The organism is Rhodanobacter ginsengiterrae, from assembly GCF_050026815.1.
In the GTDB taxonomy this organism is placed as follows: domain Bacteria; phylum Pseudomonadota; class Gammaproteobacteria; order Xanthomonadales; family Rhodanobacteraceae; genus Rhodanobacter; species Rhodanobacter ginsengiterrae.
This window is the reverse complement of the sequence record NZ_JALBWO010000057.1, coordinates 1-57,671: the sequence shown is the minus strand read 5'-3', so window position 1 is coordinate 57,671 and position 57,671 is coordinate 1. Positions and strand designations below refer to the sequence as shown.

The window sequence follows — 57,671 nt, the reverse complement described above, 5'->3', positions numbered from 1 at the left end:
ATTCGCCTCGCACATGAGCATTCTTCTATGAAGCCGCGCAACGACAAGCAACTGGTGGTCGGTCTCGACATCGGCACCTCCAAGGTGGTGGCGATCGTCGGCGAATACGAACCGGGCGAGCCGATCACGGTGATCGGCATCGGCACGCACGTATCGCGCGGCATGAAACGCGGCTCGGTGGTGGACATCGAATCGACCGTGCACTCGATCCAGCGCGCGGTCGAGGAAGCGGAGCTGATGGCCGGCTGCGACATCCGCTCGGTGTACGCATCGATCTCCGGCAGCCATCTGGAGACCCGCAATTCGCACGGCAACGCGGCGATTCGCGACCGCGAGGTCACCGCCAGCGACCTGGAGCAGGTATTGGAAGCGGCCAGCGCGGTGGCGATTCCGGCCGATCGCAAGGTGCTCTACAAGGAGTCGCAGGAATACCGCATCGACGGCCAGGACGGCATCCGCGCACCGATCGGCATGAGCGGCGTGCGGCTGGAGGCGAACGTGCACCTGGTCACCGGCGCGGCCGCGGCGGTGCAGAACGTCACCAAGTGCATCCAGCGCTGCGGGCTGACCGTGGACGAACTGGTGCCCTCGGCTCTGGCCAGTGCCAAGGCGGTGTTGACCGACGATGAGCGCGAGCTGGGGGTGTGCCTGGTCGACATCGGTGCCGGCACCACCGACATCGCGATCTACACCCAGGGCTCGATCCGCTACACCGCCTCGCTGCCGATCGGCGGCGACCAGGTGACCAGCGACATCGCCTACGGCGTGCACACGCCGACCGCGCATGCGGAAGAAATCAAGATCAAGTACGCCTGCGCGCAGACCGGGCTGGCGCATGCCGAGGAAACCATCCAGGTACCCAGCGTGGGCGATCGCCCGCCACGCCGGCTGGCGCGGCAGTCGCTGGCGCAGAGCGTGCAGGCACGCTACGAGGAGATCTTCGAGATGGTGCAGGACCAGTTGCGCCGCTCCGGCTACGAAAGCCTGGTCGCGGCCGGCGTGGTGCTGACCGGTGGCGCTTCCAAGATGGAAGGCGCGCTGGAACTGGCCGAGGAGATCTTCCACAAGATGGTGCGGATCGGCGTGCCGCAGCAGATCGACGGCCTCGGCGAAGTTGTCTCCAGTCCGCTGCACGCCACCGGCGTCGGTCTGCTGCTGCATGGCGCGCGCGCCGGCGGCATGCGGATGGGCGGGCCGGTCGGCGGCAGCGTTGGCGGCCTGGTCGGCAAGCTGCGCGGCTGGTTGACCAGGAATTTTTGAGCATTCGGTTTCGGGTGGCGCAGGAAGCGTTGCCCAGGGTGGAGGGATATCCACCCACCACCATGGACCGACAGGAGTCGTCATCCATGGTTAAAACGACAACAACTCTACGGAGGACGGGAAATGTTTGAATTGATTGAAAAACTCGCACCCAATGCAGTCATCAAGGTGATCGGCGTGGGCGGCGGCGGCGGCAATGCCGTGGCGCACATGCTGAACTCCAACATCGAAGGCGTGGAATTCATCGTCGCCAATACCGATGCCCAGGCGATGACCAGCTGTGGCTCGCGTACCCACCTGCAACTCGGTGGCAACGTGACCAAGGGTCTCGGCGCCGGCGCGAACCCCGAGGTCGGCCGGCAGGCCGCGCTGGAGGACCGTGAGCGGATCGAGGCGATGCTCGAAGGTGCCGACATGGTGTTCATCACCGCCGGCATGGGCGGCGGCACCGGCACCGGCGCCGCGCCGGTAGTGGCCCAGCTGGCCAAGGAGAAGGGCATCCTCACCGTGGCGGTGGTGACCAAGCCGTTCCCGTTCGAGGGGCGCCGGCGCATGCAGGTCGCCCTGAAGGGCATCGAGGACCTGTCCCAGCATGTCGACTCGCTGATCACCGTGCCGAACGAGAAGCTGCTCAGCGTGCTCGGCCGCGAAGTCACCCTGCTCAACGCGTTCAAGGCTGCCAACGACGTGCTGCAGGGCGCCGTGCAGGGCATTGCCGACCTGATCACCGCTCCGGGCCTGATCAACGTCGACTTCGCCGACGTGCGTACGGTCATGTCCGAAATGGGCCTGGCGATGATGGGTTCGGGTACCGCTCGCGGTGATGACCGCGCCCAGGCTGCCGCCGAAGCGGCGATCAAGAACCCGTTGCTGGAAGACGTCAACCTCAATGGCGCCTGCGGCATCCTGGTCAACGTGACCGCCGGTCCGAACCTCACCATGCGCGAATTCGACGAGATCGGCCGGATCATCCACGACTTCGCCAGCGAAGACGCTACCGTGGTGATGGGCACCTCGCTCGACCCGGAAATGAAGGACGACGTCCGCGTCACTGTGGTCGCCACCGGCCTCAACCGGGCCATGGCCTCGCGCCAGCAATCGCCGATCCGCATGGTGGAAACCACCCAGCAGGTGCAGATGCGCCCGCGTCCGGTGGTGCTGCGCACCGGTACCGGCAATGAGGTGGTCGACTATGCTCAGCCTGACGTGATGCATTCAAACCAGGGCAGGACCGAGCCGTCGGCACCGGCGAAGCATGCCGAGCCGGGTTTCGACTATCTGGATATCCCGGCGTTCCTGCGCCGCCAGGCCGACTGAGGGAGTGAGGGTGACTTCCGGCAGGCTGACTTCTGACAGGTTGTCCAAGTCCGGGGAGATGCGAAAGTATTGAAAAAATTCTCGCTGGGCGGATCAATGGCAGGTTCGCCGGGCATCGTCGCTTGCCGACGGTGTCGGCGCAGGCCGAGGTGCTCATGGCTGGCGCAGCGAAGGGTGTGACGGATTCCTGCTGGTGATTCACCGTGATACCGCAACAAGACTGTGCGTCAGGACGATGCACGGCCGGTCACCACGGTTTTGCCGTGATGACGGGTCCGATGTCCCGTGCCGGATTCCCGTCCCAGGCACGGGGCGTCGTGTCACTCGAGGTTCCCGTCGGGAAATGAGATCGATACCCGTCGCTTCAGGGATGAAGGAACCATGAAGGCTTAATCAGACTGTACGGTACGGTTTGCTTTTATCGCAGGTTAAAACTGTGTTAGCATCCGCTCCTGATTGGCTGCTGCCTACACAGGTACCAACAAAAATGATCAAGCAGCGTACCCTCAAGAACATCATCCGGGCGACTGGTGTTGGCCTGCACACCGGCGACAAGGTCTACATGACCTTGCGTCCTGCAGCGCCAAATACCGGCATCGTGTTTCGCCGAGTCGATCTCGATCCGCCGGTGGACATCCGCGCTCGCGAAGATCACGTCGGCGATACCCGACTGTCGACCACCCTGGTCAACGGCGATGTGCGCGTCTCCACGGTCGAGCATCTGCTGTCGGCGATGGCCGGCCTGGGCATCGACAATGCCTACGTCGACCTGTCCGCGCCGGAAGTTCCGATCATGGACGGCAGCGCCGGTCCGTTCGTCTTCCTGCTGCAGTCTGCCGGCATCGAAGAACAAAACGTGGCCAAGCGTTTCATCCGCATCAAGAAGCCGGTGAAAGTGCAGGAAGGCGACAAGTGGGCCAGCTTCGAGCCGTTCGAGGGCTTCAAGGTCGGCTTCTCGATCGACTTCAATCACCCGATCATCAGTCAGCGCACCTCGCGCGCCGAGATCGACTTCTCCACCACCTCCTTCGTCAAGGAAGTGAGCCGCGCGCGCACGTTCGGTTTCATGCGCGACATCGAGATGCTGCGCGAGCACAACCTGGCGTTGGGCGGCTCGATGGACAACGCCGTGGTGCTCGACGACTACCGCGTGCTCAACGAGGACGGTCTGCGTTACGAGGACGAGTTCGTCAAGCACAAGATCCTGGACGCCATCGGCGACCTGTACCTGCTCGGCCACAGCCTGATTGGCGCCTACCACGCGCACAAGTCGGGCCATGAGCTCAACAACAAGCTGCTGCGTACGCTGATGGCCGACGCTTCCGCGTGGGAAGAGGTCACCTACCACGAAGATCCGGCCGTTTCGCCGATCTCCTACGCTCATCCCGCCCAGGCGATCTGAGCCGAACGCCGCATCGCGGCGCATGTTGCGAATGGACGGCCGTGTCGCGAGACACGGCCGTTTTTCGTGATGGGAATCACATTTTCATCGGCGGCGACTTCACGTCCTGAAGACATCCACGGTTTCTCTTAACAAAGTGCATGCTATAAACCTCACACCGAATTGACGGACGGCGACTTCAGTCCGCGTCGGCAGCAGGGGAATCAGCGGTTTCGGCGAGGGACGCCAGCTCAAGGAACAGTGCCCGCAATTCGGGGTCTGTGAATGACGCGGCGGCTGCCACAAGGTGGGCGGCTGCGGCAGGCGAAAGCGGTTTTGACCGATCCGGTGGCGTTGCAACCGGTGGTGGGGGGACCACTTTCACGGTGACTGAACTGGCGCGCGTGCCGATGGCGTGCGCGGCGGCAAGGATTTGTGTCTGCATCATGCGCAGGCGCGATGCCCAGCCCGGTGAAGACGCCAGAAAGACGAGGCGGTCGTGGCGCAGGTTGGCGAATCTCACCTGCTCGCGCAACGGCGATGGCAACGTCTGGCGCAATGCGCGATCCAGCGCTTCCAGCGACTCGGCCTTGCGGGCCAGGGTCGCGAAGGAGCCGCAATCGACAAGCGACTTCGGTCCATTGTCGCGGCGGCGGGAAGTGGCCGGGGTAACGCGTTGCATGGTGCCGGCAATCGATCTTGGAAAGACATGCAAATCATACTCGTATCACGCGCCCGCAAATTGCCGCAAACCCTTGATCTGGCGAATCGGCGCTTGCGCTGGAAGCTGTTGGCGGCGCTCTCGCTGGCGGTGCTCGGCTGCATGGGTGCCGGGATGGCGCTGGCCCTGCTGGTGGCCAGTCCGCGGGACCGCTCGCTGGCTGAGATTCATTCGCTGCAGCAGGAAATCCGTCAGCAGAAGGCCCAGTTGGGCGGCGTGCGCGAGGATGCGCAACGCGGACTGGACGCGCTGGCCGTCAAGCTGGGTCAGTTGCAGGCACAGTCGACCCGGCTGAATGCACTCGGTGAGCGTCTGGCCGAGGTCGGCAAGCTCGACGACGGCGAGTTCAATTTCGATCAGCAGCCCGCCGTGGGTGGCGTGGAGGACGCCGGTGGCACCGCCTATGCGCTGCCCCCGGCGCTGGATACCAGCATCAATCAGCTGTCCAGCCAGTTCGATCGCCAGCAGGCCCAGTTGTCGGCGCTGCAGAGCCTGCTGATGGACGCCAAGATCGAGTCCAACCTCAAGCCGACCGGCATGCCGGTCCCAGGCTACATTTCTTCGTATTTCGGCGTGCGGGCCGATCCGTTCGATGGTCATTCGGCGCGGCACACCGGGATCGACATCTCGACCCCGCTGGGCACCCGGGTGCATACCGTGGCCGAGGGCATGGTGACCTTCGCCGGGGTACGCAGCGGCTATGGCAACGTGGTCGAGATCGACCATGGCAACGGATACATGACTCGTTACGCGCACAACAGCGCGCTCGAAGTCCGTCCGGGGCAGCACGTGCAGGTCGGCGACGTGATTGCCAAGGCCGGCTCCACGGGCCGCTCGACCGGTTCGCACGTGCATTTCGAGGTGTGGTACGACGGCCGCGTGGTCAATCCGCTGGCGTTCGTGCGCAATCACCGCTGATGCCATCCCCGCTCACCTTTTCGCGGCGATTCTCCATCCCTTGAATCGGGCGCCGACTGGCGCCATTCAGCATGTTGGATGCGGCACTTTGCTGCCGCGCGCATCCGCTCAAGTCCGGTCTGACGGGCGGTGCCGAGTGGGCATGTAGTAACATGCCCGATTGGCCCGCGCCTGTGGCGGGCGTTTCAATTCTCCAACCCGGAAAAACGATGTTCAATCGTGCCCTGACGAGCCTGTTTGGTAGCCGCAACGAACGCGTGCTGCGCCAGATGTCCAAGAGCGTCAACCGCATCAATGCGCTGGAGCCCGAATTCGAGAAGCTGAGCGACGACGAGCTGCGCGGCAAGACCGAGGAGTTCAAACAGCGCGTCGCCAGCGGCGAGTCGCTGGACAGGCTGCTGCCCGAAGCGTTTGCGGTGGTGCGCGAGGCAGCCAAGCGCACCCTCGGCATGCGCCACTACGACGTGCAGATGATCGGCGGCATCGTGCTGCACCAGGGCAAGATCGCCGAAATGCGCACCGGTGAGGGCAAGACTCTGGTCGGCACGTTGCCGGTCTACCTCAATGCGCTGGCCGGCAAGGGCGTGCATGTGGTCACCGTGAACGACTATCTGGCGCGGCGCGACTCGGCCCAGATGGGCAAGCTGTACAACTTCCTGGGGTTGAAGGTCGACGTGGTGTATCCGGGCATGGATCACGCCGACAAGCACGCGGCCTATGCGGCCGACATCACCTACGGCACCAACAACGAATTCGGTTTCGACTACCTGCGCGACAACATGGCGCTCAGCAAGGAGCAGCGCTACCAGCGCGGCCTGCACTACGCCATCGTCGACGAGGTGGACTCGATCCTGATCGATGAAGCACGCACGCCCTTGATCATTTCCGGCCCGGCCGAAGACTCCCCGCAGTTGTACCTTGCGGTGAACAAGATCGTGCCGCAGATGATCCGCCAGACCGAAGAGAACGGCGATGGCGATTACTGGGTCGACGAAAAGCAGAAGCAGGTGCATCTCTCCGAGGCAGGCATGCAGCACGCCGACGAACTGCTGCGTGCCGCTGGCGTGATCGAGGAGGACAGCGGCCTGTACGACTCCAAGAACCTGGCCGTCGTGCATCACCTCAACGCCGCGTTGCGAGCCAACGGCATCTACCAGCGCGACGTCGACTACATCGTGCGCGATGGCGAAGTGATCATCGTCGACGAATTCACCGGCCGTACGCTGGCCGGGCGACGCTGGTCCGACGGCCTGCACCAGGCGGTCGAGGCGAAGGAAGGCGTGCCGATCCAGCGCGAGAACCAGACGCTGGCCACGGTGACGTTCCAGAACCTGTTCCGCATGTACAAGAAGCTGGCCGGCATGACCGGTACGGCCGACACGGAAGCGTTCGAGTTCCAGAGCATCTACGGCCTGGAAGTGGTGGTGATCCCCACCCACAAGCCGATGATCCGCAAGGACAACCCGGACATGATCTTCCTGTCGCAGACGCCGAAGTACAACTCGGTGATCGAGGACATCAAGGATTGCCACAAGCGCGGCCAGCCGGTGCTGGTGGGCACCACCTCGATCGAGGTGTCCGAGCTGCTCTCCGACCTGTTGAACAAGGCTGGCGTGACGCACGAAGTGCTGAACGCCAAGCAGCATGAGCGCGAGGCGCACATCGTGGCCCAGGCCGGTGCGCCTGGCCAGGTCACCATCGCCACCAACATGGCCGGTCGCGGTACCGACATCGTGCTCGGCGGCAGCCTGGAAGTCGCCTTGGCGGCGTTGCCGGAAGATGCCGGCGAAGTCGATCGCGCCCGCGTCAGGGCGGAGTGGAGGAAGCTGCACGAACAGGTGCTGGCGGCTGGTGGCCTGCACATCATCGGCACCGAACGGCATGAGTCGCGGCGCATCGACAACCAGTTGCGCGGCCGCTCCGGCCGCCAGGGCGACCCGGGTTCCTCGCGCTTCTACCTGTCGCTGGAAGACAACCTGCTGCGCATCTTCGGCGGCGAAGGCCTGGTGCGCTGGATGAAGCGCTTCGGCATGAAGGACGACGACGCGCTGGAAGATCGCATGATCAGCCGGCAGATCGAGAAGGCCCAGCGCAAGGTCGAGCAGCACAACTTCGACATCCGCAAGCACCTGCTGGAATTCGACGACGTCGCCAACGACCAGCGCAAGGTGATCTATCGCCAACGCGACGAGCTGCTCGATGGCGAGGAAGTGCAGGCGACCGTTGCCGACATCCGTGATGACGTGGTGCAGTCGATGGTGCGTGCCTACGTGCCGGATGAAAGCATCGACGAACAATGGGACCTCGCCGGGCTTGATCGCGAGCTTGAAAGCGAGCTGGGCCTGTCGCTGGACCTGAAGCACTGGATCGAGCAGCAGCACGAGATCGACGCGAAGATGATCCTCGAACACGTGCATGGCGCGGTGAACGAGCTGTTCCAGGCGAAGGAAGCGCAGATCGGCGCCGAAACCATGCGCCAGCTCGAGAAGCACATCATGCTGACCGTGGTGGACAATGCCTGGAAGGATCATCTGGCGAGCATGGATTACCTGCGCCAGGGCATCTACCTGGTGGGCTACGCGCAACAGGATCCGAAGCAGGCGTTCAAGCGCGAGTCGTTCAAGCTGTTCTCCGGCATGCTCGACCGCATCAAGTCCGAAGTGATCCAGATGCTGGCGCGCATCCGCGTTCGCAGCGAAGAGGAAGTTGCCGCGATGGAGGCCGAACAGCAGCGCCTGGCTGATCGCCTGCAGCAGCAGATGCTGGCGTCCGGTGGCGGTGCGCCGCCGGCCGGTGCGTTCGGCGGCGTGCCGGAGCAGGCGTCGGCGGTGGGTGCGGGCATGCGTCTGGCGCAGCAGCAGGCGTCACCGGACGGTCCCAAGGTCGGTCGCAACGAGCCATGCCCGTGCGGCTCGGGCAAGAAGTACAAGCACTGCCACGGCCAACTCGCCTGAGCGCGAAGAGCAGGAGTGAGTGAAGAGGAGTGAGAAAAGAGAGAAAGCCGCACAGCCTTCTCTCACTACTCACTCCTCTTCACTCACTTCTCGCTGTTCAGTCCTCGCCGCCGGGCGGCCGCTTCCGGTGGGGTTCGGCGTCGACCGTGATATAGCGCAGTTCGCCGCCATCCAGCTGCAGTGCGGTGAGCTGTCCGCCCCACACGCAACCGGTATCGATCGCGTGCACGCCCAGTCCGGCGAAACGACCCAGGGTCGACCAGTGGCCGCAGACGATGCGGGTGTCGCGCTGGCGCATGCCGGGCACCGAGAACCACGGATACAGCCCGGGTTTCTGCGTGCCCGGAATGCCCTTGGCATCGAAGTCGATGCGGCCGTTGACGTCGCAGTAGCGCATGCGCGTGGTGGTGTTGATGGTGGCGCGCTGGCGATCCAGCCCCTGCAAGCGACTGGACCAGACGGCCGGGCGATTGCCGAACAGGTTGCGCAGCAGGCGCGGGTGACGCGGGCTGGACAGTTCACGCTCCACGTCCTGCGCGGCACGCAGCGCCTGCCGCAGTGTCCACATCGGGGCCAGCCCGGCATGCACCATGGTCCAGTTGAGCTGCTCATCGTGGTGCACCAGCTTCTGCGAGCGCAGCCATTCGAACAGCACGGGCGCATCGTCGGCGAACAGGACTTCGCGCAACTCCGGGTTGACCCGCGCCTGCGCATCCGGGCGACGCTGGGCGATCGCCAGCAGGCTGAGATCGTGGTTGCCCAGGGTGATGATGCTGGACTCGCGCAGACTGTGGATCAGCCGCAGCGTATCGAGCGACTGCCCACCGCGGTTGACCAGATCTCCGCAGAACCACAGCTGGTCCTGCGCCGGGTCAAAGCGCAGCTTCTCCAGCAGGCGTTGCAATTCGGGATAGCAGCCCTGCACGTCGCCGATCGCGTACGTCGCCATGTCAGCCCCTGACCATCAATGCAGCGTACGCGGGATGGACAGGGTGAATGTCGGGATGGGCGCCTCGAACTCGGTGCCGTCGTCGGCCAGCATCTGGTAGCTGCCGCCCATGGTGCCGACGGATGTTTCCAGCACGGCACCCGAGGTGTACTCGAAATCGTCGCCAGGACGCATCCAGGGCTGCTCGCCGACCACGCCCTCGCCACTGACCTCTTCCACCTTGCCGTTGGCGTCGGTGATCATCCAGCGTCGGGCAAGCAGGCGCGCCGGCATGGCGCCGGCGTTGCGCAGGGTGATGGTGTAGGCGAAAACGTAGCGATTGTCACCGGGCTTCGACTGGTCCGGAACAAAACGGGTCTGGACCTGCACGTCGATCGTGTAGGAAGGTTTTTCAGTCATGTCGCGATTGTACGGCCTGCCGCCGCGATTGGGTGGCGTTGCCCCAACCTGGTCGCTCAGCGCTTGCCGTAGACCTTGGCCAGCCGCACGAAATCAGCCGGTGCCAGGGTCTCTGCGCGCGCGCGCGGGTCGACGTCGGCGCTGCGGATCGCATCGGCATCGAGCAGCTGTCGCAGCGCGTTGGACAAGGTCTTGCGGCGCTGTCCGAACGCCGCCCTGACCACGCTGTAGACATCCTCGGGCCGGGCATCGTGCAGCTCGTCCGGTGGCAATGGCACCAAACGCACCACCGCTGAATCCACCTTCGGTGGCGGCCGGAAAGCTTCCGGCGGCACTTCGAAAAGCGGTTCCACCCTGCACGCCAGTTGCAGCATCACCGACAGCCGTCCATACGTCTTGCTGCCGGGTTCGGCGGCCATGCGATCCACCACTTCCTTCTGCAGCATGAAGTGCATGTCCTGGATGGCGGCGGCATGTTCGACGCAGTGGAACAGGATCGGACTGGAAATGTAGTACGGCAGGTTGCCGGCGATGCGCAGGCGCGGAACGCCGTGGCTGTGCGCCATGGCGCTGAAGTCGACGTTCAGTACGTCGGCATGGACGATATGCAGCTCACCTGCACCGGCGGCGCGTGCCTGCAGGGCGGGGATGAGGTCGGTGTCCAGTTCGATCGCGGTGAGTTTGCCTGCCGCCGCCAGCAGGGGCAGGGTCAGCGCGCCCTCGCCGGGGCCGATCTCGACGACGAAATCCTCGGCGCGAGGCTGGATCGCGCTGACGATCCAATCGATGTAGCGACGGTCGTGCAGGAAGTGCTGGCCGAAGCTTTTCTTGGGACGCGCGTTCATGAGGCCAGGAGTGAGTGATGAGGAGCGGGAAGCGAGAGAGGTGTCGGGCGGCTTTTACTCACTTCTCGCGCCTCTCTACTCGCCGGTGCACCAGCGCGAGCGCCATGTTGGCCGCGGCGATCAGGCTGGCGGGATCGGCGGTGCCGGTACCGGCCAGGTCCAGCGCGGTGCCATGGTCGACCGAGGTGCGGATGAACGGCAGGCCGAGGGTGAGGTTCACGGTGCGGTCGAAGGCTTCGCTCTTCAGCACGGGCAGCGCCTGGTCGTGATACATCGCCAGCACCGCGTCGTAATGCCGGCGTTGGGCCGGCACGAAGGCGGTATCCGCCGGCAGCGGCCCGAGCAATTGCATGCCTTCGTGGCGCAGGGTCTGCATGACCGGGATCAGCGTATCGATCTCTTCATGGCCCAGGTGGCCGCCTTCGCCGGCATGCGGATTGAGTCCGAGCACGGCGATGCGCGGCTGCGCCAGGCCGAATTTCGCCTGCAGCTCGGCATGCATGATGCGCAGGGCGCGGGTGAGAACGGCAGGCGTGATCGCCGCCGACACCGCGGTCAGCGGCAGGTGGGTGGTGGCCAGCGCCACGCGCAATTCCGGGCTGGCCAGCATCATCACCACATCGGCATGCGCGCGCTCGGCGAAGAATTCGGTGTGTCCGCTGAAAGGGATGCCGGCATCGTTGATCGAGGCCTTCTGCAGTGGCGCGGTGACCACGCCGGCATAGCGGCCTTCCATGCAGCCGTCGGCAGCTTCGGCCAGCGTGTCCAGCACATGGCGGGCATTGCGCGGGTCGGGTCGACCGGGAACCTCGGTGACCGCCAGCGGCGTATGCCGCACGCGCAGCGTGCCGGGCCGACGCTCAGTGGCGTCGCTGCCATCGTCATCGACCAGCGTGACGGGCAGCCCGCAGCGCGCTGCTGCACGTTGCAGCAACGCACGGTCGGTGATGGCGATCAGGTTTGCCGACAAGGACGTGCCTGCCAGTCGGATCAGCAGTTCGGGGCCGATGCCCGCCGGCTCTCCGGCAGTGACCGCGAGCCGGGGCAGCGGCATGGCGTGCAATCCCGTCTACGGCGACTTGGCGGCGGCCTGGTCGTCCGCACCGCGCAGTTCGGGTACCAGGATGTCGACATAGGCGTTGGAACGCAGGTCGCGCAGATAGTCGTCGTAAGCCTGCTCGGACTTGCGTGTACCGATCGCCTGACGTGCCTGGTCGCGTTCGATCTGCACGGTCTGGTCGCTCTGGCGTTCGCCCAGGCGCTGCAGGATGTGCCAGCCCGCATCGCTCTGGAACGGCTTGGACACCTCGTTGTCCTTCAGCTGGGCGAGCTGCGTGGCAATCGCCTGACCGGCTGCCTGCGGCGCGAACCAGCCCATGTCTCCGCCGACGTTGGCCGAGGTGTCGTCCTTGGAGTATTCCTTGGCCAGGGTGGCAAAGTCTTCGTGCTTGTCGACGATGCGCTGGTAAAGGTCGCGCGCCTTCTGCTCGGCCTGCGCCGGGGTCACCAGCTCGCTCGGCCGGATCAGGATCTGGCGGGCATGCAGTTCGGTGACCATCTTGCGGCTGTTCTCGCGCTGGCCGATCAGCTTGAGGATGTGGAAGCCGGTCGGGCCACGCAGCGCCGGGCTGACGTCGCCGGGCTTCATCGTGGCAATCGTGTCGGCGAACGCGGGCGGAATTTCGTCCATCCGGCGCCAGCCCAGGTCACCGCCGTCCAGCGCATCGGAGGCATCGGAATAGCGGATCGCGGCGGCGTTGAAATCCATGCCGCCCTTGATCGCGGCCAGCGCCGCCTCGGCCTTGGCCTGGCTGGCCTGGATGGCCGCCGCGTCGCCGCCACCGGGAATACTGACCTGGATGTGTGCCAGATGCACTTCGCCGCCCTTGTAGGTCGGGTTGCTGAGCAGGTTGTCGATCTCGCTGTCGGTCACCGAAACGGCATCCTGCACCACATTCTGGTGCAGGCGCTGCACGGTGATCTGGTCGCCGATCTGCTCGCGGAAGGCAGCGAAGCTGGCACCGCCCCGCTCGACCTCGGTGCGCAACTGCTCGGGCGTGAGATGGTTCTGCTGCGCCACGCCCTGGATCGCCTGATCGATGTCGGCATCGGACACCCGGATGCCCTGGTCCTGCGCCTTCTGGATCTGCAGGCGCATCAGCACCAGTCGGTTGAGCACCTGCTGCTGCAGCACGTTCATCGGCGGCAATTGTTCGGTGTGGCCGGCATACTGCTGTTGCACCGAAACCACGGCGTCGTTCAGCTGGCTCTGCAGGATCACATCGTCGTTGACCACCGCCACGATCCGATCCAGTGGCTGGCTGGCCGGGGCAGCCGGGGTCAGCAGCTGGGCGTGGGCCGGGAGCATGATCGCAAGCGCGAGCAAGAGGGATGCGAAGGTTTGCTTCATCAGTGAAAAGCCTGGTCGCCGCAGCGAGTGTGTTTATTGATAGCCGAGAATATCACGGCGCAGCAGGGGGTCGATCTGGCCACCGGTGGAACCGAGGCCCTTGAACACCACCTCGAACATCACCGCGTTGTCTCGCCGGTCGAGCTTGCCAGCCGCCGTGACCGGACCGTAGCCGTAGTAGGCCTGGTTGACATAGCTGCGACCGACCAGCCGCAGGGCGACGCAGCAACTGTCGTACTCCACGCCAGCCAACGCATCGATGCTCTGGCGGTCTTTCACCGAATAAGTCCACGATCCCACCAGCCGCCAGCGTTCGGATACGGGGTAGACCACGGAGGCGCTGTATTGTTCCAGCAGTCCGCGCCGGTAACGGTAGGAGAAGTTGAAGATGCCGTCGGTGGCGATCCGCCGTTGCAGCTCCAGCACGCCCATGTCGGTGAGCCGGCTGTTGGGGCTCCACTGATAGGAGCTGGCAAGGCGCCAGCGGTCGTTGAGGCGCAGGTCGAACTGGGCCACGTAGTCGGAATGGGTCCAGTCGGTGCCTGGCACCACGCTGGTCTGCCCGTTCGGCAGTTGCACGCGCTGCGGGCTGAAATAGTGGATCTGGCCGATGCTGGCCGAGAGCCGCTCCACGCCGCCCTCGTCGAGCAGGCGGGTGGTCAGCGCCGCGGTGAGGTTGTTCGCATCCATCTGGCGGTCGGCGCCGGAGAAGCGGTTCGGCGAGAACAGCTGCCAGTAGTCGAACGTCATCGCGTTGGTGTTGAACAGCGGCAGATCGTTCTGGTTGCGATACGGCACGTACAGGTAATAGAGCCGTGGTTCCAGGGTCTGCGTATAGCTGGAGCCGAACAGCGAGGCATTGCGGTCGAACACCAGCCCGGTATCCAGGCTGACTACCGGTAGTGAACGGCTTGGCGACTTTTCGCCGAAGGGCGTGCTTTCGCCGCTGCCGAGCAGACCGAAATAGCCATAGTTCTGGTAGCCGCCATCGAGCTGGTAGGCGGTGTAGCGGTACGCCACCTTCGGTCGCACGAACCAGGCCGACGTGCCGAAGTCGGCGGCCAGATAGGGATAGAGATCCTCGCGCTGACCTTCGACGTAGCCGTTCTTGCGGAAGGCAACCGCCTCGCTGTCCAGGCCGAATTCGAGCCAGTTCGACACGGGCACGTCCATGCTGAAACGTGCATAGGGCAGCTGCTTGTACGGCAGCCCGGCATCGGTAACGAACGGATTCACGTTCTGATAGATGGTGCCGCCGACGGAGGCGTTCCACCACTTGCCGCCACCGACGATGGCGGCATTCGAGGTCAGGGTGTAGATCGCACTGTGACTCAGGCTGTCGCCGAAGTCGTACAGGTAGCTGCTGTCCGACGCGTGGTTGTATGAACCGACGAACTGCCAGCCTTGCCACAACTGCGTGCTGTCGGAGAACTGCACCAGGTAGCGCGAGTCGCCCCGGGTGTCGGCCAACCCGTCGCTCTGGCCATGATCCTTCGGCAGGTATTGCAGGTTGAGCTGACCCACGCTGCCCGGCACCAGGTAACGGAACTCTCCGCCCAGCATCGCGCCGCGTGCGCTGTAGTAGCGCGGATCGAGCGTGGCGTCGTAATTCGGCGCGAGGTTGAGATAGTACGGCGTGCTGACTTCGTAGCCGGACCGCCCGCTGTGCCCGATGGTCGGGTACAGGAAGCCGCTCTTGCGCCGATCATCAATGGGAAAGCTGAAGTACGGCAGGTACAGGAATGGCACCTTGCCGATGCGCATGGTGGCGTCGCGCGCCACGCCAACGCCTGCGGTCTTGTCGATGGTGATCGACTTGGCGCGGAACTCCCATATGTGATGACCGACATCGCAGGTGGAGTACGTGGCCTGCGAATAGCGGGTGTGCTGCGCGTCGAGCATCTGGCCCTGGCTGGCGGTGCCGTTGCCACGCGCATCGAGCATCTGGTAACGCACATCGTTGGCGACGCCCTGGCTGGCGTCCGTGTTGCCGCGCATGTGCGAAGCGGCCAGCAACTGCCCGGCATCCTGATAGCGCACGTTGCCGCGTGCGTCGTAATCGGTGCTGCCGTTGTTGTAGTCGATGCGGTCGGCCCGCAGCAGCTGGTCGGCGCGTTCCAGCCGCACGTCGCCACTGAGGTGGTAAACCGACTGGTTCGAACTGTCCACGTGCTGCGCCTGCACCTGGGTGGGGCTGGTGTCGCGCACGCTGCTGTCCCGCATCAGGGTGGGATCGTAGAACTCCAGCAACGCATTGGGCCGGCACATCGCGTAGTTGAGCGGGCGCGGCGCGCAATGGAACGAGCCCAGCGGGCAGGCCAGAGCGGCCTCCCCGGAGGCCACGCCGGAGGCGGGGCTGCGGTCATTGCTGGCATCAGCCTGTCCGCCCATCAAGGCGAGTGCGGCGGCGACCGCCAACAGGCGGCGTGGAGGTAGCTTGCGCGTCACGGGAAATCTGCCGGCTTCGAAGGCTCGTTAAGCTAACAGAAAGCCCCCTCCGACGGCAGATGGCTGTTCGCCTGGCACGCTGGCGATTCAGCCTGCGGGGGTGGCTGGCCAGGCGTCGAGCCACCCATCAATCCATCAGTGCGCTGACGTGAGCACCGCTGCTGGCCGCCAGCGCAGCCAGGTCGTAGCCGCCTTCCAGCGAGGAAACCAGTCGGCCGCCAGCGTGCGCATCGGCCAGGGCAACCAGTCGCTCGGTGATCCACGCGTAGTCTTCGTGGCCCAGTCGGATATCGGCCAGCGGATCGCTGCGATGGGCGTCGAAACCGGCGGAAACCAGCACCAGCTGCGGCTTGAAGGCATGCAGCCGCGGCAGCAGCACGCTGTCCCACAGCTCGCGGAATTCGTGGGAGCCGGCGCCGGGCGAGAGCGTGCTGTTGCAGATATTGCCCACGCCACGCTCGTCCTCGCGGCCGCTGTCCGGATACAGCGGGGATTGATGGCTGGAGGCGAACAGCACGCGCGGGTCGCGCTCGAAAATGTCCTGCGTGCCGTTGCCGTGGTGCACGTCGAAATCGGCGATCGCCACGCGTTTGAGGCCATGCACGGCCAGTGCATGGGCGGCCGCCACCGCGATGTTGTTGAACAGGCAGAAGCCCATCGCGCGGTCGCCGGTGGCGTGATGGCCGGGCGGCCGCACCGCGCAGAAGGCCCGTCGCGTGGTTCCGCCAAACACCGCATCGACCGCGGCCACCACCGATCCCGCGGCGCGTAGCGCCGCTTCGGTCGACCCGGCGCCCATCACGGTGTCCTGGTCCAGGGCGAGCATCTCGCCCGCTGGCGCACCGGTCAGGATCTCGCTGACGTGGGCAGCGCCGTGCACACGCAACAACTGCTCGCGGGTCGCCAGCGGTGCCTCGATGCGATCAAGCGCGGCAAACCGATCGTGATCGAGTGCCTGCAGCACCGCGCGCAGCCGGGATGGCCGCTCGACGTGGCCCGCTCCGGGATCGTGCAGCAGGCAGGCGGAATGGGTGTACAGCCGCAGCATGCGGCGGCTCAGGCGGACGGCTTGGGTTTGCGGCGGCGCTCGTGCTGCCACAGCACCTCGCCGTGGCCGCTGGCGCGCGCCAGCACACGCGAGATCACGAACAGCAGATCCGACAGGCGATTGAGATAGCGCTGTGGCTGGCTGCGGATGTCTTCGACCCGGCCCAGCGCGATCACTTCGCGTTCGGCGCGGCGGCACACCGTGCGCGCCAGGTGACCGCAGGCGGCGGCCATGCCGCCGCCGGGCAGGATGAATTCCTTCAGCGCCGGCAACGGTTCGTTGAGCTCGTCCAGGATCGATTCCAGCCGGTCGATGTCGCTGTCTTCGACCATCGCCATGCCGGGAATGCACAGTTCGCCACCCAGGTCGAACAGGTCGTGCTGCACCTGGGTCAGCGCCTCGCGTACCTCGTGGGTGACGCCATCGGCGGCCAGCAGCATGCCGATCGTGCTGTTGAGTTCGTCCACCGTGCCGTAGGCGGTGACCCGCAGAGAATCCTTGCCTGTCCGCGAGCCATCACCGAGACCGGTGCTGCCATCGTCGCCAGTGCGCGTGTAAATCTTCGAGAGCCGGTTGCCCATGGTGATTCGGCGCGCTGGCTCAGCGCGGCAGCGTGGGCTGGTCAGCCTGCTTCACGGCGCGAGCGACCTGGATGACCAGCACGTGCACGATGGCACCAAGGCCGACATACAAGGCCGTGGTCTGCAGAAACGGCAAATACCAGTCGAGCAGGTTGGCGGACCATGCGGCGGCGCTGCGCGGCAGCGGCACGCTGTTGCTGAGCCAGTAGAAGCTGCCGTTGGAAACCAGGTAGCACACGGCCCAGCTGACCACCAGCGCCACTGCAGCCATGCCCAGTGTCGGCAGGCGCAGGCCGACCTGATGCTTCGCCAGCCAGCTGCCGCCCAGCCACAGGCTGAAATACGAGGGAATCAGGAACCAGTAGGCCACCGAGACGCAGTAGTGACTCCAGAAATCGATGCCCTGACCGCTGATCACCAGATAATCGATCAGCACCGCCTCGGCCATCAGCAGCGGGAACGCCCAGCGACCGGCGCCACGCAACCAGAAGCCGGCCAGGAAGAAGATCGCCCACGACGCATCTTCCACGTTGTGATGGAGCAACGACAGGTGGATGCGGGTAACTGCCATCACCGCGGCGAGAGCCAGGAGGATGCCAAGGCGTTGGGTCAGTGTCTTGACCATGAGGGTTCCATGTGGACGTCTGCGAGACCGCTAGTCTAGCCCAACGCACTGCAACGCAGGCAGCCTCAGCGCGTATCATCACCGCATGAATGTGCCCGCATCCCCTGTCATGAGCGAGTCCGGCGTATTGATCATCGGCGGTGGCCTGGTCGGCGCCAGTCTGGCCATCGCGCTGGACGTGGCCGGCATACCGGCCACCCTGGTCGAAGCCGCCGCGCCACGGACCGACGCCCAGCCCAGTTACGACGAACGCAACCTCGCGCTGGCGCGCGCCACCGTCAACGGTCTGGCGTCGATCGGCGTGTGGCGCCACGCGGTTGCCGGTGCCATGCCGATCCGGCACATCCATGTCAGTCGCGCGGGCGAGTTCGGCAGTGCGCGCATCGATGCGGACAAGCAGGGCGTCGACGCGCTCGGCTGGACCCTGCCGGCACGCGAGCTGGGCGCCGCGCTGCTGCGTCGGCTCGACGAGTGCGTGCATCTGACCCGGTTGGCACCGGCCACCTTGTCCGCGCTGCAACCACTGGCCGAAGGCTGGCGTGCGCAGATCACCACCGCCGATGGCGTGCGCCAGCTGGATACGCCGTTGCTGGTCGGGGCCGACGGCACGCATTCGTTCGTCCGCGCACAGCTCGGCATCGATGCCGAACAGCACGACTACCGGCAAAGCCTGTTCGTCTGCACGGTCACGCCCGAGCGCGACCATGCCCATCGCGCGCATGAGCGGTTTTCCGATGACGGTCCGATCGCGCTGCTGCCACTGGCCGAGCGCCGCTGCGGGCTGGTGCTCACCGTATCGACCGAAGAAGCCGAAGCGATCGCGGCGCTGGATGACGCGGCTTTCCTTGAACTGGCACAGCGCCGCTTCGGCTGGCGGCTGGGTCGGCTGTCCCGACCGGGCAAGCGCCAGCCGTATGCGATCCACCGGGTGGCCGCAAGTCGGCTCACCGCGCCGCGCGCGGTACTGGTCGGCAATGCCGCGCAGACGGTCCATCCGATTGGCGCGCAAGGTTTCAACCTCGGTTTGCGCGATGCGCTGACCCTGGCCGAACTGGTGGCCACGGCCGCCGATCCGGGCGCCGCCGCGCTGTTGGCGCGTTACGCCGAACGGCGTGCACCAGACCGCGAAGGCACCATGGCGATGAGTCATGGCCTGGTACGACTCGCCTGCCTGCCGCAACCGCTGCTGGCGCCGTTGCGGTCGCTGGCGTTGCTGGCCTGCGATCGGCTGCCGCCGCTGCGGCGTGCGCTGGCGCGGCGCGGCATGGGTTTTCGCGGCGAGCCACCCGCCGCCGTGCTGGAGCGCCTGCCATGAATACCCCGGCGCAGGAACAACCTTCGCGCCGTCGACCGCCGGCGCTGGATGTGGCCGTGGTCGGTGGTGGCATGGTGGGTGCCGCTGCCGCGCTGGCGCTGGCGCGGGCGGGATTCAGCACGGCGCTGCTGGAAGCGCGTGCGCCGAAGGCCTGGGATACCCAGGCCGAAGTGGACCTGCGCGTGGTCGGGCTGGCGCCGTCATCGCTGGCCCTGCTTGACGAGCTGGGCGTCTGGACGTCCATCTGCGAAGCGCGGGTCGGCCCGTACACGCACATGCACGTGTGGGACGCCGAAAGCGGCGCGTCGATCGACTTCGATGCCGCCAGCGAAGGGCGCGACCGGCTCGGCTACATCGTCGAGAACAATCTGGTGCAGTGGACCTTGTGGCAGGCGCTGGAAGCAGCCGGCGTGCGCCGCCTGTGTCCGGCCGAGGTGAAAGGCTTCGAAGCGCGCGAGGATCGGATCCAGCTGGAGCTGACCTCCGGCGAAACACTGTCCGCCGGGCTGCTGGTGGCTGCCGACGGCGCCGCCTCGCCGCTGCGCCAGCTGGCCGGCATCGGCACGCGTGGCCGCGATTACGCGCAGCGCGCGGTGGTGGCGCACGTGACCACCGAGCGAGTGCACGAAAGCACGGCATGGCAGCGCTTCCTGCCGAGCGGGCCGCTGGCGCTGCTGCCGCTGGCCGATGGACGCAGCTCGATCGTCTGGTCGCTGCCCGAGGCGGAGGCGCAGCGCGTGCTGGCGCTGGATGACCAGGCCTTCCTCGACGAGCTGGGCCTGGCCAGCGATTTCCGGCTGGGCCGGATCGTCGCCAGCACGCCGCGCGCCGCGTTCCCGCTGAAACTGCAACTGGCCGAACGCTATCAGGCCGAGCGTTTCGTGTTGCTGGGCGATGCCGCCCATGCGGTGCATCCGCTGGCCGGGCAGGGTGTCAACCTGGGCCTGCGCGACGTTGCCGAACTGCGCGACACCCTGCTGGCCGCCCGCCGCGTCGGGCGCGACATCGGCGCGGCGCATGTATTGCGTCGCTATGCGCGCCGCCGGCGCAGCGCCGACACGCTGGATGCGCTGGGTTTCGATGCGCTGGCGCGCATCTATGCATGGCAGTCGCCGGCGCTGGTCGCCGCGCGCGGTGTCGGCGTGCGCCTGCTCGATCGGCTGGCACCATTGAAGCGGCGCATCTCGGAGCACGCCGCCGGACTTTGAAACTTTTTGCTCCTCTCCCTGCTTGCAGGGGGAGGGGCCATCTCACCGGAGGATTGATCATGCGCATCGCCCGACTTTGCTGTCTGCTGTTGCTGGCTGGTTCGAGTTTCGCCGTGCAGGCGAAGATGGTCCATCGTCCGGTCGAATGGACCCTGGACGGCGCGCGCTTCCACAGCGTGCTGGTCTATGACGACGCCTCCGTCGCGAAACGTCCGGGGCTGGTGATGGTGCCGAACTGGTACGGCATCAATGACACGGCCGTGCAGAAGGCCGAGATGATCGCCGGCAAGGATTACGTGATCCTGCTCACCGACATGTACGGCGCCACCGTGCGCCCGCAACAAGGCAATGCCGCCCAGGCGCAGGCCGCGGTCAAGCCGCTGTACGGCGACCGCGCGCTGATGCGCAAGCGGATCAACCTGGCGTTGAACCAGTTGAAGGCGCAGGCGGGCAGCGCGCCGATCGACCTGTCGAAACTGGCCGCGATCGGTTTCTGCTTCGGCGGTTCGGCAGTGCTCGATCTGGCGCGCAGCGGCGCCGATGTTGCCGCGGTGGTCTCGTTCCATGGCGGGCTGGACACCGACAACCCGGCGCTGGCCAAGAACATCAAGGCGCGCGTGCTGGCGATGAACGGCGCCGACGACAAGGGCACCATGCCGGACGCCGACAAGTTCATGGACGAGATGCGCGGCAGCCCCGCCGACTGGCAGTTCGTGGTGATCGGCCACGCGGTGCATTGCTTCACCGAAGTCGGCGAGAACTCGGCCGGCTGCCGCTACGACGAGCGTGCGGCAGCCCGCAGCTACCGCCTGATGCACGACTGGTTGCGCGCCGCGTTCGCAGGTACGCCGTAGCCGGAACCGCAATGCGGAGCTTTCTCGACCGCCGGCGCATGTGCGAGCACGCGGCGACGACCGTCGTGCTCAATCCAGCTCGCGCCAGTGCGCCGCGGAGCGGATGCATCCGGACAGCGCGTATATCGCGATCACGGTGAAAAGGAAGATGTACATGTAGCTGATCCAGAAAACGGCCGGCTGGAACGTCATCGAGACGAAGTGCTGGAAGCTGTAATGCCGGTGGCCCATGAGGTCGGTGAAGTCGTAGCCGTGACAGTGCTTGCCCATGCATCTCACCGTGCCGCAGCTCAGTACCCGGTATGACAGGTACGCCAGCGGGCCGGCGGTCAATGATGAGGCGACCAGCCCCAGCAGCACGCCACCACGAAAACCGACCATGACCTTGCGAGCATGCCTGAAGCGGATCGCTTCGAGAGCGAGGCCCGCGCCCAGGGTGGCGATGCCGATGGCGATCATCACCCAGAGCGGCAACCGATCGGCATCCCGGGCAATCCCGGCGGCATGGAAGAACTGGGCCATTTCTGGCGGAAGTGGTTTTGGCATGGGCCGTCCCTGGGTGGTGCTCGATCAGTCGATGTCGTTGCGCTCGCGCACCGCATCCATCGTCAACGCGGCCAGCTGGCGCAGACGGTTGCCGCCGGCATCGGCGAGCAGTTCCTTCAGCCGGGCGCTGGCGTCATCCTGATCCAGGCTTTGGCGTTCGGCCAGCGAGGCGGCCAGTGCGCGGCCCATCGAGTCGAAAATCAGCGCGTAGGCGAACGCATGCAGCACGCCGCCACCCAGCGTGCCGAGGCCGGGGAAGGCTTTCAGCGCGTTGCCGGCGACCGCCAGCACGATCGAGCTGCCCGTGCGCAGGGTGAGTTTCGCCTGCTGCACGAAGTCCTCGATCTGCACGTCGCTGACCTTCACTCCATACAGTTCGGCCAGCGCGCGGGTGAGGCCGGTGGCCAGCACGCCCTGGATCACCAGGTCGCTGCCCGGCGCCACCGCGGCCAGCGCGCCGACGATCGCGCGGCGGGCGTACTTGCGCACGATGCGCTCGGCTTGCTCGGCGCGGGTCTGTGCTTCCAGCGCGCCGGTGCGCTGGTGCAGGCCGGCCAGCACGGCGTTTTCGCGCAGGTTCTCCAGCCCTTCGGCGCCGGGTGCGGTGAGCCGTTGGAGTGCTTGCAGCAGTGGTTCGATCGCCGGCTTGCGCTGGCGCTCGACCGACTCGGTGCTGCCATCGGCGAGCCGGCGCTGGTAACGCTCGCTGCCACCGGCACTGATCGCCAGCACGGCACTGGCGATGCCGCGCGCGTGCTGGCGCAGGCGAGCCAGCAGTTGATCCCGGTCGGACTCGCTCCACTGGTCGGCCTTGTTCAACGCCAGCAGCAGCGGCTTGCCGAAGTCGGCGAGCCAGCGCAGTTCATCCACCTGGCTGCGGTTGAGATCGCCCGCGCACAGGTAGACCACCGCGTGCGCGCGCAAGGCTTCCTCGCGCGCCATCGTTTCATGCACCTCGCCGCCGGCCTCGCGACTGCCTGGCACATCGGCCAGCACCAGCGTGCGGCCGTCCGGCAGGGTGCCGTCGTAGTGGTCGACCTTGCGCGTGGTGCCGCCACGCGCATCGCTGGCGATCTGCGCATGCGGTGCGAGGGCGCGCAGCAGACTCGACTTGCCGGTGGATATCTCGCCGAACAGCGCAACGTAGACTCGGGCATTGCTGCGGCGTCGGTCGAGTTCGCCCAGTTCGGAAACCAGCACGTCGGTGTCCGCGCCGCGCTCGCGCAGCTGGCCGATGCGCTGTTCCAGACTGCCCCGATCAGGCGCCGGCAGCGGCCGGCGTTTGCGGCGGGGACGCAGCAACCACCACAGCACGCTCAAGCCGGCGGCGGCGAAAGCCAGCAACACGCCGCCGAGGGTCCATTGCAGGTAATTCGGCAGCGCAAGGAAGCGTTGGGCCAGCGCCAGCGCGCGCTCGGCCGCAGCGAACAACAGCCACAGCAGCGTGGCCAGGGCTAACGCGGTGAACAGCAATCGCAGGCGTCGGGACATGCCTGCATTCTAGCCAGCTTGCGTCGGCCGGCCGACCGTGCATCGGTGGTTTCCGGCGGCGCTCGCCCGCCGCGGCTCGCACTGGCACGAGGGTTTTGGCACTATCGGGTGCAGGGACGATCACGTCGTTGATGCCGCCGGCCCGCTTCCGCGCGGTTTCGCCAAGGGGATATATGGGGAACCGATCGAGCTGGCTGGTCTGGATGGCAGGCATCGTCCTGGCATGGCTGATGCCATGCTCTGCACCAGCCGTGCCGGTCGCATCGCCGGCAGTGGCGGCGCGCGCGACCGCACCGCTGCCGACGCCGCAGTTTCGCCGTTATGGTGTCGCCGATGGCCTGCCCAGCGGGCCCGTCTATGCGGTGGCGCAGGATCGCGATGGCCTGCTGTGGTTCGGTTCGGCCGGCGGACTGGTGCGGTTCGACGGGGTTGATTTCAAGGTCTATCGGCACGCGATGGGCGATCCGTCGTCGCTGCCGGCCAACCAGACCTACACGCTGTTCGTCGACCGCGACAACCGGATCTGGGCCGGCGGCGTCTCGACCGGATTGATCGTCTACAACCAGGCCAGTGGCCGCTTCCAGCATTGGCATCACGATGACGGCAAGCCGGACAGCCTCGCCGACAACGAAGTCTGGGGCATCGCACAGACACCCGATGGCCAGATCTGGGTCGCCACGCAGGGTGGCCTGGACCGCTTGCGGATGGACGGCAGCGGCTTCGATCACGTCACCCGAGACGCTGGCGGCGGTCATGCGGCATCGTTCGGCGCTACCCGTGCGCTACTGGCGCAAGCTGATGGACGGCTGTGGATCGCCGCCCGCGATGGCCTGTACCTGCGCCAGCCTGACGGCACGATCCGGCGCGTGCCGGTGGATCCGGCGTTTCGCGGCGATATCGGCATGGTCTGGCATATCGACAGCGACGACAACGAAGTGCGGGTGGCACTGGAAGGCGGCCTGCTGCTGATCGGCGTCGATGGCGTGGCGCGGCCGCTGGCCGACCCCCAGTTGGCGTCGTTGCGCATCCTCAGCAGCGCCCGTGACGCACAGGGGCGGCTGTGGATGGGCAGTCTGAGCGGAGTGTGGCTGGACGATGGCAGCGGTCACCTGCAGCACATCGTCGGGCAGCCGCTGTTGCCCGGCGGCCTGCCCAGCGATCGCCTGTGGCAGGTGCTGCATGATCGCGAAGGCGGGCTGTGGTTCACCTTCGATCAATCCAGCATCGCGTATCTGCCGCCAGGCTGGAACGGGTTCACCCGCTTTACCCATGTGCCCGACGACCCGCACAGCCTCTCCAACATCGCTGCGCTGTCGGTGCGGCGCAGCCGCGACAACCAGCTGTGGGTGGGCGGCTTCAATGGCTGGGTCGACAAGCTGGACCCGGCCACCGGTGAGGTCAGTCATGTGGTGAAGGACCTGCGCGGCAACCTGGCATCGCTGGCGGAAGACCTCCATGGGCGGTTGTGGATGACCGGGCCGGGCGAAATCTACCGTTACGACCATGGCAAGCTGACCACCATCGAGGCGAGCCAGAGCCACATCAACCGGCCCACGGCGCTCACCGTCGGGAACAACGGGAGCATCTATGTCTCTTCGTGGGGTCAGGGCGTGTTCGCGATCGATCCCGACAGCCTGATCGCGACCTCGGTGATGCCGACGGATGCACCGGCCAACAGCCGTTTCCATGATCAACTGAGTTTCCAGGCAGGTCATCTGTGGTACGCCAGTGCTGGCGGCTTGCTGCGCGGCGATGGCCCGGGCCGGCGACTGGCCTTCGTTCCCGGTGTGCCGCGTCAGGAGATCCTGGCCTTCACCTTCGACACGGACGGTTTCTGGACGGCCACCGATCACGCGATCGAGCATTACCGCTATGCCGACGGACGCGCCGAACGCGATGCCGGCGTCGACATCAGCCACAAGCCGTTCGCCGCTGACCTGATGGCGATCCAGCTCGACAACCAGGGCCAGCTGTGGCTGTTCGCCAACCCCGGGCTGTGGCGGTTCGATCCGAAGACCGGACAGTTCACCGAATTCGGACCGTCGCAGGGCCTGTCGAGTACCGAGTTCTCCAATGGCTCGATCGAGCTGGCGGCGGACGGGACGCTGTTTGCCGCCAGCAGCGGCGGCGTGATGGCCTTCCAGCCGGCGCGACTGGGCAAGCCGAAGCAGCTCGGCGCGCCGCCGGTGCTGACGCTTACCCGGGTCACCGTGCGACGGGACAACCGCATCCTGGCGCTGGTACCGGACCAGCCGGTGCAACTGCACTGGCGCGACCGTGACCTGCACGTCGAGGCCCGGGTGGCGTCGTACATCGATCCGACGGCCAACCGCTATCGTTTTCGCCTGCGCGGTTTCGACAGCAACTGGGTGGATACCGGCAACCATGGCGAGCGCGAATTCGCCGGGCTTGGCGCCGGCGACTACACGCTGGAGGTGATGGCTGCGGGTGCGGACGGCGAATGGAGCACGCTGGCGACGCCGGTACAGGTGCACGTCGAGGCGCCGCCGTGGATACGCTGGTGGGCGTGGCTGGGCTATGTGCTGCTGCTGCTCGTTGCGGTTGGCGTGATCCTGCGCAACTGGCGCCGGCGCCTGGCGCAGCGCCACCGCATGCAGCTGGTCGAGCAGCAGCGGCAGATGGCCGAAGCCGCCAGCGCGGCGAAGACCCAGTTCCTGGCCACGCTGAGCCACGAGATCCGCACCCCGATGACCGGCGTGATGGGCATGGCCGAACTGCTGCTCAGCACGCCGCTCAGTCCGCTGCAGCACGACTACACCCAGGCCATGCAGCGCTCCGGCACGATGCTGCTGAAGCTGCTCAACGACGCCCTGGACCTGGCCCGGATCGAAGCGGGCAAGCTGGAGCTGGAGCCGGTCGCGTTCGACCCGCGGCAACTGCTGAACGAGGTGGCACAGCTGGAGCAGGGGCTGGCGCACGCGCGCGGCATCCGCTTCGTGCTGGACGTCGCCGCCGACCTGCCGCCACAGCTGCTGGGCGATGCGCTGCGGATCAAGCAGGTCCTGCTCAACCTGGCCAACAATGCGCTGAAGTTCACCGAGCACGGCAGTGTCACCTTGCGTGTGCAGCGGATCGAGCGCGGCCTGCAGTTCAGTGTCAGCGATACCGGCCCGGGCATTCCCGAGGCAAGCCAGGCGCGATTGTTCCAGCGCTTCGAGCAGGTCGAGGGTCCGCAGCGGCGTGCCGGCAGCGGGCTCGGCTTGGCGATCTGCCGCGAGCTGGTCGATATCATGGGCGGCAGCATCGAGCTGGAATCGCGGCTGGGCCATGGCAGCACGTTCCGCGTGCGGCTGCCGCTGGCGCCGCCGCCGGTGCCCGCTGCACCGTCCTCGGCGGCGCCCTCTGCCGATCGTCGCTACCGGCTGCTGCTGGTCGAGGACGACACCATCGTGGCCGCCGTGATACGCGGCCTGCTCGAACGCGAACAGCATGCGGTGGTGCATGTGGTCAACGGGCTGGCCGCGCTCGCCGAACTGGCGCAACGGGATTTCGATGCCGTGTTGCTGGACCTGGACCTGCCCGGCGTCGACGGTTTCCAGATCGCCCGGCTGATCCGCCAGCGCGAACACCCGGGGCAGCACCTGCCGATCGTCGCGGTCACTGCGCGCTCGGGCAGCAAGGACGAGGCGATGGCGCGCGAGGCCGGCATGGACGGCTTCCTGCACAAGCCGCTGACCGGCGAGCAACTGAGCGGCGCCCTGGCGCGGGTGATCGCGCCGGCCGCCGAGGCCTGAGCGATGCTTGCCGGCCGCTCGCCACGACGGAATGCTTTTGTCATCATCACCGGCACAGTGCAAGCGCGCGTCCGCTGCATGCTTCGTGCATCAGAGGTCCGCATGCAAGGTGTCGCGAGTGAGTGTGCAAGGCCGGAGGGGGGAATCTGATGCTGTCGGCAGTCGTGCTGGCCTGGGCCATGGGTCTGAACGCGGCGGTTGCGGGCGGTGCGCCGGCGGTTGTCGCTGCGGCGACGACGGAGTTGCCCGCGACCAACTTGCTGCCCACGCCGCAGTTCCGTCGCTACGCCACCACGGACGGTCTGCCCAGCAGCAGCGTGTATGCGGTGGTACAGGATCGCGATGGTGCCATGTGGTTCGGCACCAAGGGCGGCATCGCCCGTTACGACGGCGTCGACTTCAAGGTCTTCCGGCATGCCGTCGACGATCCCGGTTCGCTGTATGACAACGGCATTGCCAGTTTGCTGTTCGATCGCGATGGCACGCTGTGGGCGGCGGGGCTGGAAGCCGGGCTGAATCGCTACGATGCGGCCAGCGGCCGCTTCACGCACTGGGGCAATGATTCGCATGATCCGTCCAGCCTGAGCAGCGACAAGGTCTGGTCGATGGTCGCCGGCGCCGATGGCAATCTGTGGGTCGGCACGGTGCGCGGACTGGACCGCATGCTGCCGGGTGGGCACGGCTTCGAGCACGTGTCCAATGATCTGCTCGGTGCCGATCCGGCGGCGTTCGGGCTGGTCGCCGCGCTCTATATCGATGACCGGCAACAATTGTGGATCGGCAGCAGCCGCGGCCTGTTCCGCCGCGATGTCGGCGGACACATGCATCGCGTTTCGCAAGCCGGAAGTGCCCTGCCGATCGATGCCTGGCATATCAGTGGCGAGGCGGGGCAGATCCGTGTCGAGAGCACGCGGGGATTGCTGCTGGTCGGCACGGACGACGTGGCGCGGCCGCTGGCCGCCGTGGGTGCGCCAGACGGGAACGTGTTCGCCAGCGTGCGCGATCACGGCGGTCGCTTGTGGATCGGTACCCAGCATGGACTGTTCGTGCAGATGCGCCCCTCGGCACCGTTGCTGGCGGTGACCGATCAGCCGGTGCTGCACGGCGACCTGCCCGGCACCTGGGTGTGGTCGATGCTGGTCGATCGCGAAGGCGGCTTGTGGGTGACCCTGCTGGATGGTGGCGTGGGTTACCTCGCGCCCGGCTGGAACGACACCAGCCGCTTCACCCATGTGCCGGACGACCCGGACAGCCTGCGCGATTCGATCGTCACCGCGATGGCGCGTGGCCACGATGGCAGGGTGTGGGTGGGTGAGCGCTCCGGTCGCGTGGACAAGCTCGATCCGCACTCCGGCAAGGTCGAGCATGTGTTGTCCGGCCTCGGCGGCGACGTCCTCGGCATGACCCAGGACCCGCAGGAACGCTTGTGGATCGCCGTACGCGGCGCCCTCTACCGGGATACCCTGGGCCAGCTGCCGCAACGCATCGACCCGCAGGGCCACTGGCTGAAGCATCCGCTGGAAGTGGAGCCCGGTCCGGACGGGCGAATGTATGCGCGGACCTTCGGCGAAGGTCTGTTCCGCATCGATCAGGACACCCTGGCGGTCACCCGGGTCGACATGGACCAGCCCAACCAGCGCGTGCTGTGGGGCAGTCAGCTGACCATGCATGACGGTTCCTTCTGGTATGCCAGCGACGGCGGCATGTTGCGCATGGCCCCGCAGCGGGACCGCTTCGAGGTGATCCCCGGAGTCACCAATGATCGCGCAGTGAATGCGTTCGATTTCGACCAGGACGGGGTCTGGATGGTGCGCCCCGAAGGCCTGGAGCACTACTACTATCGGGATGACTCGCTGGTGCTGGACCGCACCATCGATGCGGCGCACGGCTGGCCGTCGGTCAACGTGGTCGACCTGCAGGTGGATGCGCTGCAGCGGGTCTGGATGCTCGGTCATGACGGCCTGTGGCGATTCGACCCGGACACCGGCCGTTTCCGCTCGTTTGGCCTGCAGAACGGCCTGGCCAACGGCGAATTTTCCCGCGGATACGCCGTCATGCCCGATGGCAACATGTATGCGCCGACGCTCGGCGGGGTGGTCGGCTTCAACCCCGATCGGATCCGTGACAACACCACCGTGTCGCCGCTGGCCGTGACCCGGGTCAGCGTGCGTCGCGACGGCAAGCTGCAAGAGCTGGCGCTGCAGCGGCAGGGGGTTCAACTGGGCTGGAAGGATCGTGGCCTGAATGTCGCGACGCGGCTGTTCTCCTATGTCGATCCGGCGGCCAATCACTATCGTTTTCGCCTGCATGGTCTTGACAGCACATGGATCGATAACGGCAATCATGGCGAACGCGAGTTCACCGGGCTGGCCGCCGGCAATTACGTGCTGGAAGTGCAGGCGGCCGGTGCGAATGGCCAGTGGGTGCATCTGCGCCAGCCGTTGCAGATCCAGGTGCAGGCGCCGCCATGGCAGCGCTGGTGGGCCTGGCTTGGCTATGCGCTGATCGCATTGCTGGGCATCTGGTTCGGCCTGTGGATCTGGCGGCGTCGGCTGGCGCGCCGCCACCACGTGGCGATGGTGGAGCAGCAGCGGCAGATGGCCGAGGCTGCCAGTGCAGCGAAGACCCAGTTCCTGGCCACGCTGAGTCACGAGATCCGCACCCCGATGACGGGCGTGATGGGCATGGCCGAGCTGTTGCTGAGCACGCCGCTCAATCCCTTGCAGCACGACTACACCCAGGCCATGCAACGCTCCGGCAGCATGCTCTTGAAACTGCTCAACGACGCGCTGGATCTGGCGCGCATCGAGGCCGGCAGGCTGGAGCTGGAACCGTCGCTCTTCGATCCACGCCAGCTGCTGGCCGAAGTGTCCCAGCTGGAGCAGGGCCTGGCGCACGCCAAAGGCCTGCGGTTCGTGCTGGAAATGGCCGACGACCTCCCTTCGCAATGGCTGGGCGATGCGCTGCGGATCAAGCAGGTGCTGCTGAATCTGGCCAACAACGCGCTGAAGTTCACCGAGCGCGGCCAGGTCACCTTGCATGCGCGGCGATTCGGCGATGGCCTGCTATGCAGTGTCAGCGATACCGGTCCCGGCATTTCCGAGGCAAGCCAGGCGCGGTTGTTCCAGCGCTTCGAGCAGGCCGACAGTCCGCAACGGCGCGTCGGCAGCGGACTGGGTCTGGCGATCTGTCGCGAGCTGGTCGACATGATGGGCGGCACGATCGAACTCGAGTCGCGGCTGGGTCATGGCAGCACGTTCCACGTGCGCATACCGCTGATCGAACCGGTGCCCGCCACGTCCACCGGCGAGCCCGCCACCGACTGCCACTACCGCCTGCTGCTGGTCGAGGACGATCCGATCGTGGCCACGGTGATCTGCGGTCTGCTGGAACGCGAAGGTCATCGGGTCAAGCACGTGGGCAACGGTCTGGCCGCGCTGACCGAGCTGGCCCATGGATCGTTCGATGCGGCCTTGCTGGATCTGGACCTGCCTGGCGTGGACGGCTTCCAGATCGCGCGGTTGATCCGCCAGCGCGAGCACGCCGGGCAACATCTGCCGTTGCTGGCGGTGACCGCGCGTTCAGGCCGTGGCGACGAGGCGAAGGCGCGCGGGGTCGGCATGGACGGCTTTCTGCGCAAGCCGGTCAGCGGCGAACAGCTGGTCGCCGCACTGGCGCGCGTGGTGCCGGGGACGACGCCACGGCAAGAGCTTCCCGCCTGAACTACATGTCGTGTTTTTGCACGTCGAAACCGAGCCGCTGGTATTCGCGCCAGCGCTCGCGCGAACCCTCGCGCGCGGCCGGGTCGGCCGCCACCACTTCCAGCACACGCTGGTAGCGGCCGGCCGGGCAGGTGTCGCGCAGGTTGATCACCAGCGGCCGGTCCGCCGTATCCACTCCCGGCGGCACGATCAGCACGGCGGTGTGTTCGTCGTCATCGTCGCCGGCCAGCTGGTGCGGGATCATCGCGTCGTCGTCGAATGCCCACAGCAAGTCGTCGAGCACCTCGGCCTGGTTGAAATCGCGGGTGAGGATCAGCACCGGCTGTTGCGCCGCAAAGGCCTTTTTCGCCAGCTCGCAGGCCAGCAACAGCGGCTGTTCGCGAAAGCGCGGCTTGTCGATCAGGTAGAAGTCGGCACGCATAAGACAGGAGTGAGTGAAGAGGAGAGAGGAGCGAGAAAAGAGCAGTGGGCATGATGCCTCAAACTGTTATCCCTCACTTCTCACTTCTCGTCACTCACTTCTCGCTCCGGTCGATGAGCCACTGCGCCAGCAGCGCCACCGGTCGACCGGTGGCCAGGCCCTTGCGACCTTCGTCCCAGGCGGTGCCGGCGATGTCCAGGTGCGCCCAGCGCTGGCCGTCGGTGAAGCGCGACAGGAAGCAACCGGCGGTGATCGCACCGGCGCTCTTGCCGCCGATGTTGGCGACGTCGGCGAAGCCGGACTCGAGCTGCGCCTGGTAGTCGTCCCATAGCGGCAGGCGCCACGCCCGGTCGAGGGTTTGCTCGCCGGCGGCGAGCAGTTCGGCGGCGAGGTCGTCGTGCTTGCTCATCAGGCCGCTGGCATGCTTGCCCAGCGCGATCACGCAGGCGCCGGTGAGCGTGGCGGCGTCGACCAGCGCCTTCGGCTGGTAGGTCTGCGCGGTCCAGGTCAGTGCATCGCACAGGATCAGGCGGCCTTCGGCGTCGGTGTTCAACACCTCGATGGTGAGACCGGACAAACTGGTCAACACGTCGCTGGGACGATAGCTGTCGCCGCCGGGCATGTTCTCGACGCTGGGCACCACGCAGACCAGGTTGAGCTTCAGCCCCATCTTCACCGCCGCGACGAAGGCGCCCAGCACGCCGGCCGCGCCACCCATGTCGAACTTCATTTCCTCCATGCCGGCGCCGGGCTTCAGGCTGATGCCGCCGGAGTCGAAGGTGACGCCCTTGCCGACCAGGGCATACGGCTTGTCGCCCACATTGCCGCCGTTGTATTCCAGCGCGATCAGGCGCGGCTTGTTGACCGAGCCGCGGCCCACCGCCAGCAGCGAGCCGAAGCCCAACTGCTCCATGGCCACTTCATCGAGCACCTTGCAGCTGACCTGGTCCTGGCCGTCGGCGAACGACTGCGCCTGCGCCGCGATATAGGCCGGGGTGCAGATGTTCGGCGGCAGGTTGGCCAGCTCGCGGGCGAAGCGCACGCCTTCGGCGATCGCCACGGCCTGCTCCAGCCCGCTGCGGGCTTCATCACCGGCGGCGAAGGTGAGTGCGGCCAGTTCCGGCTGGCGGTTCTTGTCGCGCGGCTTGAAGGTGGCGGTGTAGCGATAGGCCGCGTAATCGCTGGCCAGTGCGGCGATGCGCACGCGCCAGGCACTGTCGCGGCCGGGCACCTCCACGTCGGTGAGACAGGAAACCGCGCTCGCCACCGGCAGGCGGCCCAGCGCGCGGGCCGCTTCGATATTCACCTTCTGATAGCGCGCGGCATCGAACGACTTCTGCGCGCCCAGGCCGACCACCAGCACGCGCTGCGCAGTGATGCCGGTCGGTGCAAACAGCAGCGTGGTCGCGCCGGCCTTGCCGCTGATGTCGCCGCTTTCCACCTGGCGCTTGATGGCACCGCCGGTGGCGCTGTCCAGCTGGGCAGCCGCGCTGGTCAGCACCCCCTGTTCGTACACGCCGACCAGCACGCAGGCGCTGTCGACGGTGGTGGGGGCAACGCTGGCGAGGCTGAACTGAAGTGTCATCGGAGGGTTCCTGCATGGGCCCGGCTGGTGGCCGGACAGGCTAGACTTGCGGTTTGCCGGCGACACGCGCCGGGCCGGTTCAAGCGGACAAGTTTATCGCATGCTGAGCATCCTCGACCGCTATTTCCTGCGCGAGCTGGCGCAGACCGTGGCCGCCACCGTGGTGGTGCTGCTGGTGATCGTGGCCGGCAGTGCATTCGCCAAGGTGCTGCAGCAGGTCGCCGGTGGCAGCTTTCCGGCCAGCGTGATGTTCCAGGTGCTGGGCCTGCGCACGCTCGACGGGCTGACCAACATGATGCCGCTGGCCAGCTTCATCGGCGTGCTGCTGGGGTTGGGGCGGATGTACCGCGAAAGCGAGATGCACGTGCTGGCGTCGTCGGGCATGGGACCGCGCGGACTGCTGCGCCCGGTGCTGATCCTCGGCGCGGTGCTGGTGGCGATCACCGCCCTGGTTTCCCTGTGGCTGGGCCCGTGGGCAGTGCGCACCAGCGATGCGATGGTGGCCGCGGCGAACCGCTCGGTGATCGCGGCCGGCCTCGAAGCGGGACGTTTCACCGAACTGCCGGGCAAGGGCGGCATCATCTTCGTCGACAGCCTCAGCCGCGACGGCAGCAAGCTCGGACGCACCTTCGTGGCGACCCAGAGCGACAACAAGGACGGTCCGGTGCACCTGAAGCTGGTCAGCGCGACCAGCGGCGAGCTGTATCAGGAGAGCAACGGCGACGGTCGTTTCATCGCGTTCAAGGATGGCTGGCAGTACGACATTCCGCTGGGTACCGACAACTGGCGGCAGATGCAGTACCAGCGCAACGACACCTCGCTGTCCAGCGTGCAGGCCGACGAGGGCGACGACCCGGCGCACTCCAAGAGCAGCTGGGCACTGTTCCGGTCCGACAATCCGGACGATCGCGCCGAGTTCGCCTGGCGTGCCAATGCACCGCCGCTGACCCTGGTGCTGTTGCTGCTCGCGCTGCCGCTGTCGCGGCAAAGCCCGCGCGAACCGAAGTACGGCCGGCTGCTGCTGGCGGTGGTCACCTTCTATCTCTACTACACATTGCTCGCGCTCGGCCGCGCGCAGATCGGCAAGGGCCACTGGCACAACGAGGCGCCGCTGTGGGCGCTGCATGCGCTGGTGCTGGCGCTGGCCTGCTGGATGCTGTGGAAACAGTATTCGCCGCGCAAGCTCTCTGCAGCGCAGGCAGGCGTGCCGGCATGACGGTGTTCAACATCAAGCGGGTCGACCGGCTGGTCGCGATGAGCGTGCTCGGCTCGATGCTGATGGTGTGGCTGGTGTTGACCGGTTTCGATGCGGTGACCCAGCTGCTGCGGCAGCTGAGCAACGTCGGCAAGCACGGCTACACGCTGAGCAACGCGGTGGCCTACGTGATGGTGACCTTCCCGCGCCGCGCCTACGAGATGTTCGGCAACGCGGCGCTGATCGGCGGCCTGCTCGGCCTGGGTGGCCTGGCCGGCACCGGCGAGCTCACCGCCCTGCGTGCGGCCGGCATGTCGCGGCTGCGCATCGCCGGATCGGCAGTCGGTGTGGTCGCGGTGCTGATCGTCGGCGTGGTGATCATGGGCGAGACGCTGGCGCCGTGGGGCGACCAGCAGGCGCAGGTGATGCAGGCACGGATGAAGTCCGGCAACCTCGGCATGACCACCAGCAGCGGACTGTGGGCACGCGACGGCGACGACGTGATCAATGCGCGTGGCACCTCGCTGCAGCAGCGCGACGGCCTGAATACGGTGCAGTTGAGCGATCTGCGCATCTTCAACTTCAGCGGCGATGGCCAGCTGCATCGCTTCACCTGGGCGAAGACCGCCGAGCACGATGGCCGGCAGTGGATGCTGCACGACGTGCGCATCACCACCCTCGACGCCGCCGGCACCCACGCCACCACCGAAGCGGCACTGCCGTGGAAGTCCAGCCTGAACCCGCAGGTGCTGGCGCAGTCGGTGATCCAGCCGCAGTACCTTTCCATGCGCGACCTGCGTCGCAACATGGATTACCTGGAAGGCAACGGACAGAGTCCCGGCAGTTATGCGGTGGCGTTCTGGGGTCGCGCCCTGTATCCGTTCAACGTGCTGGTGCTGGTGCTTTGCGCGATGCCGTTCGCGTTCGGGTCGCTGCGTTCCGGTGGCCTGGGCAAGCGCATGTTCATCGGCATCCTGCTGGCGCTGGGCTGGTATTTCCTGCAGCAGGCGATGGTCAACTTCGGCACCGTCTACGGCATGCCGCCGCTGCTGGCCAACTTGTTGCCGGCCTTGATCCTGATGCTCGCCGCCTGGCTGTATTTCCGCCGACGGGTCTGATCGCTGCACCCGGGCGTCCGGCGATGGACTCGTTCGTGAGCTGTTGCCCATCAGCAGTGTGACTGTGTTCTCACTCTCGCCGATCCGGCACCCTCCGCTATCGAATCGGCGCCGCTGCGATGCGATGCTGGCCGCGCGTCATCGCAGGACGGAAGCGACCTGCTTCCACCATCCACAACTCTCGGGGGGGAGTCATGTCCAAGCCTTTCTGGCACAAGGATGCCTTCGGTTTCTGGTTTCTGGCCTGCATCCAGCTGAGTGCTTCGGCCGGCTGGGCGATGGTGCATTACCAGCTGCTGCAATAACACGGCCAGCTTGCCGACGGCGCCGGATCCGGCCAAGCTGTCCGCTTTGCCGACAGCAGGGGTGAGCCGTGGAATGGGTTGATCTGCGCAGCGATACGGTGACCCGGCCGATGGCCGCGATGCGCGAGGCGATGCTGGCCGCCGCGGTCGGCGACGACGTCTATGGCGAGGATCCCACCGTGAACGCGCTGCAGCGGCGGCTGGCCGACGAGCTGGGTTTCGACGCGGGCCTGTTCGTGCCCAGCGGCACGCAATCCAACTTGCTGGCCCTGCTCGCCCACTGCGAGCGTGGCGACGAATATCTGGTCGGCATGGATGCGCACACCTACAAGTTCGAGGGTGGCGGTGCGGCCGTGCTCGGTTCGATCCAGCCGCAACCGATCGTGCAGGCCGACGACGGCACGCTGCCGCTGCCGCGCATCGAGGCCGCGATCAAGCCGGTCGATCCCCACTTCGCCCGCACCCGCCTGCTGGCGCTGGAAAACACCTGGCACGGCCGCACGCTGCCGCTGGATTATCTCGCCGCCGCGCACGACCTGGCCCGTTCGCACGGACTGGGTCTGCATCTGGATGGTGCACGCCTGTTCAACGCGGCGGTGGCTTGCGACGTACCGGCGCGCGAGATCGCCCGACATTTCGACACGGTGTCGATCTGCCTGTCGAAAGGACTGGGCGCGCCGGTCGGCTCGGTGCTGGTCGGCTCGCACGCGCTGATCGACAAGGCGCGCCGCTGGCGCAAGGTCGCCGGCGGCGGCTGGCGCCAGGCCGGCATGCTCGCCGCGGCAGGGATGCACGCGTTGGATCATCATGTGACACGGCTGGCTGACGATCACCATCGCGCCGCGTACCTCGCCGGTCGCCTGCGCGAGATCGCCGGCATCGACCTGCTTGGCCAATACACCAACATGGTCTTCATCGACGTGCCGGCCGAACGCCTGCGCGATCTGGACGTCCATCTGCGCGAGGCCGGCATCCGCATCAGCATCGGCTATCTGCCGACGCTGCGGCTGGTGACGCATCTGGATGTCGACGATGACGGCATCGAGCGCACCGCGACCGCGTTCCGCGAGTTTTTCGCGCGACGTTGATCCCGGCGAAGGCCACTCAACCCGACGGTCGTCATCCCGGCGAAGGCCGGAATCGCACTGGCTGATGCGGGTGACGTGTTTCGCGTGTTGTGTGTTTCAGAGCAAAAGCTTTCGGCTGCCGAAGGAGGACGAAAGCTCTTCGCTTGAGCCTTTGCTTCCAGGCATAACGAAAAAAAGAACTCACCCTCTGGAAGAGGGCGAAAGCTCTTGCTCGAAAACCAACGAAACGTGCCGCGCAGCGGATTACCCGCCAGCGTTACTTCGCCGCCTGATCAAACTGGCGGATGAAGTCGCGCACCTGCGGATAGACCGTTTCGCGCCAGCGGCGGCCGCTGAAAATACCGTAGTGGCCGGCGCCTTCGATCACGCGGTGGGCGCGACGCCTGGCCGGGATGCTGCTGCACAGATCGTGCGCCGCTTCGGTCTGGCCCAGGCCGGAGATGTCGTCCAGCTCGCCTTCGATGGTCAGCAGGGCGCTGCGCTTGATCGCCGACGGGTCGACCCGTTCGCCGGCCACGTTCCATATGCCGCGTGGCAGCAGGAACTGCTGGAACACCTTTTCGATGGTGTCGAGATAGAACTTTGCCGGCATGTCGAGTACGGCGTTGTATTCGTCGTAGAACCTGCGGTGCGACTCGGCGTCGTCCTGGTCGCCGCGCAGCAGGTCCTGGTAGAAATCCCAGTGCGAGGTCATGTGCCGGCTCGGGTTCATCGCGATGAAGCCGGCGTGCTGCAGGAAGCCCGGGTAGACCTCGCGCCCGCGACCGGGATAGTTCGGCGGCACGGTGTGGATCACGTTGCCCTTGAACCACGACAGCGGCCGCTGCGTGGCCAGGTTGTCGACGCTGGTGGGGCTGCGCCGCGGATCGATCGGGCCACCCATCATGGTCAGGCTGCGCGGGGTTGCCTCACCGCGCGCGGCCATCAGCGAGACCGCCGCCAGCACCGGCACGGTCGGCTGGCACACCGAGATCACGTGCAGGCTTTCAGCGCCGATGTGCCGAATGAAATCCTCGACGTAGGCGATGTAGTCGTCCAGCCCGAAGGTACCGTCGGAAGCCGGCACCATGCGCGCGTCGACCCAGTCGGTGATGTACACCTTGTGATCGCGCAGCAGGGTGCGCACGGTATCGCGCAGCAAGGTGGCGTGGTGGCCGGAGAGTGGCGCCACCACCAGCACCACCGGATCGCTCTTCATCTTCTCGATGGTCGAGGGATCGTCGCTGAAGCGCTTGAAGCGCTTCAGCTGGCAGAACGGCTTGGCCAGCGCCACCCGCTCGATCACGGCAATTTCGTGATCATGCGCGGTGGCGGTGTGGAGGCCGAATTCGGGCTTCTCGTAATCCTTGCCCAGCCGATGCATCAGCTCGTAACCGGCGGCCATCCGCTGCGCGCCCGGCACGTTGGCGAACGGGCTGCTGGTGTCGTTGAGCATGTCGGCGCTGGCCTGCGCGAAGTAGCTCAACGGGCCGAGGAAGGCGCGCTGCCATTCATGGATCTGATACAGCATCAGAGGTATTTACCGAGGATCAAAGAAACCATCTTAGCGCCGTTTCCGCTGTGTGTGTTGCACTGCGGCAGGCGGTGGCCGCCAAGCCAATCAGTGACTTGGCCTCGCCCCGGGGCGGTAAGTGCAGCGCAGCAGCAGCTCATCGACCCCGTGCGTGTCGCCCAGTCCGGCGCGCCATTGCAGCGGTTTCTGGAAGCGCAGGCCGAGCGGCATGAAGACCCGGTTGTACCACCACATGGCGCGTTCGCGCTGATGGGTGAGGTACCACTGGCCGAGCTCGAGCAGGCGCGATGACTTCGGCTGCATGCCGTAGACGGCGCTGCTGTCCAGCTGGAAACCGTGCCGGGCCAGGCGGGCGGTGATCTGCTCCGGTTCATAACGGCGGTAGTGGCCGACAAACTCGTCGAAGGCGGTCCACGCCGCCGCATGCAGCGGCACCGACAGCAGCACGCTGGCGCCGGGCGCGGCGACCCGCGCCAGTTCGGCGAGCGCGGCATCGTCGTCGGCCACGTGTTCGAGAATGTCGAGCGCGCAGACCAGATCGAAGCTGGCATCGGCGCAGGGCAGCTGGCCGATCATGCCGTGGACCGCCGTGCCGCCGCCGGCCCGCAATTGGCGCAAGGCGGCGTGGCTGAGGTCGACGAAGCAGGTGCCGCCCAGCGGCAGCCGCGGGCGCAGTCCGGGCGCCACTTCCAGGCGGCGCGGCGCGGCAGCGGCCAACTCGCGTGACAGCGGCCAGGTGTTGAAGCGTTCCGGCCCGATCAGCCGCGCCGCCGACCACAGCGATTCGTAGAAACCGCGATTGATGCGGATCAGGTCGGCATCGCTGCGGCTGGCGTCGGCGCGGGCTTGGCTCATCGACGGATTTAACCCTCGCGGTGCTGAGCCTGGCGTGAAGCCGGACGTCGACTCAGTCCAGCCGGCGCACCTCGGTGCCGGCGGCGAAGTCGTGCACCGCACGGCCGCGTCGATCGAACAATCCCACGGCAAACCAGCCCGCCCACACCACCAGCAAGGTCCACAGCGTGGTGCGCAGGCCGAAGGTCGGCGCCAGCAGCAACAACACCAGCGGCGCGCCGGCCACCAGCAGGCGGATCAGCGCCTGCTGCAAGCTCACCGTGCCGCCGTCGTCGCGGGTCACGCGGATTCGCCATGGCCGCATGCCTACCGTTTGTCCGCCACGCCGCCACGAGCTGATGAAATACGCCGACACCACCACGCCCTGCAGGGCCTGGTACCACAGCGGCACCACCGTCTTCGCGCCGGTGCGGATCAACTCGCCGCCGGTGGCCAGCTGGCACAGCAGACCGACCACCATCACGATCGCCACCACGATCAGCACGTCGTAGACCAGCGCCAGCAGGCGGCGCCACAGTGGGCAGGGGGCGTCGGCAGTGTCGGTGAGGGTGAAGTCTGCGGGCATCGTGTCCGGTCGCTTGCGTAGTGCGCGCGCAATGGCCAGCATCGAGCGCATGGAAAAGGAAGAGAACCCCGCCAGTATCGCCGAAGCCGACCGCCAGAGCATCGCCGCCTTCGTCGAGCGGGTATGGTCGGAGGACGGCCTGGCCGAGCGCACCCTGGAGGCCTACCGGCGCGACCTGGAGGCACTGGCGCGCTGGCTGGCTGGGCGGGCTCGCACCCTGCGCAACGCGCGGCGCGAAGATATTTCCGCCTATCACGGCGCGCAGCACGTCGCGGTGCGCTCGCTGGCGCGGCGGCAGTCGGCGTTCCGTCGCTACTACGCCTTCCTCGCGCGCAACGAGCCGGATTTCGCCGACCCCACGCTGCTGATCGAACGGCCGAAGTTGCCGCGCAGCCTGCCCAAGGCGCTGGCCGAACGCGAGATCGAAAGCCTGCTGGTGGCGCCCGATACCACCACCACGCTGGGCCGGCGCGATCGCGCCATGCTGGAGCTGATGTACGCCTCCGGCCTGCGCGTATCCGAACTGGTCGAACTGCCGCTGGCCGCGCTTAACACGCGCCAGGGCGTGCTGCGGGTCACCGGCAAGGGCGGCAAGGACCGGCTGGTGCCGGTCGGCGAGGAGGCGCTGGCGCATATCGCCGCGTATCTCAGCGATGCCCGGCCCATCCTGGCCAAGGGCCGCCAACCGCTCGCGCTGTTCCTCAGCCAGCGCGGCGAAGGCATGACCCGACAGATGTTCTGGACCCTGGTGAAGCGCTACGCGCTGCGCATCGGCATCAACCCCAAACGCATCTCGCCACACGTGCTGCGCCACTCCTTCGCCACCCACCTGCTCAACCACGGCGCCGACCTGCGCGCGCTGCAGATGCTGCTTGGCCACAGTTCGCTCAGCACCACGCAGATCTACACGCTGGTGGCGAAGGAGGGACTGAAACGGCTGCATGCGCAGCATCATCCGCGGGGATGATGCTGCCGTCTCCGCGGCCTGCCACGGTAACGGCCGGCCTGTCAGGGTCGTGACCAGGGTCAAACGTGGCATTCAGGCGGCTGTGCGATGATGCTCGACCCATCCGCATCCGTGCGGCCCGTATCAACGAGGTTGATCGAGATGTTCAAGAACTTGTTGCTGGTGTTGTGTCTCGGTGGTCTTTCGCTGAGTGCCTGCGCCGTCCAGAACGATGCGGCGTCGGCGGGCACGGCCACAGTGACGCCGGCGGCGCGCGAGATGGTGCAGAAGGCAATCGGCAGCCTGGCGCCGAACATCCGGATCGACGTGATCGAGCCGGCGCCGATGCCGGGTTTCTACCAGGTGATCGCCTCGGGCCAGATGCTCTACGTCAGCACCGATGGCAAGTACATGATGCACGGCGACCTGATCGACCTGGGCCGCAAGCAGAACGCCAGCGACGATGCCTGGGCGCGTTTCCGCAAGGCCGAGCTGGCCAAGGTGCCGGCGTCGGAGCGGATCATCTACGCGCCGGCCAACCCGAAATACACGGTGACCGTGTTCACCGACGTCAACTGCGGCTTCTGCCGCGCGCTGCATGAACATATCGCGGACTTCAACAGGGAAGGCATCGCGGTGGAATACCTGGCGTGGCCGCGCGAGGGCCTGGTGACCACCTCGGGCAGTCCCACGCCGACCTATACCGAGATGGTGTCGGTGTGGTGCGCCAAGGATCGCAAGGCCGCGTTCACCGCGGCGAAGGAAGGCCATCCGCAGGCGGTGGCGACTTGCAGCAACCCGGTCAAGGACCAGTTCAACCTGGGCGTGCGACTGGGCGTCAATGGCACCCCGGCGATCTATGGCCCGGATGGCCGCACGCTGGGCGGTTACGTGACGCCGGAACAACTGCTGCAGGCGCTGAAGCAGGGCGGCTGACGCTGCGGGCTTGTCCCCCTCCCCTGCAAGGCAGGGGAGGGCTGGGGTGGGGTGCTCTTTGCGGCAGGATCAAGAGCGACCCCACCCAACCTCCCCTGCAGGCAGGGGAGGAGCGAGAACGATGCCGTATTGCAGCATGGGTTAGAATAGGCGTTTCCCTCGAATAGCGCCGTTCCCCGCATGATCGCACTCGACGGGCAGAGCGCCCTCTCGCCGTTCCGCCTCGAACGCCTCAACGCCCACCTTGATGCCTTGCATCATGGGGTGCGCGTGCAGGCGTCGTGGTTCGTCTATTTCATCGACGCCCAGAGCGCGCCCGAAGGCGAGCTGCGTCAGCGCCTGCTGGCCGTGCTGGAAGCGAAGGACGCCGCCCCGGAGCCGGCCACCTTGTGGGTGGTGCCGCGGCTTGGCACGATTTCGCCGTGGTCGAGCAAGGCGACCGACATCGTGCATGGCGCCGGCTTCGACATCCGCCGCGTCGAGCGCGGTCTGGCCTGGCAGCTCTCCGGCTTGCCGCCGTCTGATGCACCGGACTACGCCGCGATCATGGCCGAGCTGCACGATGCGATGACGCAGTCGGTGCTGACCCGCATCGAGGACGCGCAAGGCCTGTTCCTGGCCGGCTCGCCCGGCGATCTGGTCTACGTGGTGCTGGGCGACCAGCCGCAGGCCGCGCTGGCCGAGGCCAACACGCGGCTGGGCCTGGCGCTGGCCGACGACGAGATCGATTACCTGGTCGATCGCTATGCCGAACTGGGTCGTGATCCCACCGACGCCGAACTTTTCATGTTCGCCCAGGCCAACTCCGAACACTGCCGGCACAAGGTGTTCAACGCCAGCTGGACGGTGGACGGCACCGAACAGGACAAGAGCCTGTTCGGCATGATCAAGCACACCCATCAGCATTCGCCGGCGCATACGCTGTCCGCCTACTCGGACAACGCCGCGGTGATCGAGGGCAGCACCGGCAAGCGGTTCCTGGCCGATCCGGCCGATGACGTGTGGCGTGGCCACGAGGAACGCATCGATTTCGCGATCAAGGTGGAGACGCACAACCATCCCACCGCGATCGCGCCGTGGCCGGGTGCCGCCACCGGCGCCGGCGGCGAAATCCGCGACGAAGGTGCCACCGGTCGTGGCGGCAAGCCGAAGGCCGGGCTCACCGGCTTCTCGGTCTCCGACCTGCGCATTCCCGGCCATCCGCAGCCGTGGGAAGTGCAGCGTCCGCTGCCGCCGCGGATGGCCGGCGCGTTCGAGATCATGCGCGACGGCCCGCTCGGTGCGGCCGCGTTCAACAACGAGTTTGGCCGTCCGTGCCTGGGCGGCTATTTCCGCAGTTACGAAACCGAGCTGCCCGGCCAGCCCGGTTTCCGCCGCGGCTACGACAAGCCGATCATGCTGGCCGGCGGCCTGGCCAACCTGCGCCCCGGCGATGTGCTGAAGCGTGCGGTGCAGCCGGGCAACAAGGTGATCGTGCTGGGCGGCCCGGCGATGCTGATCGGCCTCGGTGGCGGCGCGGCTTCGTCGGTCGCCGGCGGCGCCTCCAGCGCCGAGCTGGACTTCGCCTCGGTGCAGCGCGACAACGCCGAGATGGAGCGGCGCTGCCAGCAGGTGATCGACGCCTGCTGCGCGCGTGGTGCCAACAACCCGATCGTCAGCGTGCACGACGTGGGCGCCGGCGGCTTGTCCAACGCGATCCCCGAGCTGCTGAACGACGCCGGCGTGGGTGGCGTGATCGACCTGTCGAAGATTCCCTGCGACGACCCTTCGCTGTCGCCGATGCAGGTGTGGAGTAACGAGTCGCAGGAGCGCTACGTACTCGCCATTGCGCCGGAAGACCTCGCCGAATTCGAGGCGATGTGCCTGCGCGAGCGCTGCCCGTATGCGGTGGTCGGCGACGCCACCGCCGAACGCCAGCTGGTGCTGACCGATCCGCGTCGCGAGCTGACCGTGATCGACCTGCCGATGGACGTGCTGTTCGGCAAGCCGCCACGAATGCATCGTGATGCGAAGCGGGTCAAGCCGCGCATCGACCTGGTGCCGGACCTGTCCGGCGTGGGCATGGACGAAGCCTTGCTGCGCGTGCTGCGCCTGCCCACCGTGGGCAGCAAGAGTTTCCTGATCAACATCGGCGACCGTACCGTCGGTGGGCTGAACCATCGTGATCCGATGGTCGGTCCGTGGCAGGTGCCGGTGGCCGATTGCGCGGTGACCATCGCCGACTTCGACGGCTACGCCGGCGAGGCGATGGCGATGGCCGAGCGCGCGCCGGTGGCCCTGCTCAGCAGCGCCGATGCAGCGCGCATGGCGGTGGGCGAGGCGATCACCAATCTGGCTGCCGCACCGATCGACAGTCTGGGGGAGATCCGCCTGTCGGCAAACTGGATGGCGGCGGTGAGTCATCCGGGCGAAGACGCCGCGCTGTTCGACGCGGTCAAGGCGGTGGGCATGGAATTGTGCCCGGCGCTGGATATCTCGATCCCGGTCGGCAAGGACTCGCTGTCGATGCAGACGGTGTGGCACGACGGCGAGAGGGAGCAGCACACGGTGTCGCCGGTGTCGCTGGTGATCACCGGTTTCGCCCGCGTCGCCGACGTGCGCCGCACGCTCACGCCGCAACTGCGGCTCGATCGCGGTCATTCGGAGCTGTGGCTGGTGGACCTGGGCGCCGGTCGCGACCGGCTCGGTGGCTCCTGCCTGACCCAGGTGTTCAACCGCTCCGGTGGCGTGCCGCCGGATCTGGACGATCCGAAACGACTCAAGGCACTGTTCGAGCTGATCCAGGAAGCGAACGCCGCCGGCCTGCTGCTCGCGTACCACGACCGTTCCGACGGTGGCGTCATCACCACCCTGATGGAGATGGCCTTCGCCGGTCACTGCGGCCTGGAGCTTCATCTGGACGGCTGGGCCGAGGCGACGCTGCGCGCGCTGTTCAACGAGGAACTCGGCGCGGTGGTGCAGGTGGCCGAGGCGAACCGCGAGGCGTTCGAGGCGCTGCTGGTCAAGTACGGCCTGGCCGGCCTCAGCTACCGCATCGGTCGACCCAAGGAGAAGCTCGGCATCAAGCTGTTCCTCGGCGACGAGACCCTGTTCAAGTGGAACTGGAGCACGCTGTACAAGGCGTGGAACGAGACCAGTCACGCCATGCAGCGCCTGCGCGACAACCCGCAGAGCGCCGACGCCGAACTGGAATGGCGGATGGACGATGCCGACCCGGGCATCAGCCCGAAGCTCAGCTTCGACCCGCTGCAGGACGTGGCCGCCGCGTTGATCGCCAGCGGCAAGCGCCCGCGCATCGCGATCCTGCGCGAGCAGGGCGTCAATGGCCAGGTGGAAATGGCGGCGGCATTCACCCGCGCCGGCTTCGACGCGGTCGACGTGCACATGTCCGATCTGGCCAGCGGGCGCGTGAAGCTGGCCGACTTCCGCGGCTTCGCGGCGTGCGGCGGGTTCTCCTATGGCGACGTGCTCGGTGCCGGTCGTGGCTGGGCCACCTCGATCCTCTACAACCCGCTGCTGCGCGAGCAGTTCGCCGCATTCTTCGCCGACCCGACGAAGTTCGCGCTCGGCGTGTGCAACGGCTGCCAGATGCTGGCGCAGCTGAAGGAAATCATTCCCGGCGCGCAGCACTGGCCGAAGTTCCTGCGCAATGCGTCCGAACAGTACGAGTCGCGCCTGGTCACGCTGGAAATCCTCGACACGCCGAGCCTGTTCTTCAAGGGCATGGTCGGCTCGCGGATTCCGGTGGCGGTGGCGCACGGCGAGGGCCGGGTCAGCTTTCCGCAGGTGTGCAGCCCGGCCAAGTCGAACGGCGCGGTGCGCTTCGTCGACAACCGCGGCAAGCCGACCGAGAACTTCCCGCTCAACACCAACGGTTCGCCCGGCGGCCTGGCCGGCTTCACCGCCGCCGATGGTCGCGTGACGATCATGATGCCGCACCCCGAGCGGGTATTCCGCAGCGTGCAGTTGAGCTGGCATCCGGAACAGTGGAGCGAGGATTCACCGTGGATGCGCATGTTCCGCAACGCGCGCGTGTGGTGCGGCTGATCGCCCATCGTGTGATGCGGCGCTGAGCGATGGCCCGGCGCCGCGGGTTGACGTGGAACCTGCTGCTGATGGCGGCGTGGCTGCTGTTGCTGGCGCTGCTGCCGTGGTGGCTGGGCTTGCCGCTGCTGCTCGCGCTGGTTGCGGTCGTGGTTTTGCTGCAGCACCGGCTGGCCGTCGCGCACGTCGCGCTGATCCGGTGGGGCTTGCGCTGGGGCCTGCCTGGCCTGCTGTTTGCGCTGCAACGCAGCCTGGGTGGCGATGCTTTCGCCTGGGGCGCGGCCTTGCTCGGCGCACTCGCCGGGTACACCTTGCTGGCCGGACTGGAAGCATGGCTGGACCGCGAACGGCGCCGCGCGCCGGCTGCTGCGCCGTCGGCCGAGTGGCCCGAGCTGGCGCTGGCGTCGAGCGAACCGCCAGCGCGGATCATCGAGTTGCAGCCGGTGCAATGGCAGCCGGTCGGCGAGCCGCTGATCGATCCGCTGGGTGGCCAGGTGCTGTGCGCCGCCGGCAGCTGTCGCTTCGCCGGCGGTGAACGCATCGAACAGGTCGGCTCGGCGCTGGCCTTCAGTCCGTCCGGGCGCTGGCTGATTGCGCACCTGCGCGACGAGCGCCAGCTGCTGCTGTGGGATCGCCAGCGCGAGCGTCGGCATCTTCTGCGTGGCTGGCAACTGGCGGGTTGGGATGGCGAGCAGCCCTGGCTGAGCCGCGGCGAAAACGCCATGCCATTGGCCTTGCCGGCCGTGCTTGGCGAAGACGGCGACGACGACTGACCGTCACGCGCGGCGAGCATTCCGGGTCACATCGACGCACGAGGTTTTCCGATCACCCGTCTCCGCGCATACTGGGCAGATGGATACCCCCGCCTTCCATCGCTCGCCGTTCGTGCTTCCGCTCAGCGTGGTCGTGGTATCCGCCGACAGTGGACCGGCCCTGCGCGACTGCGTGCGCAGCATCCTGGCCAGCACGCTGTCGCTGGAACTGCTGCTGGTCGACAACGATTCGCACGACGGCATACCCGAGGCGATCGAGCGCGCGCACGCCCACGACCACAGGCTGAAGGTGATCTACAACCACCACAACCTCGGTTTCGGCCCGGCGGTGAACCAGGCTTCGCAGCAGGCGCACGGTGACGCACTGCTGGTGCTGAACCCCGATTGCATTCTGCAAGACGGCGACCTGCAGCGGCTGGTCGGCCTGCTCGCCGGCAAGCCCAAGGTCGGCCTGATTGGCGCGGTGGTCTGCGACGCCGAGGGTCACGTCGACCCGGCCTCGTGGCGGCGCGACCCGCTGTTGCAGCGTTCGCTCAACAGCCTGCTCAACCGGCCGGGCGAAAAGATCAACGTGGGCGAGGCGATCCCGCCCCGGCTGATCGAGGCCGAGGCGGTGTCCGGTGCGCTGATGCTGATGCCGCGCGCGTTGTTCCAGCGCATGGGCGGCTTCGACGAAGACTACTTCCTGCATTGCGAGGACCTCGACCTGTGCCGCCGCGTGCGCGACATCGGCTACCAGGTGCTGCTTGCCGGCGACATCCGCGTGCACCACGGCAAGGGCAGCTCCAGCCGGCATCGGCCGGTGTTCGTCAGCCGGCACAAGCATCGCGGCATGTGGCAATGGTTTCGCAAGCACGATCCGGCGGCCGACAATCGACTGGTTTCGGCCGTCGTGTGGCTGGGCATCTGGATGCATTTCGTGCTGCAGATCCCTGGCCAGCTGTGGCGTTTGCTGCTGTTCAAGGCAGGCCGGACCACGGCGGCTCGCGACGACGACTGAGGCGCGCCACCTGTCGGCACAATTGCGCTAACGTGCCCGCCTCCCCCGGTTCTCGACACTCACCCATGCCAGCCAGCCGCCGCGGCCTCACCATGCTAGCCACCCTCGGCCTCGTCGCCATGACGGCGGTATGGGGCTCGACCTTCGTGCTGATCAAGGACGTGGTCGGCCGCATGCCGGTGGCGGATTTCCTCGCCGTGCGCTTCGTGATCGCCGCCGCGGCGATGCTGCTGCTGTTCGCCCGCCCGGTGTGGCGGCTCGGTCGCCGGCAGGCGCTGCTCGGCCTGTTGCTGGGTGTGATCTACGGTGCCGGCCAGCTGCTGCAGACCTGGGGGTTGTCGCTGATCGCGCCCAGCGTGAGCGGTTTCGCCACCGGCATGTATGTGGTGTTCACCCCGATCCTGGCGATGCTGCTGCTCGGCCAGCGCATGGCCGCGATCGTGTGGGTGGCAGTGCTGCTGTCCACCCTCGGCCTGGGCCTGTTGTCGTTGAACGGCGTGTCGGTGGATCTGGGCGTGTGGCTGACCCTGGCCTCCGCCGCGCTGTACGCGCTGCACATCGTGCTGCTGGGTCAGTGGTCGCGGCAGGGCGAGGCGTTCGGCCTGTCGGCGGTGCAGATGGTGGCGATCGCCGCGGTGTGCCTGCTCGCCACCGCACCGCATGGCCCGGTGCTGCCGCCCGATCGCAGCGCGTGGTTCGCCGTGCTGTACATGGCGCTGATCGCCGGCGCCGGCGCGATGCTGATGCAGACCTGGGCGCAATCGCACCTGCCGGCGGCGCGCGCGGCGATCGTGATGACCACTGAGCCGGTGTTCGCCGCGGCCTTTGCAGTGTTGCTCGGCGTGGATGTGCTGAGCTGGCGCATGCTGGTTGGCGGTGGGCTGATCCTCGCCGCCATGTATCTGGTCGAGCTGCTGCCGCCGAAGGGGGAGGTGGTTACGCTGCCGGCGGAGGCGGTGCATCACGAGGTGTGAGGGGGTGTTGGATCTGGCCTGTCACCGCGTCGGAGTTATTATTTGGATCAAAAGCGTTTCGTCCTCCTGCGGAGGGCGAGTTACTTCTCTTACTCCGGGCATCCTGCCCTGCGCCCTTCGGGCCAGCTGCGCTGTTCGCACACGTTCCTGACGTGTGCGTGGCGATTCAAGAGAAGTGACTCGCCCTCCGCAGGAGGACGAAACGCCTTTGTTCGAATCACACGGACATGTTGTTGGTGTAGTTCAACGAACTACCTGACCAAGCCGGGTCCCGCGTTTCGCGGCTGCAGCGCAATGCGCACCAGGTAGATGATGATCGCCACGTTGCCCACCAGCGTGGCCAGCTTCAGCCAGCCGAAGTGGTACAGCGTCTCGTAGAGCTCCAGCGGGATCAGCGAGCCGGTGGCGATCACGGTGAACCATTCGGCCCAGTACTTGCCCAGCCACAGGCCGACGCCCTCGATGCCGAACAGCACTGCGTAACCGAGCGCGACCAGCCCCACCGCCACGAACTTGTTTGGCCCGAACTCATGCAGCAGTTCCACCAGCTTCCAGCGCAAGCCGTTGCTGTCGGCCAGCGAAAGATGCTCCAGCCAGTGCACCAGTCGATCGAAATTCTGTTCGTGGTAGAAATGAAACGCCGCCCCCGCCACCAGCAGCAGGCACAGCGTCTTGACGATCTCGTAGATCGCGATGACCCGCAGGCCGGCATGCCGGGGTTCGCGCTGGGGCATGGGGGTCATGGGAGGATCACCGGGGTGGTGGGCGGCGCGGACGATCGAAGGCTCATCGCCCATTGTCGCCGCCGTGGCCGGATTGGTCGAGGTGGCATCCGGCATGGCTTGACGCCGCCGCGGGGGGTCGTCACGCTGCGTCGATGAATCTCTTGCTGCTCCGCAATGCGCAGGTCTTTGCGCCCGAACCGCTGGGAATGCAGCACCTGCTGCTGGGTGGCGGTCGCATCCTGTGGATGGGCGCGACGCTGGCCGAACTGCCCGCCACGCTGGCGGTGCAGACGATCGACCTGCACGGACGCCGGCTGATTCCCGGGCTCATCGACGCCCATGTGCACGTGACCGGTGGTGGTGGCGAGGCGGGTTTCCGCACGCGCGTGCCGCCGCAGGGCGTGTCGCGCTTCACCCGCGCCGGCATCACCACCGTGGTCGGCCTGCTCGGCACCGATGACGTGGCGCGCGGGCCGCGCGACCTGCTGGCGACGGTGTATGCGCTGCGCGAGGAAGGTCTCACCGCGCTGGCCTTCACCGGCGGCTATCACGTGCCGCCACGAACCTTGACCGGCACGGTGCGTGGCGATCTGGTGTTCGTCGAGGCGCTGATCGGCATCGGCGAGGTGGCGATCAGCGATCACCGCTCCAGCCAGCCCACGTTCGATGAACTGCTGCGGCTGGCTGCCGACGCGCATGTCGCCGGGTTGATGAGCGGCAAGGCCGGCTTGCTGCACCTGCATCTTGGCGATGGCCCGCGCGGGCTGGAACTGGTGCGTCGCGCGCTGGACGAAAGCGAGCTGCCGCCGCGCGTGTTCCATCCGACCCACGTGAACCGGCGCAAGGCGCTGTTCGACGAGGCGCTGGAGCTGGCCGCGCGCGGCTGCACGATCGATCTCACGGCGTTTCCGGTCGAGGAGGGCGAGGATGCCTGGAGCGCGGCTGATGCGCTGATCCGCTACCTCGACAGCAGTGCACCGGGCGAACGCATCACGGTCAGTTCGGACGCCGGTGGCTGCCTGCCGGTATTCGATGCCGAGGGCCATGTCTGCCGCATGGGCGTGGGCGAATCCGGCGCGCTGCTGGAAACCCTCAATGAAGTGTTGAAGCGCGGTGTGCCGCTGGAGCGCGCGTTGCCTGCGTTCACCAGCAATCCGGCCAGGTTGTTGCGGCTGCCGGCCAAGGGCCGGATCCGGGTCGGCGCCGATGCGGATCTGGTCGCGCTGGACGCCGCCGGCGCCGCGCATGATGTAATGGCCGGTGGCGTCGTGCATGTGCGCGACGGCCACATCGAACATCGCGGCACGTTCGAGAACGCCATCTAGACGTTCGATGCGTCAGCATGGATCGGATGATCCGCCGGACTCAGAGAACCGCATGAAATCGAAAGAAGAAGTTGAGAACCAGATGAGTCCCAGCAGGGTGATGGAAGGGGAGCAGCGCGGCTGGATCGTACCGATCGGCGGCGCCGAGGAAAAAGAGAACGATCCGCGCATCCTCGAGCGCTTCGTGCAACTGTGCGGCGGTGCCGACGCGAACATCGTGGTGATTCCCACGGCCAGCCAGCTGGCCGATACCGGGCCGCGTTACGAGAAGCTGTTCACCGGCCTGGGTGCCGGCGAAGTCGGCGTGCTCGACTTCGACATGCGCCGCGATGCGGTGGAGAAGAACCGGCTTGAGCGGCTCGATCGGGCCACCGGCATCTTCTTCACCGGCGGCAACCAGCTGCGTCTTTCCACCATGCTCGGCGGCACGCCGGTGGCGCAGCGGATCCGCGCCTTGAATGCGCGCGGCGTGCACGTGGGCGGCACCAGCGCAGGTGCCAGCATCCTCAGCGAGCACATGATCGCGTTCGGCAAGGAAGGCCTCTCGCCCACCGCCGGCAGCGTGCGGCTGGCGCCGGGGCTGGGACTGACCAATCGCTTCATCATCGATCAGCATTTCAGCCAGCGCGACCGGCTCGGCCGCTTGATGGCGGCGCTGGCGTACAACCCGTATGCGGTCGGCATCGGCCTGGACGAGGACACCGCCGCGTTCATCCGCCCGGACAACACCGTGGAAGTGGAAGGCAGCGGCGCGGTAACCGTGCTGGATGCGGGCAACCTGCAGTTCTCCTCGATGGCCGACGCGGGCGAGCACGACACGGTGTGCATGCTCGGCATGACCATCCACGTGCTGATCGCCGGGGCCACCTTCAACATGCAGACGCGCCACGCCTCGGCGGGTACGCTGGCGATGCCGAAACAAACCTCATAACGCGAGCTTAGGCTCCCCAAAGGCTCAAGGAGCTGCGCATGCGCATTCTGGAACGATCCGTTTTTGTCGGCCCGTCGTTGTATGCGCACTTCCCGGTGATCCGGCTGGAGCTCGACCTCGGTGAACTCGAACAATGGCCGACGGGGAAACTCGGGCCGGCCTTCGTCGATGGACTGGTCGACGCGTTGCCGGGGCTGGCCGAGCACGGCTGCTCGTATCGCGAGCCCGGCGGCTTCATCCGCCGCATGCGCGAAGGCGAGGGCACCTGGCTCGGTCACGTGCTCGAACACGTGGCGATCGAGTTGCAGAATGTCGCCGGTGAAGACGTCACCTTCGGCAAGACGCGCAGCGCCGACAAGCCGGGCGTGTATTCGGTGGTCTACGAATACGTGCAGAAGGAAGAAGGCATCGCCGCCGGCGAGCTGGCCCTGCGCCTGCTGTCGTCATTGCTGCCGGCGGAACTGCAGCCGCGCGGCAGCGTACCGGAAGGCTGGGAGTGGACGAGCGCGCGCGACGAGTTCATCCGCTACGCGCAGCGTCGAGCGCTCGGTCCTTCGACCGCCTCGCTGGTGCGCGCAGCCGAAGAGCGCGACATCCCGTGGCTGCGCCTCAATGAGCAGTCGCTGGTGCAGCTGGGGCACGGCAAATACCAGCAGCGCATCCAGGCCACGGTGACCGGACGCACGCCGCACATCGCGGTGGAGCTGGCCAGCGACAAGGAGGAGACCAACAAGATCCTCGCCTCGCTCGGCCTGCCGGTACCCAAGCAGGAACTGGTGCAAAGTGAAGACGGCGCACTGCGCGCGGCACGCCGGCTCGGCGTGCCGGTGGTGACCAAGCCGTTCAACGGCAACCACGGCCGCGGCATTTCGATCCACCTGATGACCGACGAGGAAATCATCGAAGGTTTCAAGGCCGCGCGCGAACATTCGCGTTCGGTGATCGTGGAGAACTTCCTCAGCGGCGACGACCATCGCCTGCTGGTGGTCAACGGCGAGCTGGTCGCCGCCACGCGGCGCACGCCCGGTCACGTGGTCGGTGATGGTCGCCGCACGATCGCGCAACTGGTCGACGGGGTGAATGCCGATCCACGCCGCGGCATCGGCCACGAGAAAGTGCTGACCCGGCTGGTGCTGGATGCGCAGGCCGAGATGATGATGGAGCGGGTCGGCTACACCGCCGACGCGGTGCCCAAGGCAGACGAGATCGTCTACCTGCGTTCCACCGCCAACCTGTCCACTGGCGGCACCGCCACCGACGTCACCGACATCATCCATCCGGACAACCGCGACATGGCGGTGCGCGCGATCCGCGCGATCGGGCTGGACGTGGGCGGCGTGGATTTCCTGACGACCAATATCGCCGAGAGCTACAAGAGCATCGGCGGCGGCATCTGCGAGGTGAATGCCGCGCCAGGCTTCCGCATGCACGTGAGTCCCAGCGAAGGCACGCCGCGCGACGCGGCCGGGCCGGTGATCGACATGCTGTTTCCGCCGGGCTCGCCGGCGCGCGTGCCGATCGCCGCGCTCACCGGCACCAACGGCAAGACCACCACCGCGCGCATGCTGGCGCACATCACCAAGATGGCCGGCTACACGCCGGGCCTGACCACCACCGACGGCGTCTACATCGACGGCCAGCGCACAGTCGAGGGCGACATGACCGGGCCGGTGTCCGCACGCATGGTGCTGTCCGATCCGCAGATCGACATCGCGGTGCTGGAAACCGCACGCGGCGGCCTGCTGCGGGCCGGCATGGGCGTGGCCAAGGTCAACGTCGGTGCGGTGCTCAACGTGCAGTCCGATCATCTGGGACTCAAGGGCATCGACACGCTGGAGCAGCTCGCCGAGGTCAAGCGCATCGTGGTCGAGGTGGCCACCGATTGCGCCGTGCTCAACGCCGACGATCCGCTGGTGCTGAAGATGTCCGGCTACACCGACGCCAAGGTGATCTGCTATGTCACCATGAATCCCTCGCACGCGCTGGTGCGCGAGCACGTGCGTGCGGGCGGCCGCGCCTGCGCGCTGGAGGCCGGCGTCAACGGCGCGATGATCACGCTGTACGACAAGGGCAGCCACATCCCGCTGCTGTGGACCCACCTGATTCCGGCGACGCTGGAAGGGCGCGCGCTGCACAACGTGCAGAACGCGATGGTCGCTGCGTCGATGGCGTTCTCGCTGGGCATCAAGCTCGACGCGATCCGCCAGGGCCTGCGCACGTTCGACACCACGTTCTTCCAGGCGCCGGGGCGCATGAACGTGTACAGCGAACATCCATTCAAGGTGCTGTTCGACTACGGCCACAACGCGCACGCGGTATCGGTGATGGCCGACCTGGCCGGGCGGCTTGACGTGACCGGCCGGCGCATCGTGGTACTGGCCGGGCCGGGCGATCGCCGCGACGAGGATCTGGTCGCGATCGCCGATGCGGTGGCCGGCCGTTTCGATCACTACATCTGCCGCCGCGACGATGCGCTGCGCGGCCGCGATGGCGACGAGGTGCCGGGCATCCTGGCGCGCGCGCTGCGCGCGGCCGGCGTGCCGGACGACGCGATCTCGATCATCCCGGACGAGCAGAAGGCGATCGATGCCGCCTTGGGCATGGGTCGCTCCGGCGACCTGCTGCTGGTGTTCGCCGATGCGCTGGTGCGTTCGTGGAAGCAGATCATCAAGTTCCGTCCCGAGGGTGCGCCCGAAGTCCGTGCCGAAACCGGGGCGGCATCGATAACCCCGCCGGTGACCGAGGCGGCGTTCGACGAGTCGAGCTTTGCCGATCTGGGCGACGTGGTGCGCGATGAACGCGGTGTGCGGTTCTCGCGCGAGAGTGACGATTGAGCATCCTGCCTGCCGCGTTACCGTTCGACGATTCGCGTCGCCTCACCGGCTGCAACCTGTACTTCGACGGCACCGGCGCCGTGCTGGAGGCCGTCGGTGTCGCCATCGACGACGCGCTGCTGGATGGCTGGCGCGCGCGGGTGGCGTTTGCTCGCCGCGCACTTGGCTGGGCTGACGCGCCGCTCGTCGTGCGTCGCCATGCCGGTGGCGCAGCGCTCGCCTTCGAAGCGCCGATCGACCAGCTGTTCAGCGCGACCGAAGTGAACGAATGGGCGTGGCTGGCGACGCTCGCCACTGCGCGTGCCGTGGATGCGGGACTGCATGCGCCGGGTCATCCCGCGGCATGGGACGAAGTTTCCGCGCTGCATACGCTGCGCGCATTCGCTGTTGCCGAACGACAGCCCGAACTGCCGCTGCTGGTGCAGGCCGCCGAGGCGCGCGGGCTCACCGTGTTGATCGACGATGAGGTGTTCTCGATCGGCGAAGGAACAGGTGTCCGCAGCTGGCCGCTGAAAGATCTTCCCGCCATCGACGCCATGCCGTGGACCGCGCTGCACGATATTCCGGTGGCGCTGGTGACCGGCTCCAACGGCAAGACGACGACGGTGCGACTGCTCGCCGCGATGGCGCAGGCGCATGGCTGGCATGCCGGGCACAGCTGCACCGACGGCGTCTTCGTCGATGGCCGCGCGATCGACTCCGGCGACTTCTCCGGCCCCGCCGGTGCGCGCGAGGTGTTGCGGCAACCGCAGGTCGAGGCGGCGGTGCTGGAGACCGCGCGTGGCGGCATCCTGCGCCGTGGCCTCGCCGTGCGGCGCGCGAACGTGGCGGTGGTCACCAACGTCAGCGACGATCATTTCGGCGAATACGGCATCCACGACCTGGACGGCCTGGCGGCGGTGAAGCTCACCGTGGCGCGCGTGCTCGGCGAAGACGGCCTGCTGGTGGTGAATGCCGACGACGCCGTGCTGGTCAGGCAGTCCGCCGCCTTGTCGGTGCCGCTTGGCTGGTTCGCGCTCGACGACGCGCATCCGCTGCTGCGCGCCCTGCGCGAACACGGTGGCAGCACCTGCGGCGTGCGCGACGGCCATCTGCATCTGTTCCATCAAGGCGTCGATCACGACCTGGGTGTGGTCGCGCAGATGCCGCTGAGCTTCGCCGGCAGCGCCGGCTACAACATCGCGAATATCGCGGCTGCCGCGCTGGCAGCTTCGGCGCTCGGCATTCCCGCCGAGACCATCGCCAGCGTGCTGGCACGCTTCGGCAGCGCGCATGCCGACAACCCCGGCCGCCTGCAGCACTGGCGCTTCGGCACGCTGCAGGTATTCGTCGACTACGCGCACAACCCGGAAGGGTTGCGTGGTCTGCTCGGCGTCGCCACGACATCGCTGGGCCATGGACGTCTTGGACTGGTGCTGGGCCAGGCCGGCAATCGCGAGGACGCCGATATTCGCGAACTCGCTGCGGTGGCTGCCAGCTTCCATCCACAGCGTGTGGTGTTGAAGGATATCGACGGCTTCATGCGTGGCCGGGTGGCCGGCGAGGTCGCGGGTATCTTGCGCGATGCGCTGGTGCAGAACGCGGTGCCGGTGGAGGCGATTGTCGAATGCCTCGACGAGCTTGATGCGGTGCGTGGGTTGCTGGCGTGGGCGCACGATGGCGACGTGCTGGTTCTTCCAACGCATGGCGTGCAGGCGCGACAAGCCGTCGTCGAATTGCTGGATGGGTTGCAGGCGACGGAGTGGTTGGCGAGTGCTTCGCTGCCATCGAGTTGATCGAGCTCGTGGTGGTTCGATGACGTGTAGGAGCGCACCTTGTGCGCGATGCTCTGTGCGCTGATGTGTTTATTGCGAATCAAGAGCTTTCACCCTCCTGCGGAGGGCGAGGTACTTCTCTTTTGCTTGTCCCAGTACTGTCCGGTTAATCGGGGAATAGAATCAACTGGTTAGCGGCGTCGCTTCCGGAACTCGGTAGTTCTTGCTGCCGCAGGGTGCGTTCCAGTGAGGTTTGCTCGAATAGCGTCACGCTCAGGATCTGTAAAATTTCGTAGAGCGAAGCCTTCAAGTGAAGGCGCTTGCGCACGATGGCGATGAGCACATAGACGGCAACGGCGATCCAGACCTGGGTCTTCACGGCATTGAGTGAGGTGCCGAAAAATGCCTTGATATGTAGGTGCTGCTTGATCCATTTGAAGAAGATTTCGATCTGCCAGCGATGGCGATACAAGGCGCTGATCGTCGTTGCTGGTAGTGAGAAGTGATTGGTCAACAGGACGATGGATTGACCGCTGTCGGGATCACGTACACGTACGCGACGCAGGACACAGGGATACCTCGCACGGACCACATCGCGCACCAGCACCACGGTCTGATCGCAACCGATCAGACGTCGATCTGCCACCGGTTGAGAATAGCGTCGACGCACGCGCAGGTTCTTCTTCGTGCGCATGAGGAAGAACGCACCCTCGCAGTGGAAGCGGTACAAGCGCTCGAAGTCGAGGTAGGCACGATCCATCACATAGATCGCGCCTGGCTCGGGCATCAGCTCGTCGAGCATGTGCACATCGTGCTGGCGTGACTCGGAAAAGCTGATCACGGTGGGGATGGCACCGCGGATGTCGAGCAGCGTATGCAGCTTGAGACCGCCGCGACCAAGGTGCATGGCACGCGCCCACGGGAACACCGACAGGCAGAGTTCAATCGTGGTCGAGTCGAGTGCATAGGCAGTGTGGGCCAACTCGATATCGAGCGGATCGTTGACATAGAGTCGTCGGGCCGTCGTGATCAGGCCCTGTGCAAACTCGGCATAGATACGCCAGTCACGCTGTTCGTTGGCATCGGCCAAGGTGCTGCGCGCCACATGTCCGCGGATGCCAAGGTGATAAAGCTTGGCCTGGTGCGCGCGCAGACAGATCTCGATATCGCGCAGGCTCTCGCGTCCGCTGAGCTGAGCGAAAGCCATGCACAGAAACTGATCGAGGCAGGTAAAGCGTTTCACGTAGCGATCGCCGTCGTACTTCGCGACGAGGCGTCGGAACGTATGCATTGGCAGATGCCGCATGAGCTGTGTGAATACAAATTGGCCTTCGTGCATGGCGACGCCCTCCCGGTGAGGTCGTCCAGCTTGAGGCCAGCACGGTTGAAATCGCTAACACCCGAACAATGCCATTTTTGTCGCACGATCAAACGTTTACTGAGATCGCCGAGCACTTTCCCCGGACAGTACTGGCTTGTCCAAAAGAGAAGTACCCAAGAGAAAACGACACCCCACTTGGCGCTTGCCGCCCATCCCTGGGCGGCAAGTCCGTGAGGCGGGGCCGGGCTTTTCGACAGGGCATCCTGCCCTGGCGAAAAGGAGCCGACATCCCTGTCGACTCCCGCTGCGCGGCCTGTCGACCCCGACTCACCGCCGCACAGGGGCCCCGGGTAGAGCAGCGGGCCATCCTGGCCCGCACTCGGTGCGCTCCCGCTGCGCGGTAGCGAGAGCTGACGAGCCAAGAGCAAAAAAGTCCCGCTTCGAGCGGGACTTTCCATGGTTGCGAATGTCTCAGTTCGGCCAAAAAGCGTCGTTAGCGAGCATCTGCTTCCGGGTAGCCCCTTGTCAGTGCGACACTTGATCCATGGCAATCCCAATCCACGATTTTGCCCGCAGCCTCGGGTTCTACCCCGAAATCACGGACGGTTGTGAAAGGGTGGAAAACTTCAAATCCTGCCTTGCGGTTCTTCGCCGCATCCTTGGGTTGTGGTGCCGCTCGATGTATTCGAACACATCCGCTCTCGCCGCATCGAGTG

43 protein-coding genes and 1 pseudogene (1 of these 44 running past the window's edge) are annotated in these 57,671 nt (G+C 66.6%); 24 read left to right on the top strand and 20 right to left on the bottom strand.

Annotation, left to right across the window (positions count from 1 at the left end; all coding sequences use genetic code 11):
• From ACQGNJ_RS15270 to lpxC, 4 genes are all read left to right on the top strand, one after another.
• Positions 1 to 17, top strand: the 3' portion of a protein-coding gene (locus ACQGNJ_RS15270) for a cell division protein FtsQ/DivIB (RefSeq protein WP_426690108.1). Its footprint begins 718 nt before the window's first position; 17 of the gene's 735 nt are visible here — the last part of the coding sequence; the start codon falls outside the window, past its left edge; its stop codon occupies positions 15 to 17.
• Positions 18 to 27: 10 nt separating this feature from the next.
• Complete coding sequence (gene ftsA, locus ACQGNJ_RS15265; protein WP_426690107.1) at positions 28 to 1,260, top strand: cell division protein FtsA; 1,233 nt, start codon at positions 28 to 30, stop codon at positions 1,258 to 1,260.
• A gap of 123 nt (positions 1,261 to 1,383) precedes the next feature.
• Entirely contained in the window at positions 1,384 to 2,577 is a 1,194-nt protein-coding gene (gene ftsZ, locus ACQGNJ_RS15260) for a cell division protein FtsZ (protein WP_426690106.1), read from the top strand.
• A gap of 487 nt (positions 2,578 to 3,064) precedes the next feature.
• Positions 3,065 to 3,979 (top strand): UDP-3-O-acyl-N-acetylglucosamine deacetylase, encoded by a 915-nt coding sequence (lpxC, locus tag ACQGNJ_RS15255; RefSeq protein ID WP_426690105.1) that lies wholly within the window; start codon positions 3,065 to 3,067, stop codon positions 3,977 to 3,979.
• A gap of 178 nt (positions 3,980 to 4,157) precedes the next feature.
• Here the strand turns inward: lpxC and ACQGNJ_RS15250 are convergent, their stop codons facing one another.
• Positions 4,158 to 4,640: a DciA family protein gene (locus ACQGNJ_RS15250; protein ID WP_426690104.1), complete on the bottom strand. Its 483-nt coding sequence runs from the start codon at positions 4,638 to 4,640 to the stop codon at positions 4,158 to 4,160.
• A gap of 27 nt (positions 4,641 to 4,667) precedes the next feature.
• On the opposite strand from ACQGNJ_RS15250, the gene ACQGNJ_RS15245 reads away from it, so the two are divergent.
• Both ACQGNJ_RS15245 and secA read left to right on the top strand, forming a co-directional pair.
• Positions 4,668 to 5,597: a M23 family metallopeptidase gene (locus ACQGNJ_RS15245; protein WP_426690103.1), complete on the top strand. Its 930-nt coding sequence runs from the start codon at positions 4,668 to 4,670 to the stop codon at positions 5,595 to 5,597.
• Between the two features lie 209 nt (positions 5,598 to 5,806).
• Entirely contained in the window at positions 5,807 to 8,551 is a 2,745-nt protein-coding gene (gene secA / locus ACQGNJ_RS15240) for a preprotein translocase subunit SecA (protein WP_426690102.1), read from the top strand.
• Positions 8,552 to 8,648: 97 nt separating this feature from the next.
• On the opposite strand, the gene ACQGNJ_RS15235 is transcribed toward secA, so the two are convergent.
• From ACQGNJ_RS15235 to ACQGNJ_RS15195, 9 genes are all read right to left on the bottom strand, one after another.
• A complete protein-coding gene (locus ACQGNJ_RS15235; protein WP_426690101.1) occupies positions 8,649 to 9,500 on the bottom strand; it encodes a symmetrical bis(5'-nucleosyl)-tetraphosphatase in 852 nt (283 codons plus the stop codon).
• Between the two features lie 15 nt (positions 9,501 to 9,515).
• Entirely contained in the window at positions 9,516 to 9,899 is a 384-nt protein-coding gene (gene apaG, locus ACQGNJ_RS15230) for a Co2+/Mg2+ efflux protein ApaG (protein WP_426690100.1), read from the bottom strand.
• A gap of 56 nt (positions 9,900 to 9,955) precedes the next feature.
• Positions 9,956 to 10,744, bottom strand: coding sequence for a 16S rRNA (adenine(1518)-N(6)/adenine(1519)-N(6))-dimethyltransferase RsmA (rsmA, locus tag ACQGNJ_RS15225; RefSeq protein ID WP_426690099.1), 789 nt, complete (start codon positions 10,742 to 10,744; stop codon positions 9,956 to 9,958).
• A gap of 58 nt (positions 10,745 to 10,802) precedes the next feature.
• Positions 10,803 to 11,798: a 4-hydroxythreonine-4-phosphate dehydrogenase PdxA gene (gene pdxA / locus ACQGNJ_RS15220; RefSeq protein ID WP_426690098.1), complete on the bottom strand. Its 996-nt coding sequence runs from the start codon at positions 11,796 to 11,798 to the stop codon at positions 10,803 to 10,805.
• A 15-nt stretch (positions 11,799 to 11,813) separates the two neighbouring features.
• Positions 11,814 to 13,154 carry a peptidylprolyl isomerase gene (locus tag ACQGNJ_RS15215; protein WP_426690097.1) on the bottom strand — a complete coding sequence of 447 codons (1,341 nt, stop codon included), beginning with the start codon at positions 13,152 to 13,154 and terminating at the stop codon, positions 11,814 to 11,816.
• A gap of 33 nt (positions 13,155 to 13,187) precedes the next feature.
• Positions 13,188 to 15,602, bottom strand: a complete 2,415-nt coding sequence (locus ACQGNJ_RS15210; protein ID WP_426690096.1) for an LPS-assembly protein LptD — start codon at positions 15,600 to 15,602, stop codon at positions 13,188 to 13,190.
• Positions 15,603 to 15,729: 127 nt separating this feature from the next.
• Positions 15,730 to 16,650 carry a histone deacetylase family protein gene (locus ACQGNJ_RS15205; protein ID WP_426690095.1) on the bottom strand — a complete coding sequence of 307 codons (921 nt, stop codon included), beginning with the start codon at positions 16,648 to 16,650 and terminating at the stop codon, positions 15,730 to 15,732.
• An 8-nt stretch (positions 16,651 to 16,658) separates the two neighbouring features.
• Positions 16,659 to 17,231 (bottom strand): cob(I)yrinic acid a,c-diamide adenosyltransferase, encoded by a 573-nt coding sequence (locus ACQGNJ_RS15200; RefSeq protein WP_426690094.1) that lies wholly within the window; start codon positions 17,229 to 17,231, stop codon positions 16,659 to 16,661.
• Between the two features lie 19 nt (positions 17,232 to 17,250).
• Positions 17,251 to 17,856 (bottom strand): hypothetical protein, encoded by a 606-nt coding sequence (locus ACQGNJ_RS15195; RefSeq protein WP_426690093.1) that lies wholly within the window; start codon positions 17,854 to 17,856, stop codon positions 17,251 to 17,253.
• Between the two features lie 85 nt (positions 17,857 to 17,941).
• Here ACQGNJ_RS15195 and ubiH point away from each other — a divergent pair, with 85 nt between their 5' ends.
• From ubiH to ACQGNJ_RS15180, 3 genes are read left to right on the top strand one after another with little or no spacing between them, the layout of a single operon-like run.
• Complete coding sequence (ubiH, locus tag ACQGNJ_RS15190) at positions 17,942 to 19,171, top strand: 2-octaprenyl-6-methoxyphenyl hydroxylase (RefSeq protein ID WP_426690092.1); 1,230 nt, start codon at positions 17,942 to 17,944, stop codon at positions 19,169 to 19,171.
• Complete coding sequence (locus tag ACQGNJ_RS15185) at positions 19,168 to 20,379, top strand: UbiH/UbiF/VisC/COQ6 family ubiquinone biosynthesis hydroxylase (RefSeq protein ID WP_426690091.1); 1,212 nt, start codon at positions 19,168 to 19,170, stop codon at positions 20,377 to 20,379. Before ubiH ends, ACQGNJ_RS15185 begins: the two co-directional genes overlap by 4 nt.
• 59 nt (positions 20,380 to 20,438) lie before the next feature.
• On the top strand, positions 20,439 to 21,233 hold the full coding sequence (locus ACQGNJ_RS15180; RefSeq protein ID WP_426690090.1) for a dienelactone hydrolase family protein: 795 nt from the start codon (positions 20,439 to 20,441) through the stop codon (positions 21,231 to 21,233).
• 69 nt (positions 21,234 to 21,302) lie between these two features.
• Here ACQGNJ_RS15180 and ACQGNJ_RS15175 read toward each other — a convergent pair whose 3' ends face one another.
• Both ACQGNJ_RS15175 and ACQGNJ_RS15170 read right to left on the bottom strand, forming a co-directional pair.
• Complete coding sequence (locus ACQGNJ_RS15175; RefSeq protein ID WP_426690089.1) at positions 21,303 to 21,779, bottom strand: hypothetical protein; 477 nt, start codon at positions 21,777 to 21,779, stop codon at positions 21,303 to 21,305.
• A 24-nt stretch (positions 21,780 to 21,803) separates the two neighbouring features.
• The gene (locus ACQGNJ_RS15170) at positions 21,804 to 23,270 is read right to left on the bottom strand and encodes a GTPase (RefSeq protein ID WP_426690088.1); all 1,467 of its coding nucleotides are present in this window, start codon (positions 23,268 to 23,270) and stop codon (positions 21,804 to 21,806) included.
• A 203-nt stretch (positions 23,271 to 23,473) separates the two neighbouring features.
• On the opposite strand from ACQGNJ_RS15170, the gene ACQGNJ_RS15165 reads away from it, so the two are divergent.
• Complete coding sequence (locus ACQGNJ_RS15165; protein WP_426690087.1) at positions 23,474 to 27,025, top strand: hybrid sensor histidine kinase/response regulator; 3,552 nt, start codon at positions 23,474 to 23,476, stop codon at positions 27,023 to 27,025.
• 149 nt (positions 27,026 to 27,174) lie between these two features.
• Positions 27,175 to 30,747: a hybrid sensor histidine kinase/response regulator gene (locus ACQGNJ_RS15160; RefSeq protein WP_426690086.1), complete on the top strand. Its 3,573-nt coding sequence runs from the start codon at positions 27,175 to 27,177 to the stop codon at positions 30,745 to 30,747.
• Position 30,748: 1 nt separating this feature from the next.
• Here the strand turns inward: ACQGNJ_RS15160 and ACQGNJ_RS15155 are convergent, their stop codons facing one another.
• Positions 30,749 to 31,168 (bottom strand): DNA polymerase III subunit chi, encoded by a 420-nt coding sequence (locus ACQGNJ_RS15155; protein ID WP_426690085.1) that lies wholly within the window; start codon positions 31,166 to 31,168, stop codon positions 30,749 to 30,751.
• 94 nt (positions 31,169 to 31,262) lie between these two features.
• Positions 31,263 to 32,753 carry a leucyl aminopeptidase gene (locus tag ACQGNJ_RS15150; protein ID WP_426690084.1) on the bottom strand — a complete coding sequence of 497 codons (1,491 nt, stop codon included), beginning with the start codon at positions 32,751 to 32,753 and terminating at the stop codon, positions 31,263 to 31,265.
• A 100-nt stretch (positions 32,754 to 32,853) separates the two neighbouring features.
• Here ACQGNJ_RS15150 and lptF point away from each other — a divergent pair, with 100 nt between their 5' ends.
• The 3 genes from lptF to ltaE all read left to right on the top strand — a co-directional run bounded on the left by lptF (position 32,854) and on the right by ltaE (position 36,459).
• Positions 32,854 to 33,969, top strand: a complete 1,116-nt coding sequence (gene lptF, locus ACQGNJ_RS15145; protein ID WP_426690083.1) for an LPS export ABC transporter permease LptF — start codon at positions 32,854 to 32,856, stop codon at positions 33,967 to 33,969.
• Positions 33,966 to 35,066 carry an LPS export ABC transporter permease LptG gene (gene lptG / locus ACQGNJ_RS15140; protein ID WP_426690082.1) on the top strand — a complete coding sequence of 367 codons (1,101 nt, stop codon included), beginning with the start codon at positions 33,966 to 33,968 and terminating at the stop codon, positions 35,064 to 35,066. The genes lptF and lptG overlap by 4 nt, the downstream gene beginning before the upstream one ends.
• 373 nt (positions 35,067 to 35,439) lie before the next feature.
• Entirely contained in the window at positions 35,440 to 36,459 is a 1,020-nt protein-coding gene (gene ltaE, locus ACQGNJ_RS15135; protein WP_426690081.1) for a low-specificity L-threonine aldolase, read from the top strand.
• Positions 36,460 to 36,715: 256 nt separating this feature from the next.
• Here the strand turns inward: ltaE and ACQGNJ_RS15130 are convergent, their stop codons facing one another.
• The 3 genes from ACQGNJ_RS15130 to ACQGNJ_RS15120 form a co-directional block, all read right to left on the bottom strand.
• The gene (locus tag ACQGNJ_RS15130) at positions 36,716 to 37,969 is read right to left on the bottom strand and encodes a polyhydroxyalkanoate depolymerase (protein WP_426690080.1); all 1,254 of its coding nucleotides are present in this window, start codon (positions 37,967 to 37,969) and stop codon (positions 36,716 to 36,718) included.
• A gap of 90 nt (positions 37,970 to 38,059) precedes the next feature.
• Complete coding sequence (locus tag ACQGNJ_RS15125; RefSeq protein WP_426690079.1) at positions 38,060 to 38,827, bottom strand: class I SAM-dependent methyltransferase; 768 nt, start codon at positions 38,825 to 38,827, stop codon at positions 38,060 to 38,062.
• 52 nt (positions 38,828 to 38,879) lie between these two features.
• Complete coding sequence (locus ACQGNJ_RS15120; protein ID WP_426690664.1) at positions 38,880 to 39,392, bottom strand: RDD family protein; 513 nt, start codon at positions 39,390 to 39,392, stop codon at positions 38,880 to 38,882.
• Positions 39,393 to 39,441: 49 nt separating this feature from the next.
• Between ACQGNJ_RS15120 and xerD the strand changes: the two genes are divergently transcribed.
• From xerD to ACQGNJ_RS15090, 6 genes are all read left to right on the top strand, one after another.
• Positions 39,442 to 40,359 carry a site-specific tyrosine recombinase XerD gene (gene xerD, locus ACQGNJ_RS15115; protein ID WP_426690078.1) on the top strand — a complete coding sequence of 306 codons (918 nt, stop codon included), beginning with the start codon at positions 39,442 to 39,444 and terminating at the stop codon, positions 40,357 to 40,359.
• Positions 40,360 to 40,500: 141 nt separating this feature from the next.
• Complete coding sequence (locus tag ACQGNJ_RS15110) at positions 40,501 to 41,274, top strand: DsbC family protein (RefSeq protein ID WP_426690077.1); 774 nt, start codon at positions 40,501 to 40,503, stop codon at positions 41,272 to 41,274.
• Between the two features lie 180 nt (positions 41,275 to 41,454).
• On the top strand, positions 41,455 to 45,321 hold the full coding sequence (purL, locus tag ACQGNJ_RS15105; protein ID WP_426690076.1) for a phosphoribosylformylglycinamidine synthase: 3,867 nt from the start codon (positions 41,455 to 41,457) through the stop codon (positions 45,319 to 45,321).
• Between the two features lie 29 nt (positions 45,322 to 45,350).
• Positions 45,351 to 46,091, top strand: coding sequence for a hypothetical protein (locus tag ACQGNJ_RS15100; RefSeq protein WP_426690075.1), 741 nt, complete (start codon positions 45,351 to 45,353; stop codon positions 46,089 to 46,091).
• A 79-nt stretch (positions 46,092 to 46,170) separates the two neighbouring features.
• Positions 46,171 to 47,091, top strand: a complete 921-nt coding sequence (locus ACQGNJ_RS15095; RefSeq protein WP_426690074.1) for a glycosyltransferase family 2 protein — start codon at positions 46,171 to 46,173, stop codon at positions 47,089 to 47,091.
• A 65-nt stretch (positions 47,092 to 47,156) separates the two neighbouring features.
• On the top strand, positions 47,157 to 48,065 hold the full coding sequence (locus tag ACQGNJ_RS15090) for a DMT family transporter (protein WP_426690073.1): 909 nt from the start codon (positions 47,157 to 47,159) through the stop codon (positions 48,063 to 48,065).
• A 251-nt stretch (positions 48,066 to 48,316) separates the two neighbouring features.
• On the opposite strand, the gene ACQGNJ_RS15085 is transcribed toward ACQGNJ_RS15090, so the two are convergent.
• Complete coding sequence (locus ACQGNJ_RS15085; protein WP_426690072.1) at positions 48,317 to 48,808, bottom strand: DUF2127 domain-containing protein; 492 nt, start codon at positions 48,806 to 48,808, stop codon at positions 48,317 to 48,319.
• Between the two features lie 134 nt (positions 48,809 to 48,942).
• Between ACQGNJ_RS15085 and iadA the strand changes: the two genes are divergently transcribed.
• Genes iadA through ACQGNJ_RS15065 form a run of 4 tightly spaced genes read left to right on the top strand, consistent with a single transcriptional unit; the run spans position 48,943 to position 55,655 of the window.
• Entirely contained in the window at positions 48,943 to 50,115 is a 1,173-nt protein-coding gene (gene iadA / locus ACQGNJ_RS15080; RefSeq protein WP_426690071.1) for a beta-aspartyl-peptidase, read from the top strand.
• Positions 50,116 to 50,167: 52 nt separating this feature from the next.
• On the top strand, positions 50,168 to 51,046 hold the full coding sequence (locus ACQGNJ_RS15075) for a cyanophycinase (protein ID WP_426690070.1): 879 nt from the start codon (positions 50,168 to 50,170) through the stop codon (positions 51,044 to 51,046).
• A gap of 38 nt (positions 51,047 to 51,084) precedes the next feature.
• On the top strand, positions 51,085 to 53,880 hold the full coding sequence (gene cphA / locus ACQGNJ_RS15070; protein ID WP_426690069.1) for a cyanophycin synthetase: 2,796 nt from the start codon (positions 51,085 to 51,087) through the stop codon (positions 53,878 to 53,880).
• Complete coding sequence (locus ACQGNJ_RS15065) at positions 53,877 to 55,655, top strand: Mur ligase family protein (protein WP_426690068.1); 1,779 nt, start codon at positions 53,877 to 53,879, stop codon at positions 55,653 to 55,655. Before cphA ends, ACQGNJ_RS15065 begins: the two co-directional genes overlap by 4 nt.
• Positions 55,656 to 55,800: 145 nt before the next feature.
• Here ACQGNJ_RS15065 and ACQGNJ_RS15060 read toward each other — a convergent pair whose 3' ends face one another.
• Both ACQGNJ_RS15060 and ACQGNJ_RS15055 read right to left on the bottom strand, forming a co-directional pair.
• A complete protein-coding gene (locus ACQGNJ_RS15060) occupies positions 55,801 to 56,973 on the bottom strand; it encodes an IS4 family transposase (protein ID WP_426687204.1) in 1,173 nt (390 codons plus the stop codon).
• A gap of 567 nt (positions 56,974 to 57,540) precedes the next feature.
• Positions 57,541 to 57,671, bottom strand: a pseudogene (locus tag ACQGNJ_RS15055) (IS3 family transposase); the annotation flags it as partial.

Coding starts and splice junctions, on each gene's coding strand:
- ACQGNJ_RS15150 (WP_426690084.1), bottom strand. CDS start 32,753: ATGACACTTCAGTTCAGCCTCGCCAGCGTTGCCCCCACCACCGTCGAC.
- ACQGNJ_RS15245 (WP_426690103.1), top strand. CDS start 4,668: ATGCAAATCATACTCGTATCACGCGCCCGCAAATTGCCGCAAACCCTT.
- ACQGNJ_RS15060 (WP_426687204.1), bottom strand. CDS start 56,973: ATGCACGAAGGCCAATTTGTATTCACACAGCTCATGCGGCATCTGCCA.
- ACQGNJ_RS15125 (WP_426690079.1), bottom strand. CDS start 38,827: ATGAGCCAAGCCCGCGCCGACGCCAGCCGCAGCGATGCCGACCTGATC.
- iadA (WP_426690071.1), top strand. CDS start 48,943: ATGAATCTCTTGCTGCTCCGCAATGCGCAGGTCTTTGCGCCCGAACCG.
- ACQGNJ_RS15175 (WP_426690089.1), bottom strand. CDS start 21,779: ATGCCAAAACCACTTCCGCCAGAAATGGCCCAGTTCTTCCATGCCGCC.
- ACQGNJ_RS15085 (WP_426690072.1), bottom strand. CDS start 48,808: ATGACCCCCATGCCCCAGCGCGAACCCCGGCATGCCGGCCTGCGGGTC.
- ACQGNJ_RS15165 (WP_426690087.1), top strand. CDS start 23,474: ATGGCAGGCATCGTCCTGGCATGGCTGATGCCATGCTCTGCACCAGCC.
- rsmA (WP_426690099.1), bottom strand. CDS start 10,744: ATGAACGCGCGTCCCAAGAAAAGCTTCGGCCAGCACTTCCTGCACGAC.
- lpxC (WP_426690105.1), top strand. CDS start 3,065: ATGATCAAGCAGCGTACCCTCAAGAACATCATCCGGGCGACTGGTGTT.
- apaG (WP_426690100.1), bottom strand. CDS start 9,899: ATGACTGAAAAACCTTCCTACACGATCGACGTGCAGGTCCAGACCCGT.
- lptG (WP_426690082.1), top strand. CDS start 33,966: ATGACGGTGTTCAACATCAAGCGGGTCGACCGGCTGGTCGCGATGAGC.
- ACQGNJ_RS15250 (WP_426690104.1), bottom strand. CDS start 4,640: ATGCAACGCGTTACCCCGGCCACTTCCCGCCGCCGCGACAATGGACCG.
- ACQGNJ_RS15120 (WP_426690664.1), bottom strand. CDS start 39,392: ATGCCCGCAGACTTCACCCTCACCGACACTGCCGACGCCCCCTGCCCA.
- ACQGNJ_RS15180 (WP_426690090.1), top strand. CDS start 20,439: ATGCGCATCGCCCGACTTTGCTGTCTGCTGTTGCTGGCTGGTTCGAGT.
- ACQGNJ_RS15215 (WP_426690097.1), bottom strand. CDS start 13,154: ATGAAGCAAACCTTCGCATCCCTCTTGCTCGCGCTTGCGATCATGCTC.
- ACQGNJ_RS15075 (WP_426690070.1), top strand. CDS start 50,168: ATGAAATCGAAAGAAGAAGTTGAGAACCAGATGAGTCCCAGCAGGGTG.
- ACQGNJ_RS15160 (WP_426690086.1), top strand. CDS start 27,175: ATGCTGTCGGCAGTCGTGCTGGCCTGGGCCATGGGTCTGAACGCGGCG.
- ACQGNJ_RS15095 (WP_426690074.1), top strand. CDS start 46,171: ATGGATACCCCCGCCTTCCATCGCTCGCCGTTCGTGCTTCCGCTCAGC.
- ACQGNJ_RS15090 (WP_426690073.1), top strand. CDS start 47,157: ATGCCAGCCAGCCGCCGCGGCCTCACCATGCTAGCCACCCTCGGCCTC.
- purL (WP_426690076.1), top strand. CDS start 41,455: ATGATCGCACTCGACGGGCAGAGCGCCCTCTCGCCGTTCCGCCTCGAA.
- ACQGNJ_RS15200 (WP_426690094.1), bottom strand. CDS start 17,231: ATGGGCAACCGGCTCTCGAAGATTTACACGCGCACTGGCGACGATGGC.
- ACQGNJ_RS15130 (WP_426690080.1), bottom strand. CDS start 37,969: ATGCTGTATCAGATCCATGAATGGCAGCGCGCCTTCCTCGGCCCGTTG.
- ftsA (WP_426690107.1), top strand. CDS start 28: ATGAAGCCGCGCAACGACAAGCAACTGGTGGTCGGTCTCGACATCGGC.
- ACQGNJ_RS15110 (WP_426690077.1), top strand. CDS start 40,501: ATGTTCAAGAACTTGTTGCTGGTGTTGTGTCTCGGTGGTCTTTCGCTG.
- ACQGNJ_RS15195 (WP_426690093.1), bottom strand. CDS start 17,856: ATGGTCAAGACACTGACCCAACGCCTTGGCATCCTCCTGGCTCTCGCC.
- ACQGNJ_RS15235 (WP_426690101.1), bottom strand. CDS start 9,500: ATGGCGACGTACGCGATCGGCGACGTGCAGGGCTGCTATCCCGAATTG.
- ftsZ (WP_426690106.1), top strand. CDS start 1,384: ATGTTTGAATTGATTGAAAAACTCGCACCCAATGCAGTCATCAAGGTG.
- secA (WP_426690102.1), top strand. CDS start 5,807: ATGTTCAATCGTGCCCTGACGAGCCTGTTTGGTAGCCGCAACGAACGC.
- ACQGNJ_RS15155 (WP_426690085.1), bottom strand. CDS start 31,168: ATGCGTGCCGACTTCTACCTGATCGACAAGCCGCGCTTTCGCGAACAG.
- ACQGNJ_RS15185 (WP_426690091.1), top strand. CDS start 19,168: ATGAATACCCCGGCGCAGGAACAACCTTCGCGCCGTCGACCGCCGGCG.
- ubiH (WP_426690092.1), top strand. CDS start 17,942: ATGAATGTGCCCGCATCCCCTGTCATGAGCGAGTCCGGCGTATTGATC.
- pdxA (WP_426690098.1), bottom strand. CDS start 11,798: ATGCCGCTGCCCCGGCTCGCGGTCACTGCCGGAGAGCCGGCGGGCATC.
- ACQGNJ_RS15100 (WP_426690075.1), top strand. CDS start 45,351: ATGGCCCGGCGCCGCGGGTTGACGTGGAACCTGCTGCTGATGGCGGCG.
- lptF (WP_426690083.1), top strand. CDS start 32,854: ATGCTGAGCATCCTCGACCGCTATTTCCTGCGCGAGCTGGCGCAGACC.
- ACQGNJ_RS15205 (WP_426690095.1), bottom strand. CDS start 16,650: ATGCTGCGGCTGTACACCCATTCCGCCTGCCTGCTGCACGATCCCGGA.
- cphA (WP_426690069.1), top strand. CDS start 51,085: ATGCGCATTCTGGAACGATCCGTTTTTGTCGGCCCGTCGTTGTATGCG.
- ACQGNJ_RS15170 (WP_426690088.1), bottom strand. CDS start 23,270: ATGTCCCGACGCCTGCGATTGCTGTTCACCGCGTTAGCCCTGGCCACG.
- xerD (WP_426690078.1), top strand. CDS start 39,442: ATGGAAAAGGAAGAGAACCCCGCCAGTATCGCCGAAGCCGACCGCCAG.